Origin of the sequence: Vibrio ichthyoenteri ATCC 700023 (assembly GCF_000222605.1) — a bacterium.
Lineage (GTDB): Bacteria > Pseudomonadota > Gammaproteobacteria > Enterobacterales > Vibrionaceae > Vibrio > Vibrio ichthyoenteri.
In genome coordinates, this window is sequence record NZ_AFWF01000315.1 from 1 (window position 1) to 51,234 (window position 51,234).

At 45.8% G+C, this 51,234-nt stretch carries 47 protein-coding genes, 4 tRNA genes and 1 pseudogene; 19 read left to right on the forward strand and 33 right to left on the reverse strand.

Going from position 1 to position 51,234, the window contains the following annotated elements; translation table 11 throughout:
* Positions 1-59 precede the first annotated feature (59 nt).
* Positions 60-629 carry a uracil-DNA glycosylase family protein gene (locus RH85_RS20710; protein ID WP_006714700.1) on the reverse strand — a complete coding sequence of 190 codons (570 nt, stop codon included), beginning with the start codon at positions 627-629 and terminating at the stop codon, positions 60-62.
* Positions 629-1,554 (reverse strand): annotated as a pseudogene (locus tag RH85_RS20715) (D-2-hydroxyacid dehydrogenase). The gene RH85_RS20710 and the pseudogene RH85_RS20715 overlap by 1 nt, the downstream one beginning before the upstream one ends.
* A 71-nt stretch (positions 1,555-1,625) precedes the next feature.
* On the opposite strand from RH85_RS20715, the gene RH85_RS20720 reads away from it, so the two are divergent.
* Entirely contained in the window at positions 1,626-2,213 is a 588-nt protein-coding gene (locus RH85_RS20720; protein WP_006714701.1) for a YjaG family protein, read from the forward strand.
* Between the two features lie 51 nt (positions 2,214-2,264).
* On the opposite strand, the gene RH85_RS20725 is transcribed toward RH85_RS20720, so the two are convergent.
* Complete coding sequence (locus tag RH85_RS20725) at positions 2,265-3,377, reverse strand: CNNM domain-containing protein (RefSeq protein ID WP_006714702.1); 1,113 nt, start codon at positions 3,375-3,377, stop codon at positions 2,265-2,267.
* Positions 3,378-3,728: 351 nt separating this feature from the next.
* On the opposite strand from RH85_RS20725, the gene hupA reads away from it, so the two are divergent.
* Positions 3,729-4,001, forward strand: coding sequence for a nucleoid-associated protein HU-alpha (gene hupA, locus RH85_RS20730; protein WP_005594827.1), 273 nt, complete (start codon positions 3,729-3,731; stop codon positions 3,999-4,001).
* Positions 4,002-4,045: 44 nt separating this feature from the next.
* Positions 4,046-4,741, forward strand: a complete 696-nt coding sequence (locus RH85_RS20735; RefSeq protein WP_006714703.1) for a DUF1481 domain-containing protein — start codon at positions 4,046-4,048, stop codon at positions 4,739-4,741.
* 76 nt (positions 4,742-4,817) lie between these two features.
* Here RH85_RS20735 and purD read toward each other — a convergent pair whose 3' ends face one another.
* Positions 4,818-6,107 carry a phosphoribosylamine--glycine ligase gene (gene purD / locus RH85_RS20740; protein WP_006714704.1) on the reverse strand — a complete coding sequence of 430 codons (1,290 nt, stop codon included), beginning with the start codon at positions 6,105-6,107 and terminating at the stop codon, positions 4,818-4,820.
* Between the two features lie 282 nt (positions 6,108-6,389).
* Entirely contained in the window at positions 6,390-7,979 is a 1,590-nt protein-coding gene (gene purH, locus RH85_RS20745) for a bifunctional phosphoribosylaminoimidazolecarboxamide formyltransferase/IMP cyclohydrolase (RefSeq protein WP_006714705.1), read from the reverse strand.
* Between the two features lie 259 nt (positions 7,980-8,238).
* On the opposite strand from purH, the gene zntR reads away from it, so the two are divergent.
* Entirely contained in the window at positions 8,239-8,670 is a 432-nt protein-coding gene (zntR, locus tag RH85_RS20750; protein ID WP_006714707.1) for a Zn(2+)-responsive transcriptional regulator, read from the forward strand.
* Between the two features lie 5 nt (positions 8,671-8,675).
* Here the strand turns inward: zntR and RH85_RS20755 are convergent, their stop codons facing one another.
* The 10 genes from RH85_RS20755 to RH85_RS20800 all read right to left on the reverse strand — a co-directional run bounded on the left by RH85_RS20755 (position 8,676) and on the right by RH85_RS20800 (position 19,627).
* Positions 8,676-9,665, reverse strand: a complete 990-nt coding sequence (locus RH85_RS20755; protein WP_006714708.1) for a GGDEF domain-containing protein — start codon at positions 9,663-9,665, stop codon at positions 8,676-8,678.
* Positions 9,666-9,924: 259 nt separating this feature from the next.
* Positions 9,925-10,221: a DNA-binding transcriptional regulator Fis gene (gene fis / locus RH85_RS20760; RefSeq protein WP_000462885.1), complete on the reverse strand. Its 297-nt coding sequence runs from the start codon at positions 10,219-10,221 to the stop codon at positions 9,925-9,927.
* A 23-nt stretch (positions 10,222-10,244) separates the two neighbouring features.
* Positions 10,245-11,213, reverse strand: a complete 969-nt coding sequence (dusB, locus tag RH85_RS20765; RefSeq protein WP_006714709.1) for a tRNA dihydrouridine synthase DusB — start codon at positions 11,211-11,213, stop codon at positions 10,245-10,247.
* 139 nt (positions 11,214-11,352) lie between these two features.
* Positions 11,353-12,240: a 50S ribosomal protein L11 methyltransferase gene (prmA, locus tag RH85_RS20770; protein WP_006714710.1), complete on the reverse strand. Its 888-nt coding sequence runs from the start codon at positions 12,238-12,240 to the stop codon at positions 11,353-11,355.
* 107 nt (positions 12,241-12,347) lie between these two features.
* Positions 12,348-13,691, reverse strand: a complete 1,344-nt coding sequence (accC, locus tag RH85_RS20775) for an acetyl-CoA carboxylase biotin carboxylase subunit (RefSeq protein ID WP_006714711.1) — start codon at positions 13,689-13,691, stop codon at positions 12,348-12,350.
* 14 nt (positions 13,692-13,705) lie between these two features.
* Complete coding sequence (gene accB / locus RH85_RS20780) at positions 13,706-14,167, reverse strand: acetyl-CoA carboxylase biotin carboxyl carrier protein (RefSeq protein WP_006714712.1); 462 nt, start codon at positions 14,165-14,167, stop codon at positions 13,706-13,708.
* 59 nt (positions 14,168-14,226) lie between these two features.
* Positions 14,227-14,676 carry a type II 3-dehydroquinate dehydratase gene (aroQ, locus tag RH85_RS20785; protein ID WP_006714713.1) on the reverse strand — a complete coding sequence of 150 codons (450 nt, stop codon included), beginning with the start codon at positions 14,674-14,676 and terminating at the stop codon, positions 14,227-14,229.
* A gap of 294 nt (positions 14,677-14,970) precedes the next feature.
* The gene (gene acs, locus RH85_RS20790) at positions 14,971-16,923 is read right to left on the reverse strand and encodes an acetate--CoA ligase (RefSeq protein ID WP_006714714.1); all 1,953 of its coding nucleotides are present in this window, start codon (positions 16,921-16,923) and stop codon (positions 14,971-14,973) included.
* 234 nt (positions 16,924-17,157) lie between these two features.
* Positions 17,158-17,790: a 3'-5' exonuclease gene (locus tag RH85_RS20795; RefSeq protein WP_006714715.1), complete on the reverse strand. Its 633-nt coding sequence runs from the start codon at positions 17,788-17,790 to the stop codon at positions 17,158-17,160.
* Positions 17,791-17,800: 10 nt separating this feature from the next.
* The gene (locus tag RH85_RS20800; protein WP_006714716.1) at positions 17,801-19,627 is read right to left on the reverse strand and encodes a DUF294 nucleotidyltransferase-like domain-containing protein; all 1,827 of its coding nucleotides are present in this window, start codon (positions 19,625-19,627) and stop codon (positions 17,801-17,803) included.
* A 208-nt stretch (positions 19,628-19,835) separates the two neighbouring features.
* Here RH85_RS20800 and RH85_RS20805 point away from each other — a divergent pair, with 208 nt between their 5' ends.
* Positions 19,836-21,026 carry a 3-phenylpropionate MFS transporter gene (locus RH85_RS20805; protein WP_006714717.1) on the forward strand — a complete coding sequence of 397 codons (1,191 nt, stop codon included), beginning with the start codon at positions 19,836-19,838 and terminating at the stop codon, positions 21,024-21,026.
* A gap of 94 nt (positions 21,027-21,120) precedes the next feature.
* On the forward strand, positions 21,121-24,552 hold the full coding sequence (locus RH85_RS20810) for a hybrid sensor histidine kinase/response regulator (protein ID WP_006714718.1): 3,432 nt from the start codon (positions 21,121-21,123) through the stop codon (positions 24,550-24,552).
* A gap of 30 nt (positions 24,553-24,582) precedes the next feature.
* On the opposite strand, the gene RH85_RS20815 is transcribed toward RH85_RS20810, so the two are convergent.
* From RH85_RS20815 to aspA, 8 genes are all read right to left on the reverse strand, one after another.
* Positions 24,583-25,071: a hypothetical protein gene (locus tag RH85_RS20815; RefSeq protein ID WP_006714719.1), complete on the reverse strand. Its 489-nt coding sequence runs from the start codon at positions 25,069-25,071 to the stop codon at positions 24,583-24,585.
* A gap of 233 nt (positions 25,072-25,304) precedes the next feature.
* Positions 25,305-27,032: a sodium:solute symporter family protein gene (locus RH85_RS20820; protein WP_006714720.1), complete on the reverse strand. Its 1,728-nt coding sequence runs from the start codon at positions 27,030-27,032 to the stop codon at positions 25,305-25,307.
* Between the two features lie 12 nt (positions 27,033-27,044).
* Positions 27,045-27,308, reverse strand: a complete 264-nt coding sequence (locus RH85_RS20825; RefSeq protein WP_006714721.1) for a DUF4212 domain-containing protein — start codon at positions 27,306-27,308, stop codon at positions 27,045-27,047.
* Between the two features lie 218 nt (positions 27,309-27,526).
* A complete protein-coding gene (locus tag RH85_RS20830) occupies positions 27,527-28,153 on the reverse strand; it encodes a MarC family protein (RefSeq protein ID WP_006714722.1) in 627 nt (208 codons plus the stop codon).
* Between the two features lie 157 nt (positions 28,154-28,310).
* The gene (locus tag RH85_RS20835; protein WP_006714723.1) at positions 28,311-28,946 is read right to left on the reverse strand and encodes a response regulator; all 636 of its coding nucleotides are present in this window, start codon (positions 28,944-28,946) and stop codon (positions 28,311-28,313) included.
* 159 nt (positions 28,947-29,105) lie between these two features.
* Positions 29,106-30,887: a protein-disulfide reductase DsbD gene (locus RH85_RS20840; protein ID WP_006714724.1), complete on the reverse strand. Its 1,782-nt coding sequence runs from the start codon at positions 30,885-30,887 to the stop codon at positions 29,106-29,108.
* 231 nt (positions 30,888-31,118) lie between these two features.
* The gene (locus RH85_RS20845; RefSeq protein ID WP_006714725.1) at positions 31,119-32,426 is read right to left on the reverse strand and encodes an anaerobic C4-dicarboxylate transporter; all 1,308 of its coding nucleotides are present in this window, start codon (positions 32,424-32,426) and stop codon (positions 31,119-31,121) included.
* 337 nt (positions 32,427-32,763) lie between these two features.
* Positions 32,764-34,212 (reverse strand): aspartate ammonia-lyase, encoded by a 1,449-nt coding sequence (gene aspA / locus RH85_RS20850; protein ID WP_006714726.1) that lies wholly within the window; start codon positions 34,210-34,212, stop codon positions 32,764-32,766.
* A gap of 424 nt (positions 34,213-34,636) precedes the next feature.
* Here aspA and RH85_RS20855 point away from each other — a divergent pair, with 424 nt between their 5' ends.
* Complete coding sequence (locus tag RH85_RS20855; protein WP_006714727.1) at positions 34,637-35,167, forward strand: FxsA family protein; 531 nt, start codon at positions 34,637-34,639, stop codon at positions 35,165-35,167.
* Between the two features lie 60 nt (positions 35,168-35,227).
* Here the strand turns inward: RH85_RS20855 and trmL are convergent, their stop codons facing one another.
* From trmL to RH85_RS20875, 4 genes are all read right to left on the reverse strand, one after another.
* Positions 35,228-35,707, reverse strand: a complete 480-nt coding sequence (gene trmL / locus RH85_RS20860; protein ID WP_006714728.1) for a tRNA (uridine(34)/cytosine(34)/5-carboxymethylaminomethyluridine(34)-2'-O)-methyltransferase TrmL — start codon at positions 35,705-35,707, stop codon at positions 35,228-35,230.
* Between the two features lie 99 nt (positions 35,708-35,806).
* Complete coding sequence (locus RH85_RS20865) at positions 35,807-36,424, reverse strand: superoxide dismutase (RefSeq protein ID WP_006714729.1); 618 nt, start codon at positions 36,422-36,424, stop codon at positions 35,807-35,809.
* An 82-nt stretch (positions 36,425-36,506) separates the two neighbouring features.
* Positions 36,507-37,889 (reverse strand): envelope stress sensor histidine kinase CpxA, encoded by a 1,383-nt coding sequence (cpxA, locus tag RH85_RS20870; RefSeq protein WP_006714730.1) that lies wholly within the window; start codon positions 37,887-37,889, stop codon positions 36,507-36,509.
* Positions 37,889-38,575, reverse strand: coding sequence for a response regulator (locus RH85_RS20875; protein WP_006714731.1), 687 nt, complete (start codon positions 38,573-38,575; stop codon positions 37,889-37,891). The genes cpxA and RH85_RS20875 overlap by 1 nt, the downstream gene beginning before the upstream one ends.
* A 180-nt stretch (positions 38,576-38,755) precedes the next feature.
* On the opposite strand from RH85_RS20875, the gene RH85_RS20880 reads away from it, so the two are divergent.
* The 3 genes from RH85_RS20880 (at position 38,756) to pfkA (ending at position 41,572) form a co-directional block, all read left to right on the forward strand.
* A complete protein-coding gene (locus tag RH85_RS20880) occupies positions 38,756-39,244 on the forward strand; it encodes a CpxP family protein (RefSeq protein WP_006714732.1) in 489 nt (162 codons plus the stop codon).
* A 184-nt stretch (positions 39,245-39,428) separates the two neighbouring features.
* Positions 39,429-40,337 (forward strand): CDF family cation-efflux transporter FieF, encoded by a 909-nt coding sequence (gene fieF, locus RH85_RS20885; protein WP_006714733.1) that lies wholly within the window; start codon positions 39,429-39,431, stop codon positions 40,335-40,337.
* A 272-nt stretch (positions 40,338-40,609) separates the two neighbouring features.
* Complete coding sequence (gene pfkA / locus RH85_RS20890) at positions 40,610-41,572, forward strand: 6-phosphofructokinase (protein WP_005599287.1); 963 nt, start codon at positions 40,610-40,612, stop codon at positions 41,570-41,572.
* Between the two features lie 89 nt (positions 41,573-41,661).
* Here pfkA and RH85_RS20895 read toward each other — a convergent pair whose 3' ends face one another.
* The 3 genes from RH85_RS20895 to epmB form a co-directional block, all read right to left on the reverse strand.
* On the reverse strand, positions 41,662-42,171 hold the full coding sequence (locus RH85_RS20895; protein WP_006714734.1) for an MgtC/SapB family protein: 510 nt from the start codon (positions 42,169-42,171) through the stop codon (positions 41,662-41,664).
* Positions 42,172-42,261: 90 nt separating this feature from the next.
* A complete protein-coding gene (locus RH85_RS20900; protein WP_039949505.1) occupies positions 42,262-42,756 on the reverse strand; it encodes a prepilin-type N-terminal cleavage/methylation domain-containing protein in 495 nt (164 codons plus the stop codon).
* Positions 42,757-42,834: 78 nt separating this feature from the next.
* Complete coding sequence (gene epmB, locus RH85_RS20905; RefSeq protein ID WP_006714736.1) at positions 42,835-43,857, reverse strand: EF-P beta-lysylation protein EpmB; 1,023 nt, start codon at positions 43,855-43,857, stop codon at positions 42,835-42,837.
* 33 nt (positions 43,858-43,890) lie between these two features.
* Between epmB and efp the strand changes: the two genes are divergently transcribed.
* The 3 genes from efp (at position 43,891) to rraA (ending at position 46,070) form a co-directional block, all read left to right on the forward strand.
* On the forward strand, positions 43,891-44,457 hold the full coding sequence (efp, locus tag RH85_RS20910; protein WP_006714737.1) for an elongation factor P: 567 nt from the start codon (positions 43,891-43,893) through the stop codon (positions 44,455-44,457).
* Positions 44,458-44,563: 106 nt separating this feature from the next.
* Positions 44,564-45,481 carry a 1,4-dihydroxy-2-naphthoate polyprenyltransferase gene (locus RH85_RS20915; protein WP_006714738.1) on the forward strand — a complete coding sequence of 306 codons (918 nt, stop codon included), beginning with the start codon at positions 44,564-44,566 and terminating at the stop codon, positions 45,479-45,481.
* Positions 45,482-45,557: 76 nt separating this feature from the next.
* Positions 45,558-46,070, forward strand: a complete 513-nt coding sequence (gene rraA, locus RH85_RS20920; RefSeq protein WP_006714739.1) for a ribonuclease E activity regulator RraA — start codon at positions 45,558-45,560, stop codon at positions 46,068-46,070.
* A 60-nt stretch (positions 46,071-46,130) separates the two neighbouring features.
* Here the strand turns inward: rraA and RH85_RS20925 are convergent, their stop codons facing one another.
* Both RH85_RS20925 and tpiA read right to left on the reverse strand, forming a co-directional pair.
* Positions 46,131-47,471, reverse strand: a complete 1,341-nt coding sequence (locus RH85_RS20925; protein WP_006714740.1) for an MATE family efflux transporter — start codon at positions 47,469-47,471, stop codon at positions 46,131-46,133.
* A gap of 143 nt (positions 47,472-47,614) precedes the next feature.
* On the reverse strand, positions 47,615-48,385 hold the full coding sequence (gene tpiA, locus RH85_RS20930) for a triose-phosphate isomerase (RefSeq protein ID WP_006714741.1): 771 nt from the start codon (positions 48,383-48,385) through the stop codon (positions 47,615-47,617).
* A gap of 270 nt (positions 48,386-48,655) precedes the next feature.
* Here tpiA and RH85_RS20935 point away from each other — a divergent pair, with 270 nt between their 5' ends.
* Positions 48,656-49,003 (forward strand): 5-carboxymethyl-2-hydroxymuconate Delta-isomerase, encoded by a 348-nt coding sequence (locus tag RH85_RS20935; protein WP_006714742.1) that lies wholly within the window; start codon positions 48,656-48,658, stop codon positions 49,001-49,003.
* 51 nt (positions 49,004-49,054) lie between these two features.
* Positions 49,055-49,480, forward strand: coding sequence for a DUF805 domain-containing protein (locus tag RH85_RS20940; protein ID WP_006714743.1), 426 nt, complete (start codon positions 49,055-49,057; stop codon positions 49,478-49,480).
* Positions 49,481-49,585: 105 nt separating this feature from the next.
* Here RH85_RS20940 and coaA read toward each other — a convergent pair whose 3' ends face one another.
* A complete protein-coding gene (gene coaA, locus RH85_RS20945) occupies positions 49,586-50,515 on the reverse strand; it encodes a type I pantothenate kinase (protein ID WP_006714744.1) in 930 nt (309 codons plus the stop codon).
* A gap of 205 nt (positions 50,516-50,720) precedes the next feature.
* Between coaA and RH85_RS20950 the strand changes: the two genes are divergently transcribed.
* The 4 genes from RH85_RS20950 to RH85_RS20965 all read left to right on the forward strand — a co-directional run bounded on the left by RH85_RS20950 (position 50,721) and on the right by RH85_RS20965 (position 51,131).
* Positions 50,721-50,796 (forward strand) — tRNA-Thr (locus RH85_RS20950).
* A 53-nt stretch (positions 50,797-50,849) separates the two neighbouring features.
* Positions 50,850-50,934: transfer RNA gene (locus RH85_RS20955), tRNA-Tyr, on the forward strand.
* A gap of 34 nt (positions 50,935-50,968) precedes the next feature.
* Positions 50,969-51,043, forward strand: a tRNA-Gly gene (locus tag RH85_RS20960).
* 12 nt (positions 51,044-51,055) lie between these two features.
* A tRNA-Thr gene (locus RH85_RS20965) sits at positions 51,056-51,131 on the forward strand.
* Positions 51,132-51,234: the final 103 nt, after the last annotated feature.

Genomic DNA, 51,234 nt, shown 5'->3' on the forward strand with positions numbered 1-51,234 from the left:
GTGACTGTAGTTCAGTTGGTTAGGATTTTTATTGAAGAGCTTAGCGGCCTTCTCGCTTCTCAAACCTTCTGCTGCACGTACTGCCGAATATAGGGAATAACTTCGGCTTCAAACCAAGGATTTCGTTTCAACCACAAGCTATTGCGTGGTGAAGGATGAGGTAGTGGCAGGTACTGAGGTGCCCAGGTTTGCCATGCTCTAACGGTTTCAGTTAAGGTTTTGGGTTTTTCTTTGAGATAATAATTTTGTGCGTACTGACCGATCAATAGCGTCATCTCTATATTGGGCAGTAATTCTAGGACTGATTGATGCCACAATGGTGCGCATTCTCTTCTTGGTGGTAAATCACCACTTTGGCCTTTGCCGGGATAACATAATCCCATCGGCATAATCGCAATCTTATTTGCGTCGTAAAAAGTGTGTTCATCAAGATCTAGCCATGCGCGCAGCCTATTCCCGCTTGGATCATTCCACGGTATCGAGCTTTCATGAACTCGGGTTCCTGGCGCTTGGCCAATGATCAAAATTCGCGCGTCTTGATGAGCTTGTATTATTGGGTTTGCTCCGAGAGGTAATGCAGACTCACAGGTCCGGCATCGTCTTATTTTTGTAAGTAAATCGTCTAGCATTAATAGCCTTTAGTGAAATCAATACGCTGTTGCAGTGTGTAGCCTTGTTCCCAATCACGATAATAGCGAGCAAAGACATCGACAACTTGGCCTGGGACGCTGAGTGCCGCGATGTGAGGAGTAACAGTGATGTTGGGATGTGACCAGTAAGGGTGTGTATCTGTTAGGGGCTCCTGAACAAACACATCGAGAAATGCGTGATCGACATTCCCCTTATGGAGCGCTTCAAGTAGTGCGGCTTGATCGACACTGCAACCACGGCCGACATTAAAGAAGAGGATGTTTTTAGCGTTGGTAAAGCTCGCTTGGTCAAATAACCCCTGTGTTTTGTTCGTGCTAGGTAGTGTACTCACGACGATATTTGCTTGAGTCATCGCCGAGTTAATTCATCGATATGGTAAGTATGATCAAATGGTGAATTGGGTTTTGGAATGCCTCGGGTGTTTACACCTATGGTTCTCAGGCCAAAGACCTTAGCGACTTGCGCTAAATGTGTGCCTATTTCACCGGTACCCACTATCACCATGGTTTTGCTGCTGAGGCTTTGATATTGAATGGGATGCCATTGATTGGTGATTTGTTGCTGTTGGTATTGCTTAAAGTGACGATAATGCTCAATAGATAGACCTAAAACGTATTCCGCTATTTGCTGTCCAAAGATCCCTTTCACATTCGTCAGCAAGTAGTCTTGTCTTAGACTATGGTTGATAAGTGCGTCGATGCCAGCGTAGATTGATTGAACCCACTCCAATTTGGTGAAGTCATCTAACTGAGCTGCGAGTAAAGGTGGTGCTGCTAAGACGATATTCGCTTCATCACGCTGGTTGGTGATTATAAGGTTGGGGAGTTCTTTCTGCTCAATCAACTCTTGGTAAGTTTGGTTGGAATCAGTGAGGATGTAGAGCTTTTTTGTTAAATTGTCCATAGGCTTTGCTTTTTTCCCTGCTGGTTATCAAGTAAACTTCCGCTGTCTTTTTCTTCAATCAATGAGCCATTATGCTACAGAACCCGCTTCAGCTTCGTCTTGAGAAGTTAGAACCTTGGAAACAGATTACCTTCATGGCGTGCTTGTGTGAACGCATGTATCCGAATTATGCCATGTTCTGTGAAAGCACACAGTTCGCACCAGCGCGTACTTACCGTGACATTCTTGATAGTATTTGGGAACAGCTTACTGTTAAGACTGCAAAAGTGAACTTTGAGCGTCAGCTTGAGAAATTAGAAGAGATTATTCCTAGTTCTGAAGACTTTGACTTTTACGGTGTTTATCCTGCGATTGATGCTTGCGTTGCTCTATCGACGCTGCTACACGGCTTATTGGATCGCGATGATCTTTTTGAAAGCATGCAGAAAGTAAGTCAACAATCTGTCGTGACTGTTGCTCAACTCGAAGAAGCACAGCTAGAGATTGAGATCAGCAATGAAAACCAGAAAGATAACGAAGCGGTTTGTGCTGAGTGGGATGTGCAGTGGGCCATTTTCCGACCACTAAAAGACGCGGAAGAACGCGATATTGATTTGATCAAAGATCTACGTGCGGAATTGAAAGAAGAAGGCGTAAGTAATATTGGCGTTGGTCTATAGTCCTAAGCCATTAGCGTGAATTAAAAAAGGGAGCAATCGCTCCCTTTTGTTTTATTTATCTTTGTCTTTGTTTGCAGACTCTGACTCGACTTTCATTTCGTATTCATCATCGTCGTCATCACGGCTTTCGATTACACCGTGCTGCTTTTTCCATTTTTCCCAGCGTTCAAATGCGAGTTCTTGCATGTCTGTCGTGCTGTCTGCTTCGTCAACGATCTCTTCACCGATCAGATGCTCAAAGATATCCTCTAAGGTTAACAGCCCTTGTACTGTGCCGTATTCATCGACGACCAGTGCAAGTTGCAGACGTTTAGATAGCATTTGGTCAAACGCTTTTGGCAATGACATGTTATTGAGAATCACGTGAACAGGGCGCATTACTGCACCTAGCTGTTTATCACCAGAACCAGCCTGTTTTAGCTTGTAGAGCTCCAGACGATGGACAAAGCCAACAATGTTGTCATTCGCCTGGCTATAAACGAGTGGGCGTGAGAATGGCGTATCACGATGCTCAGTCAAAAACTCTTTTACAGTCAGTTCCGCATCGACGCGAAATACCACAGGACGAGGAGTCATAACTTGAGTGACAGGAACATCTTGAATACCAAGTAGGTTACTTAATATTTTAGATTCACCTTCAGCGAACTCGCCGCTTTCTCTTGCCAATAAAGCCATTGCGGAAAGTTCATCACGCATTTTTGGCGCGACATGGCCACGAGCCAGACGTTTGGTGATTTGTTCAGAGAACCAAACGAATGGCGTTAGGCTCCAAACCATCCAGCGTAGTACATTTGCTGCGTAAGGGGCCAGTTGGCGCCAGTATGTCGCACCAATGGTTTTAGGTACAATTTCAGACAAAACCAAGATACCAAGCGTCAGCACGGCAGAGAAAACACCGAGCCATTCGCTACCAAATACCACGGCGGCTTGAGCACCGGCTGTTGCAGCACCAATGGTGTGAGCAATGGTATTTAACGTCAAGATTGAGGCTAAAGGACGATCAATGTCCTTTTTTAACGCTGACAGTTTTTCTTCTGCCGGATGGCCCTGTTGGCGCAACTGAGCTAGATAGCTCGGAGTAATACTAAGGAGGACCGCTTCAAGAACCGAACAGACGAAAGATACGCCAATGGCAACAGAGACGTATATAGTTAGCAGCAACATATTGTTCCTATGTAAGTTTCTACCACAACCTAATTTTGCTGAGAAAATAGTCACCGGGTTCTATTCGTGTCATTTCTCTGTGCCTGGGCATTATTGGTGTGTGTATTTTATATTCGCTCTAAGCCCCGCAATATCAGGCTTTACGTCGCTTGAGCGTTTTATAAATAAGGTTAAATTGGTTGAAAAACAAGTCTTCATTATGACTCAGGTAGATACAAATTGTGAGTTATTACTCATATTATGGTTAAAAGTACGTCATAGAAGCCAAAGAATGCTTACAAACCTTTGCCAGATGGGGCATTTATGTTTTAGAGTGAGTCGAATTCGATAACACATGAGAAGGGAAACCTAATGAACAAGACCCAATTAATCGACTTTATCGCAGAGAAAGCAGACTTATCTAAAGCACAAGCTAAAGCTGCTCTTGAAGCTACTCTTGAAGGTGTGACTGGTGCACTTAAAGAGGGTGACCAAGTTCAACTAATTGGTTTTGGTACGTTCAAAGTGAACCACCGCGCAGCACGCACTGGCCGTAACCCTAAAACGGGTGCTGAGATCCAAATCTCTGCTGCAAACGTTCCTGCATTCGTTGCTGGTAAAGCTCTGAAAGACGCAGTGAAATAATATAATTTACGCCAAGGTACTCTACCTTGGCGTATACTCTCTCTATGAAAAAAATTCTTTTATCTTCACTAATCACTTCTTTCCTCTTTGGCTGTTCTTCCAGCGTCACAAACACAAGCTTAGAAACGACTATCCAGCATTCTGGTGGGCAAAATATGGGTGATGCAACCAGTTTATACTGGTTCACGGAACGTATTGCGACACCGGTTAGCGCTGCAGACTATGTTGTGGCTGGTGACTATGGCTGGTACAAAAGTAACTATCGTTGGGAAGGCGGCACTGTTAGAGAGCTGATTCGTGAAGGTAAACAACTAAAAAACAATACTGGCTTGGTTGATTACAGTATTCATGTTCGTTTTAACCAAGATGGGGAAGCGGTTTATCAGCAGTACCGTCTTGATGGTAAAGTTCTACCAATGAACAGCGAAATGCTTGAACAGGTTAAGAGCGAAGCACTGAATGTTGCAGAGCAAACTAAGAAGCAAAACAAAGCTGGAAGCAAACTGATTCAAGGTTATTGGGATGGTAATGATTTTGAAACTTGTTCTGGCCAGAGTTTTGATGCTTTGGAGTTTAACCAAACATTACCGGATTTTGTGGTAAGCCGTCTTGCTGACATAGACAGCTATGTTGCTTTTGTAGGCGCGCGCGAAGGTGATACGTTGGTTGTTGAGCAACTGCTGATGTTAACCAATGACGATCAATCGTGTGTTGCAAGGCCACAGCTATTACAAGAATAAAAAGACAAGATTAAAAAAGGCGCTGAGTTCAGCGCCTTTTTGTTTTTAGTGTGTCTGTTTGTCAGACTTTTATGTACTAAGCGTTATTTTCGTGCTCAATCGCTCTGTAACCGATATCATTTCGATAGAAGACTCCATCCCAGCTAACTTGTTTCGCAAGCTCATAGGCGCGTTGCTGCGCTTCTGAGACGCTATTGCCAAGTGCGGTTGCACAAAGTACACGGCCACCGTTTGTCACAATGTCGCCATCGCGATTAGCTGTCCCCGCATGGAAGACTTTTTCGCCTTCTACTTCGAGCTGCGGAAGACCCGAAATAACATCACCTTTGTCATAAGCCGCTGGGTAACCACCAGCCGCTAACACGATACCGATAGATGCGCGTGGGTCCCACTTTGACTCAACTTGGTCAAGTTTTTTATCGATGGCCGCAAGGCACAGTTCGACCATGTCAGATTGCATACGCATCATGATAGGTTGAGTCTCTGGGTCACCGAAACGACAGTTATATTCAATCACCTTAGGAGTGCCATCACTGTCGATCATCAAACCAGCATATAGGAAACCAGTATATGGATTCCCTTCTGCGGCCATGCCACGAACGGTAGGGTAAATCACTTCTTGCATGATGCGATCGTGAATTTCTTGTGTGACGACCGGTGCTGGAGAGTAAGCACCCATACCACCCGTGTTTGGGCCGGTATCTTTATCGCCGACGCGTTTGTGATCTTGGCTGGTTGCCATTGGTAGTACGTTCTCACCGTCTACCATGACAATAAAGCTGGCTTCTTCACCTTCTAAGAATTCTTCGATAACCACACGGCTACCTGCTTCACCAAAGGCGTTGCCAGCGAGCATGTCTTTGATCGCATCTTCCGCTTCAGTTAGGGTCATCGCGACGATAACACCTTTACCTGCCGCAAGGCCGTCAGCTTTTACTACGATTGGCGCGCCTTGCTGACGAACATAAGCCAAAGCAGGCTCAATTTCAGTGAAGTTTGCGTATGAGCCAGTTGGAATGTCATGACGAGCTAAGAAGTCTTTGGTAAATGCTTTAGATCCTTCAAGCTGCGCTGCGGCTTGAGATGGACCAAAGATAGGCAGACCAACAGCTTGGAAAGCATCGACCACACCAATAACCAGTGGAGCTTCTGGGCCGACAATCGTGAGTTCAATAGACTTCTCTTGTGCAAAAGCGACAAGGCCGGCGATGTCTTCCACATCAATGTTGACGTTCTCTAGCTTAGGCTCAAGTGCTGTGCCCGCATTACCAGGAGCGATGAAGATAGTGTCTACATTTGGGTTTTGTGCCACTTTCCAACCCAGCGCATGTTCACGACCGCCGGCACCAATAATCAATACATTCATGTTTTAAAATCCTTATAGCTGCTTCAGAGCCTTTATTTCTGTGTCAAACATGCTCACTTATAGTCATAAGCTCCGCGTGTTTTCCTTGAACTAAAGTCACTGACTTGCTCTACGTATTTCAAATATCGGAATATTTAAAAAACAAAATTATAAATTTTGCTCAAAGTAGTTGGTGATGTGGCTAGGCAGCAATTGAGCCCATCCCCGGGAGCATAGCCTGCTATGTGACCGGGGTGGGCGAAAGCAGCTAATGACGCCACAGTGCCAAATACGAAGAGGAAATTAGTGGCGGAAGTGACGCATACCAGTAAAGATCATCGCCATACCGTGTTCGTCTGCTGCTGCGATAACTTCGTCATCACGCATAGAGCCGCCTGGCTGGATAACACACTTGATGCCAGCTTCTGCCGCTGCGTCGATACCGTCACGGAATGGGAAGAAGGCATCTGATGCCATGACACAGCCTTCAACTTGCAGTCCTTCGTCTGCTGCTTTAATGCCAGCGATTTTTGCCGAGTATACGCGGCTCATTTGGCCTGCGCCGACACCGATAGTCATGTCGCCTTTTGAGTAAACAATCGCGTTTGATTTAACATACTTGGCTACTTTCCAGCAGAACAGTGCGTCTTTTAGCTCTTCTGCTGTTGGTTGGCGCTTAGAAACCACTTTCAGGTCATCTTCAGTAACCATGCCCTGGTCACGGTCTTGAACGAGTAAGCCACCGTTAACGCGTTTTACGTCAAAGCCAGTTGTCTTCGTTGTCCACTCACCGCATTCAAGTAGGCGCAGATTTTTCTTGGCTGCAACGATTTCTACCGCTTCAGCAGAAACCGAAGGTGCAATGATGACTTCAACAAATTGACGCTCAGTGATTGCTGTTGCTGTCGCTGCGTCTAGTTCACGGTTGAACGCGATGATGCCGCCAAATGCAGATGTTGGGTCTGTTTTGAATGCTCGGTCGTAAGCTTCTAGGATGTCTTCACCTAGTGCTACACCACATGGGTTAGCGTGCTTAACGATCACACATGCTGGCTGGTCAAACTCTTTCACACACTCAAGTGCTGCGTCTGTGTCAGCGATGTTGTTGTAAGAAAGGGCTTTGCCTTGGATTTGACGCGCAGTAGAAACCGAGGCTTCTTGCGGATTCGCTTCCACATAGAAAGCGGCTGCTTGGTGGCTGTTCTCACCGTAACGCATGTCTTGTTTCTTCTCGAACTGCTGATTGAACGTGCGAGGGAATTTGCTTTCTTCATCGCCGTCTTTATTTTCGCCGTAGCTAGGAACCATAGTGCCAAAGTAGTTAGCGATCATGCCATCGTAAGCTGCTGTGTGTTCAAAGGCTGCAATGGCAAGGTCAAAGCGAGTATTAAGAGTCAGTGATTTCTCATTGCTGTCCATTTCTGCGATCACACGTGAGTAATCTTTCGCATTGACGACAATGGTGACATCTTTATGGTTTTTTGCCGCTGAGCGAACCATTGTAGGACCGCCGATGTCGATGTTCTCAACCGCGTCAGCAAGGGTACAACCTTCTTTAGCAACAGTTTCTGCGAATGGGTATAGGTTAACCACAACCATATCGATTGGGTTGATGCCGTGTTTTGCCATGATGTCATCATCTTGACCGCGACGGCCAAGCACACCACCGTGAACCTTTGGATGCAGGGTCTTAACGCGCCCGTCCATCATTTCTGGAAATCCGGTGTAATCAGAAACTTCAGTTACTGAAATGCCTTGCTCTGCCAATAGGCGAGCAGTACCACCAGTTGAGAGAATATCGACACCACGCTCAGCGAGAGCTTGTGCAAACTCAACAATACCTGTTTTGTCTGATACGCTGATCAGCGCGCGGCGAATAGGACGGTTAGTCATACTTCCATTTTCCTCAAATTCACGAATTAAAAGATGTTTGCCAAAGATGAACTTGTTTTTACCTTTGGGGTAAAATATTGGCCAGCTTTGGTAAAGACCTTTTCCATATCAAGAGTGGATAAAGACTCTGAATTTGATGGCGCACATTCTAACTAATTTATTACAAAAAAGCTTGCGCAATCGTTTGGCATCTCAAAAATAATTGTAAAATCCAGCATCTTTAGCCATAAAAGTAATTAGAAGGTTAATAAGGAAAGTTATGTTTCAGATCGGTGAATTAGCAAAACGGTGTGGTGTCAGTGCAGATACACTGCGCTTTTATGAAAAGAATGCGTTAATTAAGCCAGCAGGTCGCAGTGAGTCTGGCTACCGTTTGTACAGTGAAGAGAACCAAAAGCAGGTGGTTTTTATCTTGAAGGCAAAGGAACTTGGTTTGAGCCTCGATGAAATCAAAGAACTGCTGGAGATCAAACTGGAAGCAACCGAGCATAGCTGTGCAGAAGTTAAAGCGATTACCACCACTAAGCTGCACGTGATAGACGAAAAAATTTCCGAACTAAAGCGTATTCGCAGTGCTTTAAAGAAAATCAATGACGCATGTTGTGGCCATATTGATGATAATGCCAGTCACTGCTCTATTTTAGGGGCGTTAGCAAGTGAAGAGTCTCATTGTTGTCAGCCGGATAGCTGAGAGGTTTAAGACGCTTTGAGAATACGAGCTTTGGAGGTTGAGGGCGCTTTTAAGTCAGGCAAGTTTGGATGATAAATCGTGACTTGATCGCGTCCCGTGCGTTTGGAGTAATACATTGCTTTATCAGCTTCAACGAGTAAAGCCTTAACCGAGTTGGTGTCGTGATTAAGTTCAGCAATGCCAATACTGACGGTTGGATAAATCTCATGTTCATCAACATGACAGGCTGTGCTACTGATCGATTGACGAATTCGTTCGGCTACATCAAAGGCTTGAATTGCGTTCGTGTGGCTGAGAATAACACCGAACTCTTCACCCCCTAAACGGCCAATATAATCGCTACCCCGAATGACATTTTTACAAATGGTTGCCACTTGCGTGATCACTTGGTCACCGGAAAGGTGCCCAACCATATCGTTGATCTCTTTAAAGTGGTCAATATCGATCATTAAACAGGTTAGATGACCTTGTTTATCGCTCTGCTGTTGAAAATCTTGTTCCAACTCAAGCATAAAAGCACGACGGTTTAACACTCCGGTGAGCTCATCCGTTTCAGAGAGTTTTTTTAGTTCTTTCTCTAGCTGGTGGGTTTTCGTGATATTACGCACTGACCACATGACTTGGGCTGTTTGGTTGCGTTTGCTTGGCGCGATGTAATTGATGATCGCTTCAAACCAACTCTCTTCTGGAAGATCAAAGTTTTGAATATCTTCAATAGAGAGCAATAGATGGTCCTGCAGTTGAACGTTATAGCGCACCACAAGCGTTTGTTGCTGGTGGATGACTTGATCAATATAGCACTGCATTTCAGCCGCTTTCACCGCAGAAAATATCTCGTCGAGGCGCAGATCAATGTAGTGCTTGGCATCAAACCCTTTACCGTAGTGACAGCCACCATAGCTATCAATATAGCGCCCATTAGGATCTAGGATAAAGACGTGATCAGGCAATGAATTTAGCAAAAAATCCAACCATTCCTCGCGATTTGAAACCATTATTGGCCTTTATCCTATTAAATGAACAAGAGCGTATTGTAACTGAAAGTATCAAGAAGGCAATTTGGTGATCTTGATTATAACTCTTTCTTTTTAAAGAAATAGTTCAAGTTTGCGATCGGGATATCTTTTGCTGGATAGAAGCTTATCGCTGTAAGGGGAGTGTTAACAGAGGTGGCAATAGTGTGGTCGGCCGTGGATAAAGAAAAGGCCATGCTAATAACTAGCATGGCCTCTTAATCGCTAAACTAATCGGAGATTAGTTCATGCCGTATTTTTTCAGTTTCTTACGAAGAGTACCGCGGTTGATGCCCATCATAGTTGCTGCGCGAGTTTGGTTACCGCGAGTGTACTGCATGATGGTGTCTAGTAGTGGCTGTTCTACTTCAGCTAGAACTAATTCGTATAGTTCTGTAACTTCTTGGCCGTTTAATTGAGCAAGATAGTTTTTAAGAGACGCTTTAACAGAATCACGTAGTGGCTTTTGCGTGATTTGATCTTGTGAAGTTACTGTAGTTACTGTTAATGCTTCTGAAGTTAGATTTTGTTCGAACATATTCGGTCTAGCTCTTCTCGTAATTATGGTGCAACGTTATCAAAATAACCTTCTAATGCATCGATTTGCGCTTGCGCAATGTCAATAGCATTGAAGGTACGGCGAAACTCGACAGCTTGTTCATGCTCTTTCAGGTACCAACCCACATGCTTGCGAGCGATGCGAGGGCCTAAGTACTCTCCATAAAACTCATGTAGAGCATTCACATGACCAAGCAAAATACCTTTCACTTCCAAAATTGGTCGTTCAGGCATCTCGGTGCCGTTTTCCAAATAGTGTTGGATTTCCTGGAAAATCCAAGGACGACCCTGGGCAGGGCGTCCAATCATCAAAGCGTCTGCACCGGTATAATCCAGTACAAATTTAGCTTTCTCTGGGCTATCGATGTCACCGTTAGCGATAACCGGGATAGAGATTGCTTGTTTTACCGCTTTGATGCTGTCGTATTCGGCCTCACCTTTGTACATACACGCTTTTGTTCTGCCATGCAGAGCAAGAGCTTGAATGCCGCAGTCTTCGGCTAATTTAGCGATTTGGACACAGTTTCTGTTTTCTGTATCCCAGCCAGTACGGGTTTTCAACGTCACAGGAACGTCAACTGCGCTTACTACAGCTTGCAGAATATCTTTGATGATATCTGGGTGCTGAAGCAGTGCAGAGCCGGCTAGCTTCTTATTCACTTTTTTTGCTGGGCAACCCATGTTGATATCGATGATTTGCGCACCGTTCTCAACACTGAATTGAGCTGCTTCAGCCATTAACTGGGGATCAGAGCCTGCGATTTGTACCGATCGAATGCCCGATTCGCCTTCATGTACCATTCGCTGTTTTGATTTGGCCGTATTCCATAGCTTTGGATTAGAGGACATCATTTCACTGACAGCCATACCCGCACCATAGCGGAGACACAACTCACGAAACGGTCTATCCGTAACACCCGCCATTGGAGCGACGATTAGTTTGTTCTTGAGTTGATAATTACCTATTTTCAAAACGTCTTCACAGTTCTGTACCAGCAAGGGCGCGCATTTTACGCATTTTTTCACTGCGTGAAAAGACTATTATTTGAGCATAACCAAATTGTTTTATTAATTTGTATGAAATTCAAACAATTAAGGTCAAAAACCTTGTCTAGCCTTGCTTGCGACCAGAGATGCGACACCACTCTGTTTGGGCTTTTATTGGATCGATGTGAAGCTCGTCACGGTAATAGTTAGCAACGTCTTCTGCTTGAGTATCTAAAACACCCGACATTGCTAGCAAGCCGTTTGGCTTAACCAGACCTTTAATGATTGGCGATAGTTCACGCAGTGGTGCTGCTAAAATGTTGGCAACAACAACATCTGCAATCATATTTTCAGGTTGATCTTGTGGAAGGTATACATGCAGTTGATCAGCGACGCCATTGCGCTCTGCGTTGTCTTTAGACGCGACGAGAGCCTGAGGATCAATGTCGATCCCAATGACTTTTTCTGCACCGAGTTTGATCGCAGCGATCGCAAGAATGCCTGAACCGCAACCGAAATCGATGACCGTTTTACCTGTAAGGTCGATGCTTTCTAGCCACTCTAAACAAAGCGCTGTTGTAGGGTGGGTGCCTGTACCGAATGCAAGGCCAGGATCAAGTAGAACGTTAACCGCTTCAGGATCTGGCACATCACGCCAGCTTGGGCAGATCCATAGACGCTCACCAAACTGCATCGGGTGGAAGTTGTCCATCCATTCGCGTTCCCAGTCTTTATCTTCAAGCTGTTCAACTTTGTGCGCAAAGCCTTCTGCAAGCATGCCACTTGCTTTGATTTGATTCACAATGAACTGAGTGTCCGCTTCTGCGTCATACAGCGCGAGGATATCAATATCACCCCATAAGCGAGTTTCGCCAGGAAGAGGTTCAAAGATAGGCGTATCTTTCGCATCTAAGAAGGTAACAGATAGTGCGCCAGTCTCTTCCATAAGCATGTCGCTGACCATTTCGGCGTTTTCTTTGGTCGCATTGAGTTTGATTTGAATCCAAGGCATGAGTCGGTACTCTTAACGTGGGTGAATCGAATAATGGCGCAGAGTGTAGCAGCCAGAAATAGAAATGCCCACGTAATGTGGGCATTTTGCTCAATTTGGCGAACGAATTATTGCAAGCCGAGCTTCTTCTCTAGGTAGTGAATGTTAGCACCACCATGTTGGAAGTTTTCGTCGTTCATGATTGAGATTTGTAGCGGAACGTTAGTTTTAATGCCTTCCACGATCATCTCGCTAAGGGCATTTTTCATACGCGCAATCGCCACATCACGGTTTTCACCATAGGTGATCAGTTTACCAATCATTGAGTCGTAATGAGGTGGTACTGTGTAGCCCGTGTAGATGTGAGATTCCCAACGTACACCCATACCGCCAGGTGCATGGAAACGTTCAATCTTACCTGGTGAAGGTAGGAAACGAACCGGATCTTCGGCATTGATACGACACTCGATCGCATGGCCACGGATCTTAATATCATCTTGAGTAAATGATAGAGGTTGGCCTGCAGCAACACGAAGTTGCTCTTTGATCAAGTCAACACCAGTCACCATTTCCGTAACAGGGTGTTCTACTTGAATACGAGTGTTCATTTCGATGAAGTAGAATTCGCCATTCTCGTATAAGAATTCGAATGTACCTGCACCGCGGTAACCAATTTCAAGACAGGCACGGGTACAACGTTCACCGATGTACTTACGCATCTCTTCCGTGATACCAGGAGCTGGAGCTTCTTCCACCACTTTTTGGTGACGACGTTGCATTGAACAGTCGCGTTCACCTAAGTGGATTGCGCCACCTTGGCCATCGGCAATCACTTGAACTTCAACGTGACGTGGGTTTTCTAGGAATTTCTCCATGTAAACCACATCGTTGTTGAATGCCGCTTTTGCTTCTGCACGAGTCATTGCGATTGATTGTGTTAGTTCAGCTTCGCTGCGAACCACACGCATACCACGACCACCACCGCCGCCAGACGCTTTGATGATGACTGGGTAACCAATGCGCTTAGCGTGAGCTTTGTTTTTTACTTCGTCGTTGTCTAGAGGGCCATCAGAACCCGGTACACAAGGTACGCCCGCTTTTTTCATCGCGTTGATCGCTGACACTTTGTCACCCATCATGCGAATGGTATCAGCTTTAGGGCCAACAAAGATAAAGCCGCTGCGCTCTACTTGTTCTGCGAAGTCAGCATTCTCTGAAAGGAAACCGTAACCTGGGTGGATGGCTACCGCACCCGTCACTTCAGCTGCTGAAATGATACGAGGGATATTTAGGTAGCTATCAATACCGCGTGCAGGACCAATACAGATAGATTCATCTGCTAGCAAGACATGCTTAAGATCGCGGTCAGCAGTAGAATGTACTGCGACCGTTTTGATGCCTAGCTCTTTACATGCGCGAAGGATGCGAAGTGCGATCTCGCCTCGGTTCGCGATGACTAATTTATCTAGCATAGCTTCAGCCTCGATTATTCGATTACAACTAGTGGCTGGTCAAATTCAACCGTTTGGCCGTCTTCAACTAGGATTGCCGTAACAACGCCAGATTTGTCTGCTTCGATTTGGTTCATCATCTTCATCGCTTCAACGATACAGATAGTGTCGCCAGCGTTAACGCTTTGGCCTACTTCGATGAACGATTTAGATTCAGGGCTTGGTGAACGGTAGAACGTACCAACCATTGGAGAAAGAACTTGGTGACCCGCTGGAGCTGCAGGTGCTGCAACTTCTGCCGCTGCAACTGGTGCTGCAGGTGCTACCGCAGGAGCGGCAACAGGTGCAGGTGCTGCTGCGTATTGAATTGGAGCATGAACAGGTGCTGCGCCGTGGCGACTGATGCGTACCGATTCTTCACCTTCAGAGATCTCTAGTTCAGCAATGCCAGATTCTTCAACTAGTTCAATCAGTTTCTTAATTTTACGGATATCCATCTTTATCTTTCTCTTTATCTTGTGAGTAAGACAACCCGTTAGGGTCGCAGAGTGTTAGGTTACTGTGCCTGCAGTCGTTTGATTGCTGCCGACAGAGCGAATTCATAGCCTTGTGCGCCTAAACCGCAAATAACCCCTTGTGCTTTATCAGACAAGTAGGAGTGATGGCGGAATGGTTCTCTCGCGTGCACATTGGACAAATGTATTTCTATAAATGGGATTGCGACACCTAATAACGCGTCGCGCAACGCCACGCTGGTGTGCGTGAATGCCGCAGGATTAATCAGAATAAAATCCACGCGATTATAAGCGGCGTGGATAGCTTCGATTAATTCATACTCACGATTGGTTTGGAGATGCTCAAATTCAATATCGGCTTGCTTAGCTTGCTCAGCTAAGGTCGTGACGATCTGTTCAAGTGTCTGTGAGCCATAGTGTCCAGGCTCGCGCAAACCCAAAAGATTAAGGTTTGGGCCATTCAGGAGTAGAATTCGTGACTTTGCTGACATTGTGCTGACATCTTCCTTTATCGTGAGTGGAACTTACATATTCCCAAATATACGATAAATCACCACGATTTTTCAGTAGCAATCGCGAGATTTTTAAAAAATCGTCAAAGATTATAGCTAATTCACAGCAATTAGCAGCAATTTACTGGTCTAATCACTGATGTTGCTCTTTTGAAAGTGCTACAGAGGTAACATAAACGCGGTGTCGGCGAGTTATTTTCTCTGGCATTGATGGGATGAATGCAAAAAAAAAGAACCGCCTATTAAGGCGGCTCTTTCAATCAGCAAGTGGTGTTAGGCGAGTTCGGCCTTTTCAGCAATCAACTTATCGACGACTCCTGGATCAGCGAGTGTTGATGTATCGCCTAAGTTACTGGTATCGCCCGCGGCAATTTTACGCAGAATACGACGCATGATTTTGCCTGAACGTGTTTTTGGCAGTGAATCAGTCCAGTGCAGTACATCAGGGGTCGCAATCGGGCCAATCTCTTTACGCACCCAATCTTTCACTTCTTTGTGTAGTTCTGCTGATGGGTATTCACCATCATTGAGGGTGATGTATGCGTAAATGGCTTGGCCTTTAATATCGTGTGGAATACCGACAATCGCCGCTTCAGCAATCTTATGATGCGCAACGAGTGCCGATTCCACTTCTGCTGTTCCCATGCGGTGGCCTGAGACGTTAAGAACGTCATCAACGCGACCGGTAATCCAGTAGTAGCCATCTTCGTCACGACGAGCACCATCACTGGTGAAATACATACCTTTGAAAGTAGAGAAGTAAGTTTGCTCAAAGCGCTCATGGTCGCCATAAACGGTACGCATTTGGCCTGGCCATGAATCGAGAATAACCAGGTTACCTTCTGCGGCGGTTTCTTCAATGATGTTACCCATGTTATCAACCAGCGCAGGTTGTACGCCAAAGAAGGGTAAGGTCGCAGAGCCTGGTTTTAGATCAGTTGCGCCTGGCAGTGGTGCGATCAGAATGCCACCCGTTTCGGTTTGCCACCAAGTATCGACAATCGGTGAACTTTCGTTGCCGATGGTCTTGTAGTACCACTCCCATGCTTCTGGGTTGATCGGTTCACCCACCGAACCCATGATGCGTAGACTAGAGCGTGATGTACCATCAACCGCTTCGGTGCCTTTTGCCATCAGTGCACGGATTGCCGTCGGAGCCGTGTAGAGAATGTTAACTTGATGCTTATCGACCACTTCGCTCATGCGATTGGTTTTCGGGTAGTTTGGCACACCTTCAAATAGAATGGTTTTTGCACCATTCGCCAGTGGACCATAAATAAGGTAGGTATGACCGGTAATCCAACCAACATCCGCCGTACACCAGAAGGTTTCACCTTCTTGATAGTCAAATACGTATTTAAACGTCATGGTAGCGTAAACAAGGTAGCCACCTGTGGTGTGCAGTACCCCTTTTGGCTTACCGGTTGAGCCGGAGGTGTAAAGAATAAACAGTGGATCTTCCGCTTTCATTTCTTCTGGTGGACATTGGTCAGAAACATTGGCTGTGGCTTCGTGCCACCAAACATCACGATGTTCATGCCAATCAATATCGCCACCCGTACGTTGGAATACGATCACTTTTGAAATGGTTTTCACTTCAGGGTTGGTGAGAGCTTCATCAACGTTTTTCTTCAATGGCACTGCTCGGCCACCACGAACGCCTTCATCAGCGGTCACAACTACTTTTGCGTCCGAATCAATGATGCGGCCAGAAAGCGCTTCAGGTGAGAAACCACCGAAGACGACGGTATGCACTGCGCCAATACGTGTACAGGCTAACATTGCCACAGCCGCCTCAGGCACCATTGGCATGTAAAGACAGACCACGTCACCTTTGCGGACACCTTGCTCTTTTAATGCATTTGAAAATTGGCACACTTCTTTGTGTAGCTGGTTAAAAGTCAGAGTTTTGTCGTCAGCAGGATCATCGCCTTCCCAGATGATTGCGACTTCATCGCCACGCTCGGCTAGGTGACGGTCAATACAGTTGGCAGAAACGTTGAGCGTGCCATCTTCGAACCAACGAATGTCGACATGGCCGGTATCGAAAGAGGTACTTTTGACTTGGGTGAATGGTTTAATCCAATCCACTATTTTACCGTGTTCACCCCAAAAGCCCTCTGGATCAGAAACTGACTGCTGGTACATGGCAAGGTAGGTCTCTTTATCCGCATGTGTGGTTGCTTTGATATTGTCTTTGACCGGATAAATGTGGGCTTCACTCATTGCTTCTCTCCTTGTGAATTTTTGTGCTTCCTTTGGTGTTAGTAGGATAGATGCCAAAGGTTACATCTCTATTTCGTCAGGCTTGCGGTAGCGAACCAAATAATTACCTGACAAACAGCAATGCTATAACTTTCAATCACTACAGCCATTTCTACAATTAGACTTTAGGATGAGGAGCGTGGGTGAAGGCGAAGTTGCGAGGGATGAGATGCGGCATTGGCCGCATTCTGTGCTCTATTGGTGGTAAGGAAAGCTAAGACTTGGCAGATCACCTTTGGTTAAGCGCACAAACACCAATGCTGCAGATATCGCGTCTTGCAAGGCATCATGCTTGTCTTGTATTGGTAGATCGAGGTGTTTGCAAATCGCATCTAAACTTAAGTCGAAGTAGGCATTCGGTAAATGTTGTTCTAATTTGTCATGATAGATCTGGCTCACTTCGATAAGTGGGTTTGCCAGTGGAAAACCGAGTTGTTTTCGACAGGCGATGTCGAGAATTTTTTTGTCATAGCGGATGTGGTAACCGACCAAGGGCCGATTGCCAATAAACTCAAGTAGTTTGAGCAACGCTTGTTTTTCATCGAGACCATCTTCGAGATCTTTATGGCGCATTCGATGAATACAGACTGAGCCTGAATCGAGTGAATGTGGAGCGCGCAGGCGAACTTCAAACGGCTGACTGGTAATGATTCGATTGTCGATGATTTTTGTTGCCGCAATAGTGACTAATTCTGCACGTTTGGGATCAAGGCTGGTGGTTTCACAATCGAGAGAGACGAATTCACCTTTGTTTAATGCGCCAAAGTAGTGTTGAAAAGGGGAGCCTTTCAATTTGTAGTACCAGTAGCGGCGTTGTAACCAATTCATCGCACTCTCCTTAATCTCTAATTTGATAATGGTAGCCAAGGAATTGCTTGAACTTCTTCACCACATGAAAACTATGGCGTAGCAAATCTCGTTCGCTACGTTCCAGTTGTTTGAGGTCGATTCGATTATGACTATGTTGGTTGTCCAATTGCTGGTTTAGGCGCAATTTGAAAAACAGTTTGAGTGCCTCGGTGAGGTTGTCCGCGGTATCGGGTTCGAGAATATTTTTCTTCGCTAGAGCTTCAATCCGCGCAAAAGTATTTTTCTCAAGAATGTGGTATTCGAGCGCTAATGTTCTGATACCATGCACGATCGGAAAAACGCCACCGCTTTTAATATCCAGCCCTTGTTTGTCGCTTTTGACATTGCCAAATAAAGTGAGCGGCAAAGAAAACTGTAACGCTGGGCGGGTAAAGTCTTGTAAGGTCAACATGTTATTGAACATGATTTTATGTAAGTGTTCACTTACGGGTTCAAGCAGTTGACGATTACCCGCAACAGCTTGTGCATCGGCCATTATGGCTAGCTTCATTACTTGTTCTGCATGGGTCGCCTTTGACCAAGTGGAAAGCGTCTGTTGCCACTCCGTTTGGCTTTTTACCCACGCAGGATTGTTGACCATCACGTTGCCGGGACAAAGCGGGTAACCTAATTGCTGAAGCGTGTGGGTGAGCTTTTCCATGATGGCACGACATTGATGCCATTCAAGTCCATCTTTAATGATCAATGCATTATCTTGATCGGTTTTTAGGATTTGTTCACCACGACCTTCAGACCCCAGTACGATCAAGCAGCAGTGATCATGCAAGGCTGGAGGAACAATAAGTTCAAACGCCTTTTCGATAATCTGCTCATTGACTGCCGAGATGAGTTCCATAATGAAGCGGGTACGAATGCCATTGCTGAGTAAGCTATCGACTAATTGACGTTGTCGGTTCGAAGCCATCGCGAGCTCCTCGACACTACTTGCCCGCGCAATACTAAGAGTTAAGACATGCGAGTGGGTAGAAAAGGCGCTGAGAATTTGTGTCATATCTAGCATGCCGACAGGGCGTTTACCATTCCATACCATTAAGCGTTTCATGCGGTTGCGCGTCATGGTGACCATTGCATTGAACAAGAAATCATCTTCATCAACGTGCATTACAGGGAACGTGGCAACTTGCCCGACTGGTGTATCAAGAGGCAAGCGCTCTAGCATAACTGCATGCAACATATTGGTGCGGGTAATGATGCCAAAAGGCATTTGGTGTGTGTTGTTGATTAGACGTGGATCATCATTAGCTAAAGTGATCAGCGCTGCATCAAGTGCGTTGTCTTTGAGGATTTTTGTTACCTCATCGAGAGGCAAATCATGATTTAAGATCATGGGAGGATGATAAATCTCATCATCGACTTTCGTTAGGATGAACTCAGCCAAGTTTTGCTGTTGTTGCGCGGCATTCAGTAAGGCTTGTCGTTTTGCAAGGTTGTTATCGAAATAGGCAGCAAACTGGCCATTTTGATGGTAAAGATCCAAGAAGACCTGTTTGGGGAGCAAATAGCAGAGCGTATCTTCTAAGGCGATATAATTATGACGTGATGACCCTTCAAATAGCGCGCGGACATCGAAGAGATCATCATTGGCATAGTGCGCATAGATCTCTTTACTTTGCGGTGATTGCTCTTCTACTGCGCCTTTAATCAATATGTGCAAATGGGTGCTTTGCTTGCCATTGATTAACAATGATTCTCGTTGGCGAAAGTAGGCGACATCTAATGAGCTCCGCAGATGATTTTGCTGCGCAGGAGTCAGCCGATCAAACGGCGGTGATTGCATATTGAATTTTTCGGGCATGAGACACCTTGAAAGCACAATAGAGTGAGTTTTCAGTGTGACAAATTTCTCCGTATTCGCCAGACGACTTTGGTCGAAGCGGTGGCCCTACTTGTGTCATCAATCTTGCCACCAATGCGGAAAAGAGTGCGCAAATAATATTCCCTTTTTATTCAGCCTCGGCCAATAGATAATAGCGCTAGATCATATTGTTATTTTTGAGGTTTTCATGTTTACCCCCACTCCCTATGGCTGGATATCCCAGTACTTTGTCGGCTTTTTCTTTGCTTATGGTGTCTATTTACCTTTTTGGGCGCTGTGGTTTGAAGAGCAAGGCGTATCACCGACGGATATCGGCCTATTAGTCGGGATTGGTTTTGCCACTCGTTGTGTGGCGAATATGGTGATTACCCCGCGGCTACATAAAGTTGAGCACCTAATGCCTGCATTGCGTTGGCTGACTTTCGCAGCATTGTTGTTTGTTGGTTTTCACTTTTTTACCGGCGGTAATTTCTGGCTTATGGCGCTGGCAACGGTGTTATTCAACTCTTGTGTTGGGCCGATCATTCCGTTATCTGATGCGATGGCAAACTATTATTCGCGTTTGAAAATGCTCGATTATGGTCGTACACGCCTGTGGGGGTCATTGGCGTTTATTGCGGGCTCGACGGTGGTTGGTATGCTGGTGGCTCGTTATGGCACTGATATGATCTTGTACACCGCCCTTGCAGGTGTGTTATGTGCATTGGTGTTGGGGATGCGCAATACCAATCCTATGCCGATCACCACCTCAGAAGGTCAAGCGGAAAGACCAAAACTGACGGAGTTGCTGCGTGATAGTGCCGTGGTTAAATTTTTAGTCTTGGTCGCTTTAATTCAAGGCAGCCACGCTGCTTATTACAGTTTTAGTACTATCTATTGGAAAGGTGCTGGTTATTCAGAAGAGATCATTGGCTACTTGTGGAGCTTAGGTGTGGTGTCTGAAGTGGCGGTGTTTGCTTTCAGTAAGCGTATGTTTGCCGGTTGGTCCTTGCGTATGTTGTTTGTTGTCGCAGCTCTAGGGGTAACAATGCGCTGGGGCTTAACGGCATCAACCACGGTATTGCTGGCCTTGATTGCGATTCAGTTATTGCACGGAGTGACATTCGCCATGGCACACATCGCGGCAATTCAATATATCCAAAGCCAAGAGGAGCGTAAAATGGTGGCGTTACAAGCACTCTACAATGCGATTCCTCTTGGGGCATTTATTGCCCTCATGACCGCATTAAGTGGTTGGGGTTATGAAAATTGGGGAGCGAATGTCTTCTGGGCAATGGCCGCGATGGGCGTGGTTGCTCTGTTTGTCAAAGTTGAACCGAGTAAGCTTAAAAGCCAAGATGGTCAGGCAATTAAAGCGGAGTCTGAAGCACAGAATTAACCTCAACTGATTGATATTTAATCATACAGTTTGTTTAATGAACCTCTCCTCGGAGAGGTTTTTTTATAAGCTTTTTATAAATAAAGGATATCGCATGCAAGGATGGCTAGTGATTCCCGTATCACTGATGTATCTCGGGTTACTGTTTTTAATTGCTTGGTATGGCGATAAGCAAAATAAGTGGTTAGCCAAATGGCGACCGTGGATTTATAGCTTATCGATTGCTGTCTACTGCACCTCTTGGACTTTTTACGGCACGGTTGGGCAGGCGAGTAATAACCCGTGGTCGTTTCTTCCCATCTATCTTGCGCCCATCTTGGTCTTTACCTTTGGCTGGCGTGTTCTCGCTCGGCTGATTCTGGTCGCTAAACGCGAGCATATTACCTCTATCGCTGATTTCATTGCAGCGCGCTATGGCAAGTCGCAAGGTTTAGCGGTGGTGATAACCTTGATTGCGGTGGTCGGGATTTTACCATATATCGCCTTGCAGTTACGTGGCATCACCATGGGGCTGGAAGTCATCGCTCCTGAGCTGCAGTCCGAAGTTCACTGGGGCATTTTTGATGTGTCGTGGTTTGTTGTTATCGCCTTGGCGGTGTTTACCATGTTATTTGGTACTCGGCATATTGATAACACCGAGCATCATCGCGGCATGATGATGGCGATTGCTTTTGAATCGGTGATTAAGTTGGTGGCTTTTTTGGTCGTCGGTTGCTTTATCCTTTTCCTTGCTCTCAATCGTGACGATATCATGCTGATGGAGATCGCGGCGCAAACTTACCAATCACCGAATATTGCCACCTTGGTGATTCATACCTTTTTAACCATGATGGCGATCCTATGTTTACCACGCCAATTTCATACCATGGTGGTGGAAAATGAACGCGCGCAAGATCTGCATACGGCCCGTTGGTTATTTCCGCTTTATCTGGTGTTAATGGGCTTATTTGTTTTGCCGGTCGCTTGGGTAGGACAGGCGCTGTTAGGGGGCGTCAGCCCTGATACCTATGTAATCAGTTTGCCTATGGCGGTAGGCGCTACTGATATGGCTTTATTGGCCTTTTTAGGTGGGACATCGGCGGCGAGCGGGATGGTGATTGTATCGACCATTGCACTGGCCATTATGGTCTCCAATGATCTGGTCATGCCGTTGTTATTGCGCAGGATGAAGCTCACTCAGCGTGATCATCGTCAGTTCTCAGGATTGTTACTGGTGATTCGTCGCGGCCTAATATTACTGCTGTTACTTGGTGCATGGGGCTTTTACCAAGTGCTGGGTAATATCCATTCATTGTCAGCGATTGGTTTTCTTTCTTTTGCCGCTATCAGTCAATTCGCGCCAGCACTATTAGGCGGTATGTATTGGCGACAAGGTAATCGTAAAGGGGTCTATATTGGGTTGTTGTTTGGTTTTACTCTTTGGTTGATTACCCTGATGAGCGCGACGGATATGCTGGCTGGCGATAGCCATACCAACTTACTGTTATGGATCATCGAGCCACCGCAATATTTAGCCAATATTGGTATTCAAAGCTCGGATTGGGGCATTGTGCTTAGCTTAGTGATCAACACCTTGTGCTATGTTTTTGTCTCTTCCATTACTCGTGCGAGCTTAAGTGAGCGCCTACAATCAGCGTCGTTTATTGGTACCCCTTTACCAGAAAGCGAAAATATTAGTCTCTATCAAAGTCGTGTCACGGTTGCAGAGTTGGAGATGCTCGCATCTCGTTTTGTCGGTCGAGCACGGGTGCGTTCAGCTTTCCAGCAGTTTTGGGGGCAACAGCGCGAAACCTTGATGCCCAACCAGCAAGCGCCGTCGAGTTTGATCCGCCATACCGAGCGTGTATTGGCTGGCGTATTTGGCGCTTCATCGGCCAAGTTAGTGCTTACTTCTGCCTTGCAAGGTCGCAACATGCAGCTTGAAGAAGTCGCGACCATCGTTGATGAAGCATCAGAGTTGTATGATTTTAGCCGAGGGCTATTACAAGGTGCGATTGAGCATATTGGCCAAGGCATTGCGGTGGTTGATAAACAATTGCGGCTGGTGGCATGGAATCAGCGCTATTTAGAGCAATTTGAATTTCCCCCCGGATTGATCCAAGTTGGTCGTCCGATTGCCGATGTGATCCGCCATAACGCTCAGCAAGGATTATGTGGACCGGGAGATCCCGAAGATCATGTTCGTCGTCGAATTTACCATTTAGAGCAAGGTTCACGGCATACCTCTTCAAGGATTCGGGCCGATGGTCGCGTGATTGAGGTGCAAGGTAATCCTATGCCCGGTGGTGGCTTTGTGATGAGCTTTACCGACATTACGGTGTTCCGTGATGCCGAAAGAGCGTTGAAAGAAGCGAACGAAACTTTGGAAGAGCGAGTGTTAGTGCGCACTCAAGAGTTGGAGCGCCTTAATAAACAATTGGTTGCTGCCACCCAGCGTTCAGAGCATGAATCCCAGTCCAAATCACGCTTTTTAGCGGCGGTAAGCCATGACTTGATGCAACCGCTCAATGCAGCGCGTTTGTTTGCGTCATCATTATCGGAAGTCGCCAAAGAGAGCGAAAGTAAACAGCTTGCCACCCACATCGAAAGTGCTTTAGAAGCTGCGGAGGATTTGATTGGTGACTTACTGGATATATCGCGTTTGGAGTCGGGTAAGTTGGATGTCAACGTGCATGGATTTGCTATTAAAGATGTGTTGTCTAATCTCAATGCGGAATTTAGTGCGCTAGCAAAACAACAAAAAATCGATTTTAGCCTCTTCCCGAGCCAGCAGTTGGTGCAATCTGATCCTAAGTTGCTGCGCCGAGTGATACAGAACTTTTTAACCAATGCGTTCCGTTACCGCCCACAAGGCAAAGTCTTGCTAGGTGTGCGCCGCGCTGGCGAGCACGTACGAATTGAAGTTTGGGACAACGGTATGGGCATTGATGAAGATAAGCAGCAAGAAATCTTCGAAGAGTTTAACCGTGGCAGCCAAGTGCGTTCAGATCAAGGCTTAGGCTTAGGGCTAGCAATCTCCAAAGGCATCGCTAATGTGCTAGGTCATCAAATCGCGATGCGTTCGTGGCCGGGTAAAGGCAGCGTCTTTTCGATCACGCTTAAACGCGCAAAGTCAGTGGCTCCACAATTAACAGTTGTTTCGCCGCAAGCTGTATCGGACCTCAGTCATCTCAATGTTCTGTGCGTCGATAATGAGCCGGAGATCTTGATCGGAATGGATCAACTGTTAGCACGTTGGGGATGCAATGTGCGCACCGCGACGGATATTGTCGGCAGTTTGCAAGCCATTGACGAAAGCTGGATCCCTGACGTGATCTTGTCGGACTATCGACTTGATCATGGCCGGACGGGATTGGAAGTGCTGCAGCAATGTCGCTTGCGGCTCGGTGATAGCTTTGTTGGCGTGATCATCAGTGCCGATCGTACTGCAGATATGTTGGATGGTATTAAATCGAATGGCTTTAGTTTTATCCCTAAACCGGTTAAGCCATTGAAGCTGCGGGCGATATTAAATCGCTCCGCATAATCCTATTGGGCACGGCAATGGCGGCCTGAGTTAGTTTGATTCACTGAGTAGGGTTTCGTATTTGACGAAAGCCATCTGTGTATCACCGTAATAAAGTACGCCATCAGATTGAATTGCTACTCGCAACCAACTCTCCGGTGAAGCGGGAGCGGGTAGCATAATCGTCCAAACTTTGCCGGTGTTATCTGCTGCTTGCATATTTACCGGAGTCCCCATCGCATCTTGGTTATCCACCATGGAAAGCTTCACGCCTTCGAGTGGAAAGCTGGCCGTGAGTGAGAGTTCAAGCTCATCATTGGAAAGACTTTCTGAACGAAACTTTACTTTAAATTCGCCATTGGCCATATCACATAAGCCACTGGTGTAACGGCAGTTGGACTTACTGACCAGCTTGTAATTCGTACCTTCTTTGGCTGCGTGTGGCTTTTCACTCAGGGCGAGATCGGTGCCAACATAGGCAAGAATAGAGAGAATAGGGGCGACTAACAGCGCAATGATAATGTGCTTGTTTTTGAACATAGAGGCTTCCTTGCAGCTACGATATAGGGGCTAAATATATACCAATTTGGTTAAGCAATGGTGCCTCCTCTAACGTGTATAAACATAAGAGAGGGAACAATCATGTGCCGATTTTCAGTGATATTTTTAATGTGATGCAGTGCACCGACTGACTTATTCAGATTGATACAAGATAAACAGTGTGGCTTGAATAAAAAAGCCCCCGAAGGGGCTTTTGTGGTTTGGATTAGATTTTAGTGGTCAACAGCATCGCCAGCACCTGCCGGTACACGTACGTGCTCAACCAAATCTTTCACTTCTTGCGGAGTTTCTGCTGTTACACGAGAGACCGCGAATGCCACGATGAAGTTGAATAGTGCGCCAATGGCACCGAAGGCATTTGGTTCGATACCGAAGAACCAGTTGCTACCCCAGCTTTGTAGGTATGTCCAATCAGCAACAAACAAGATCCCTTTGTGTTGGAATACATAGAATAGCGTGATAGTGATACCTGCAATCATACCGGCAATCGCACCTTCTTTGTTGATGCTCTTACTAAAGATACCCATCATCAACGCAGGGAAGATGGAGGACCCTGCTAGGCCGAATGCCAGAGCCACCGTACCAGCTGCAAAGCCTGGCGGATTGAGGCCGAGATAACCGGCTACCCCTATCGCGACCGCCATCGCGATACGACTTGCTAATAGCTCTCTCTTCTCTGAGATATTTGGATTTATCACGCCTTTAATCAAGTCATGTGATATCGCGGATGATATGGCCAATAACAAACCTGCAGCAGTTGATAGTGCAGCGGCAAGACCACCTGCGGCAACCAATGCGATCACCCAATTTGGTAGTTTCGCAATCTCAGGGTTAGCCAGTACCATGATGTCACGGTCAACTTTCAGCTCGTTCGTTTCTGGGCTTGAGGTGTATTCAATCAGGCCGTCGCCGTTCTTATCATCAAAGCCAAGTAGTCCCGTTTTTTCCCAGTTTTTAAACCAGTCAGGACGCTCATCATAGGCAAGGTGTTTACCCGGTGCTGGGTTGACCGTATCCATTAGGTTTAGACGTGCCATTGCCGATACCGCTGGTGCTGTGGTGTAAAGAATTGCGATGAACAGTAGCGCGTAACCAGCAGAGGTACGTGCATCACGTACTTTAGGTACGGTGAAGAAGCGGATGATTACGTGCGGTAGACCCGCGGTACCGATCATTAGCGACATGGTGTAAACAAACATATTGAGTGTGTCACCGCGCACATGGGTTGTGTATTCACTAAAGCCGAGTTCTGTCACCACTTGGTCGAGTCGGTCGAGTAGATAGACATCGGTTCCGGAAATAGTACTCCCTAAGCCAATTTGTGGTAGAGGGTGACCGGTCAATTGCAGAGAGATAAAGATTGCGGGAATAGTGTAAGCAAGAATGAGGACGCAATATTGTGCAATCTGCGTGTATGTGATGCCTTTCATGCCGCCCATTACCGCGTACATAAATACGATACACATACCGATCAATAGACCTGTTGAGTAGTCCACTTCAAGGAAGCGACCAAATGCAACACCAACGCCTTTCATTTGACCGATAACGTAGGTGGTTGATGCGATGATCAAACAAACAACCGCAACGATCCGTGCTGTTTTTGAGTAGAAGCGCTCACCAATAAACTCAGGTACGGTAAATTTACCAAATTTACGTAGGTAAGGAGCTAGGAGGAGTGCAAGCAATACATAGCCGCCAGTCCAACCCATCAGGAAGACTGAGCCACCGTAACCCATGAAGGCAATCAGACCCGCCATGGAAATAAATGATGCTGCCGACATCCAGTCAGCGGCTGTTGCCATACCGTTGGCAATTGGGTTTACCCCCCCGCCAGCAACATAAAATTCTTTGGTTGAGCCAGCTCTAGCCCAAATTGCGATACCTATGTAGAGGATGAATGTCGCCCCTACAACTAGGTAAGTGATTGTTTTCAAATCCATCTGAGTTGCTCCTTACTCGTCTACACCAAATTCGCGGTCAATTTGTCTCATTTTCCACGCGTAGTAGAAAATGATGGCTAGGAAGGTGTAAATAGATCCTTGTTGAGCAAACCAGAAACCCAGTTTGTAGCCACCGAGTTGAAATTGGTTAAGTTGGTCAACAAATAAAATGCCACAACCAAAAGATACGACAAACCAAATGACCATTAGTCCGATCATTAGTCTTACGTTCTTTTGCCAGTAAGCTTTGGCGCGTTCTTGACTTTCAAAGGCCATTGCCGTCTCCTTACGCATGCTTGTTGTTAATAAAATGTTTCAGGAAATACAATAGCAGTGAGTTATAGAGAACTCTCTTCAACTTTAGTCGGCAGGTTTTTAAGGGGAAGTTTGTTTAAATTAGCGACTTATGGTGAGGTAGGTGGTGTTTGGTGTTGTTAAATTTGTGTTAACTTAGCCGAAGGTCTAATGTTATCGGCTAAGTCTTGATAACTGGATCACACAATATAGAAGTCGCGAATGCCCATCAGTAAATTATTCAGTGCGACGGCGGCCAGAATGAGTCCCATAACACGGCTGATTATGGCTGCGCCAACGTTACCAATCACTTTGTGAATATGACTGCCCGCGAGTAAAAACAGCAAGGTGATCACTAAAACAGCAATCATCACTCCAGCGGTAATTGCTTGATCAATGAGTGAGTAACGATGGTTATCGGTCAACATCACAATCGCCATCATCGCTCCTGGTGAGGCGATGGAGGGAATCGCAAGGGGATAGACGGCCAGATCCGCAAGGTCGGAGTGGCTGATATCTTGGGTCAGCTTTTGCTCTTGCTCAGGTTTGCTCTCACCAAAGATCATTGTCAGGGCAAACAACAGTAGCACTAAGCCGCCAGCGGCTTGAAAGGCAGGTAACGGAATTTGCATCGCCTCCAATAGTAATTGCCCAACTAAGAGAAAGAACAGCAAGATACCTGTTGCGATAGCGACGGCTTTTAACGCGACGATACGACGTTGTTTGGCGGTGAGATGTTGAGTTTGAGATAGATAGACAGGAACAGAGCCGATAGGGTCAATGACGGCCCATAGAACAACAAATTGAGTAATGATAATACTAAGCAACGAAATGCCTCCCAGAGTTGACTGCTTCCCATCAAAACCCGCATGGTTGAGATGGCGTTAACAGAGGGATGGCCAAAGTACGAATATTTCGACCAACCTAAGTCTAGCAAATTCAATCAGGAAAAAAGTTAACGCTGAGTTAATTACGCTAAGCTAATTACGACTCAGACTCTAACTGCTGAAGCAGAATCACCGCTTGAGTGCGGTTTTTTACGCCTAATTTGCGAAAGATTGCCGTCATGTGAGCCTTGATGGTCGCTTCCGAAACATTGAGTTCATAAGCGATTTGCTTATTGAGCAGGCCATCAGAGAGCATTCCCAGCACCTTATATTGCTGTGGTGTTAGGGTGGAGATCTTTTCCGCTAGATCATTACAGGCTGCGTTATTGGTGATTAAACCTTCAGGGAAGAATGGTTCCCCAGCCAGCACTTGATTCAGTGCGCTGATCAGCTCACGCATATCACTGGATTTAGGAATAAAGCCAAATGCTCCGTGACTTTTCACTTGGGTTACAACACTGGCTTCCTCACTGGCGGAGACCACCACGATAGGTAAGTAGGGGTATTCAGCGCGTAATTGCATCAGGCCTGACATGCCATTTGCCCCCGGCATTTTCAGGTCAAGTAGCAATAAGTCAGCGTCTGGTTCTTTCGCGAGTAAGTTGAGTAACGCATCCAATGAATCGGCTTCGAGAAGATTAGCGCCGCTGATGGCCATATGGATCGACTGAAATAGCGCATTGCGAAATAGCGGATGGTCGTCGGCGATAAGAATAGTGTAAGTCGAGTCCATGACGTTAATCACTTATTGTAATTTAGTTAATGGAATTATTGTTCTGATCGGCTTATCGAACAATGTTTATCCATTAAAAGTCTGAACTAAATCGAGTTTTACTGCGGATTTGAAATAATCACACCGGTGCATACACACCGATGTGAGGTTATATAGTTTTTAGAGTTGGTGATTGTCTAAATGGGTAATAAAGGGTTCGGCGGCCATAAAGCCAGTAATGCGGGCGTTGTTGATATGCTCGCCTTTGGCATCCCAAAACTCAATCGTCGGTAAGCCAAGTACCTGCATTTTTTTGAGCAGTTCAATATCTTGCATCTGGTTGTTGGTCACATCCGCTTGCAGCAAGACAAAACTTTGCAGCTTGTCGGCGACTTGCGCATCGTGGAAGGTATATTTCTCAAACTCTTTACAGGCGACACACCAATCAGCATAGAAATCGAGCATCACTGGTTTACCGGCCTGTTTTGCTGCCGCTAATTGCTGCTCTAGTTCGCTGGTGTTGCTGATGCGAATAAACTCAACGTTTTGGCTCTCGGTTTGGTGTTGCGGGTTAAACCAGTAGTTCAGTACGGGTTGAGCTGAAGCAAACAGGCCAAGTACGGCTATGATGCCAATTGTGCTTTGCTTCCAGCCGCCGAAAGGCAGTTTGTTTTTGATGTGGTATAACCAACCAAATGCCACGATACCAAGCGATGCCCAAAGCCCTGTCGCCCACACTTGAGGCAAGATACGTTCGAGTAAAAATAGCGGTGCAGCCAGCAGAACAAAGCCAAACAAAATCTTCACTGTATCCATCCAGCCTCCGGCTTTTGGCAGTAACTTATTGCCAAACACTGCCGCCAGCATTAGTGGGATACCCATACCCATCGCGAGGGCATACAAGGCGACGGCACCCGTAAGGAGATCGCCACTCTGTGCAACATACAGTAATGCGCCAGAGAGTGGTGCGGTGGTACAAGGTGAGCAAACAAGCCCAGAAATAGCCCCCATAGCAAACACGCCTAACGAGCTGCCTCCTTGTTGTTTGTTGCTAAGGCCATTGAGCCAAGTCTGTATGCTTGATGGCAATTGCAGTGTGTACGCACCAAACATCGAAAGAGCTAAAGCAACAAAGAGAATGCTTAATCCAATGAGTACGTATGGGTGCTGCATCGCCGCTTGAAATTGCATTCCGGCAGAAGCAACTACTAAGCCTAGGAGGGTATAGGTCAGCGCCATGCCTTGCACGTAGATGAAGGATAAACCGAGAGCTCGACGATGGCTTAACTTACCGCTGCCAAGCACGATGCTGGTCAAAATAGGGTACATAGGTAAAACGCACGGAGTAAAGGCTAGACCAACCCCTAAAGCGAGAAACAGTACGGGAGTCCACCAGTTGTCAGCCAGTTTATCGGCTAAGCTGCTTTCTTTGGACTGCGGGGCTTGACTCTGCGCAGTTGATTTCGCGGTATTCTCTGAGATGCTCGAAGCTTGCTGGCTTGCCGGTAAATTGGTGAAGGGTTCTAACTCAATCACTCGAGTCTCTGGTGGGTAGCAAAATCCCGCTTTTGCACAGCCTTGATATTGGACAATTAATCGAGCGCCGGCTTGATAATCTTGCAGTGGCACTTCGATGAACAATGGCTCTGTATAAATGTGTACATCACCGAAAAATTCATCGTTGTGCGGCTGACCTTGGCGCATAGCAATATCGCCGAGCGTTACTTTTTCTCCGCTCAATGAAATTCGCTCTTGGTATAAGTAGTAATCCGGTTTCACTTGCCAGTCGATATAGACGCGAGCATCTTGCTGGTAAGCATTGAACTGGAAAGCTTGGTCTACCGGTACAAACTGTTGGCTATCGTCACCAAAGCTGAGGGAGTTACCTGAGTTAAATAGTGCCATTGCCGGCATTGAAATGACGGAGACCGACAACAGTAAAAGCGATAAAACAAAACGCATACAAAAGTCACTTTATTAGGATTTAGGGTATTTTATACTCAATTGACGCCAGTTTTCTCTAGATAGTGAGAAATTTGTTCGTGAATGAGGCTTGAACGTAATAGGACAGGGAAAAGCGCCAATTAGTTTCATCGTGGGCTAAATTGGTTTTGAAGATCGGAAATTGTCGTTTCAAGGCAATAAAAAAAGGAGCCGAAGCTCCTTTTCTATTGCAGGTATCACCGTGTGAAACTAGATAAACAGCCCACCAAATGCAAAGCCTAAAGCCACAGCAGAGGTAATGGTGGTAACTCCCGGAATAAAGAATGGGTGGTTAAACACATATTTACCAATACGAGTAGAGCCAGTGTCATCCATCTCTACCGCCGCGAGTAGGGTTGGGTAAGTTGGCAAAACAAACAGTGCACTGACTGCGGCAAAAGAAGCAACCGCGGTTAGCGGTGCAACACCAATCGCTAATGCAGCAGGCATGAGAGCGACTGTCGTTGCGCCTTGTGAGTAAAGCAACATTGATGCTAAAAATAGCACCAAGGCTAACATCCAAGGGTAGTCGGCCAGCAGTTCACCCGCTAATTCCTTGATACCATCCACATGAGCATTTACAAACGTAGCACCAAGCCAAGCGACACCTAGCACACACACACAAGCGGTCATACCTGAGCGGAATGTCGCTGCTGCAGCAATTTGGTTCGCATCGATTTTGGTAAACATGACGATTGCCGCTGCTGCCGCGAGCATCACAGCCATAATGGCTTCGTTACGACCTAACGTAGGATTTTCAATCAGACCGATCGAGTCTGAGATAGCTGCGGCGTAGCACACCACAAAAGCAATCGCGATCAGAAAGATATAGGTCGCGGTTTTTGCTGTTGGCAGGATCTCACGTCTTTGTGTATCAGGTAGTTTAATTAAGCCCTGCTCTAAGCGCTGTTGATAAACCGGATCATCTTTCAGTTCACAGCCCATAAAATTCGCCACGAATGCGCCAATCATACAAGCAAGGAAAGAGGTCGGAATACACACCGCAAGTAGAGTCAGATAATCGACACCCACAGGAGCTAACATCGCAGCAAAAGCAACCACAGCGGCTGAAATTGGTGAGGCGGTGATGGCGATTTGTGATGCGACAACAGCAATGGAAAGCGGTCTTGACGGACGGACGCCTTGGCCTTTTGCCACTTCTGCAATGACGGGCAAAGTGGAGAATGCGGTGTGTCCTGTACCAGCCATTAACGTCATCAAAAATGTCACGATCGGTGCATAGAAGGTGATCCTTTTTGGATTTTTACGCAGGAAATCTTCTGCGATTTGAACCAACCAGTCCATTCCACCGGCCACTTGCATCGCAGCGATCGCCGTGATGACTGACATGATGATTAAAATAACATCAACCGGAATAAACGCTTGGCTGGTGGGTACACCAAGCCCCAAAGATAAGGCTATCACGCCTGCACCACCGGCAAACCCAATGCCGATGCCCCCGATTCGTGCTCCTATAAAGATAAAGAGCAGAACGACTAACAGTTCGACTGCTACCATATAAAGACCCTCAAATTATTATGGTTTTATTTGGTGGTGGTTTCCCATCGCTTCTGTGAGCGTGTGGGTATAAGTGTAGTTATAACCATCACTCTAGTGATTAATACCAATCAACATTAGCCTATGCCCATGTGTGCTGATTAAAATCGCTGATAACGTCGTTTCACATTTGGTGAAAGAATGCAGTAATTAGAGTCACTAGTTAGCGGCAATCCGAGCCGAGTTCTAAGCCATTTTTCTTACGCAAATTTCGGACTACTGACTTATCTCGATTGGTATCAGACGCAAAAAAACAGCGCCAAAAAAAGGGTCCCATCTGGGACCCCTCTTGTTGTTATTACTCGTAACGCTTGGCTTTATACGTTGGATGCATGAAGTTTTCAACGCAAAGTATCTCGTCAAGCTCATCTGCAGTTAATAAACCACGATCTAGCACAACTTCACGTACACTCTTACCTGTTTCTGCACAAATTTTACCCACGATGTCGCCTTCATGGTGACCGATGTATGGGTTTAGGTAAGTGACGATACCGATTGAGTTGTAAACGTAGTTCTCACAGGTTTCTTTATTGACAGTGATACCGTCGATACATTTATCACGTAAGTTCACACACGCATTGTGTAGCAGAGAGATGGACTCAAATACGCTTTGTGCAATCACAGGTTCCATTACGTTCAACTGTAGCTGACCGCCTTCTGCTGCGAAAGAAACCGTATTGTCGTTACCTAGCACTTTGAAACAAACTTGGTTTACCACTTCTGGGATAACCGGGTTTACTTTTGCAGGCATGATTGAAGAGCCAGCTTGCAGTTCAGGTAGGTTTAGTTCATTGAAACCGGTACGAGGGCCAGACGAAAGTAGGCGCAAGTCGTTACAGATTTTCGATAGTTTAACCGCAAGACGTTTTAGAGCGCCGTGCGTCATTACGTAAGCACCACAGTCAGACGTTGCTTCGATTAAGTCTTCCGCAGCAACGACTTCTAGACCCGTTACTGACGATAGGTGTTTAACCGCAAGATCTTGGTAGCCTTGAGGTGCGTTTAGACCGGTACCGATCGCGGTTGCGCCAAGGTTGATTTCTAGTAGCAGTTTAGAGGTGTACTCTAGTGCACGAATTTCTTCATTTAGCGTCACGGCCCAAGCGTGGAATTCTTGACCAACCGTCATTGGCACCGCGTCTTGTAGCTGAGTACGACCCATTTTTAGGATGCCGCTGAACTCTTGTGCTTTAAGCTCAAATGCACCTTTTAGGTACTCAATCGCTTCAATTAACTTGTGTACACTATTGTATACCGCAATACGGAAGCCGGTAGGGTAAGCACAGTTAGTTGATTGGCTCTTGTTAACGTGATCATTCGGGTTAATGAACTGGTATTGGCCTTTTTCTTTGCCCATCAGTTCAAGTGCAACGTTAGCAATAACTTCGTTGGTGTTCATGTTCACCGAAGTACCAGCGCCGCCTTGGAATACGTCTGAAGGGAACTGATCCATGCATTTGCCTGTTTCAAGGATCAAATCACACGCTTGCAGAATGTAATCTGCAACATCTTTTGGAATTGCGCCCAGTTCTTTGTTTGCTAGCGTCGCCGCTTTTTTGGTCATTACCATGCCACGTACAAATTCTGGTACGTCAGAGATAGTAACGTTTGAGATATTGAAGTTTTCAATAGCGCGTAAAGTGTGGATGCCATAGTAAGCATCTGCAGGAACGTGACGTTGACCTAATAGATCTTCTTCAATACGAGTGGCTGAAGTAGCTGCTGTAGCTTCAGATAGAGTAGCCATAGGTGGATCCTTAGAGAATTATTGTGATATTAAATTTTTTTTGTACTCGCCAATTCTGCTGTTTAAGAATCCATTCGTCAGAGTGTTTGGCTGGAAATCCGTCCTGACATATGTGGCACATGATACTGGACTAAATTCATAAAAATATTAAGTGGATCACTATTTGAGTCAAAGGTATGAAAAATTTGCGTTGCTATGCGCTGGGTCATTTATCTCGCTCACAGTTGTTGCGTTTCGTAAGCTTTGATAGGGCCAATTTGTTAACGCCGTGGACGCTCGTGTCACTTGAATGATTCATGCTTTGCTAGAATGTAAGTAAATGGCTATAACGTTTTTCCCTGTCACGATTTCTAACATTTCACTCACCGAATATATTGTGACTCGCAGCAGTTAGCGCTAATGTGTCGCTAACAAAGGAGGGCGTGTGTTTCCTATCTTATTATTACTGTTTATTTTAGTTCCAATTATTGAAATCGGCCTGTTTATCCAAGTCGGCGGGTTTCTTGGCTTATGGCCAACGATTGCATTGGTTTTGATTACAGCCTTTGTTGGTGCGTCTTTGGTGCGCAGCCAAGGTTTGCAAACCTTAATGAATGTGCAAAACCGCTTACAACAAGGTGAATTACCGGCTCAGCAAATTTTTGAAGGCGTGATGCTTGCCGTTGCAGGTGTATTACTGCTGACTCCAGGCTTTATGACAGATGCGTTGGGAATGTTGATTTTATTGCCAGCGCCACGTGCTGCTATCGCTAAATACCTAATGGGTAAAATGGTGGTCAAATCTGTTGGTGGTGGTTTTCATGGTGGTTTTAGCAATCAAGGCGGTTTTGGTTCTCAAGATGGCTTTGGGCAAGACCCGTTTCAGCGTAATCCGTTTGAACAATCGAAAGATGGCAACACCTTTGAAGGTGAGTTTGAGCGTAAAGAAGATGATGATCGCAATAAACTAAATTGAACAACCTGATAAATGAAAAGGCGCCTAGGCGCCTTTTTCTTTGTCGGTATAACCTTGAATCTAGATCGCGCCTTTGAAACCCATTTGTCGCCATGCTTCATAGGCAATAATCGCCACAGCATTGGAAAGGTTTAAGCTACGAGCGTCAGGCATCATTGGAATGCGAATACGTTGCTCCATGGGTAAGCTTTCAATCAATTCAGCCGGCAGGCCGCGAGTTTCTGGGCCAAACAGTAATACGTCACCTTCAGCAAATTTGGCATCGACGTGATGACCGGTCGTTTTGGTGGTACAAGCGAAAATACGAAATTGGCCGGTGCGTTCATTGTCAAGATAGTCGAGAAAAGCCTGAAGATCTTTATGGCGTTTAACACGCGCTAAGTCATGGTAATCCAAGCCTGCGCGGCGCACTTTTTTCTCTTCCAAATCAAAACCCAGAGGTTCAATGAGATGCAAATTGGCACCGCAATTGGCGCATAAACGGATTATATTGCCAGTATTTGGCGCAATTTCCGGTTCGTAGAGGGCAATATCAAACATGGCTTAATCTGTGTCAGTAAATACTGCGCTGGATTATAACAGGATGGCTTAACAAGCGAGAACTTAATAGCGGTTAGTGGGAGCCAACCGCGATTGGTTTTAGGTACGGTTGTTGAGCGCCTGATCGTAATGGCTTTCAACCATCGGCCAATTAATCACATTCCACCAAGCGTTAATATATTCAGGTCGTCGATTTTGGTAACTAATATAATAAGCGTGTTCCCACACATCGAGTGCGAGAATGGGAGCACCTTGTTGTTGGGCTACATCCATTAAAGGATTGTCTTGATTGGGGGTTGAAGTGATCACCAGTTGATCATTTTGTACGATAAGCCAAACAAAGCCGGAACCAAAAGTGTTCACTGCGGCTTGTGAGAATTGCTCTTTAAAGTTATCGAAAGAGCCAAACGTAAGAGCGATGGCATCGGCGAGTGCTCCGAGTGGTTGGCCGCCGCCATCGGGAGTCATACATTGCCAATAAAGAATGTGATTGTAAAATCCGCCACCATGGTTGCGTATTGCGGGAGAATGAGCGGAGACATTGGCGAAGATGGCGTTGAGTGAGTGAGATTCAAGCTCTGTTCCAGTTATCGCCGCGATAAATTTTTCGTAATAAGTGCGATGATGCTTGTTGTAGTGGACTTCCATGGTTTTAGCGTCGATATAAGGCTCTAGTGAGTCGTATGCGTATGGAAGTGCGGGAAATCGATGGGACATAGTAAATCCTCCTTGAATGAAGGATTTACTATAAATGATAATGAGATCCATTATCAATAGTGGGTTTGTAAGGTTATTGCGGTTACTCGACTCCAAGCGGGAGGCAAATCTCCACTCTTAACCCACCAAGTGGACTGCGTGATGCCTCAATGCTGCCACTATGTTGGCGGACTGCACTTTCAGTGATCGCCAAGCCTAATCCTGTGCCGCCACTGACACGGTCTCGTGCGGTAGAAACACGATAGAACGGCCTAAAGATCGCTTGGAGTTCTTCTTCTGGTACCCCTTCACCGTTGTCATCGACTCGCACTGTGACATGATCATGATTGGTGGCAATGGTCACATCGATTGCATCATGCCCATAGCGAATAGCATTGCGTACAATATTGTCTAGCGCACTCATTAGCAATTTGGGCTTACCTGAAATTACCTGCTCAGGAATGGTGGAGTAGGTGAGGAGTTTCCCCATTTGTTCTGCTTCAAATTGTGCGTCACTGAGGATCGCTTCCCACAGGCTTGAGAGCGGTTGTTTTTCTCGATCGGTGTGGCTGTCGAGCTGCATACGAGAGAGCTCTAACAGTTCAGAGATCATCTGTTCAAGTCGTTGCGCTTCGGTATCGATACGAGTCAACTCAGCACTATCACCTTGTTTACGTGTTGCCAATGCTGTTGCCATGCGCAAACGAGTCAGCGGTGAACGTAATTCATGAGAGATATCGGATAGCAGACGCTGTTGGCCGGAAATCATTTGATTGACGTCTTGCACCATTTGATTAAACGCAGTACCTGCTTGGCGGAACTCACTGGTGCCTTTTTCTAGGCTTGGGTCTACTACGAATTCACCTTTTGCTACGCGTTTTGCCGCCCGTTCTAGCTTGCGTGCTGGTTGGCTTAATGCCCATGCTAGCCATAGCAATAAGGGAGTACTCGCGACCATGACGGCGAGTAACAGCTGAAATGGCTTGTCGAACATGCGCAGTAAAAATGGCGGTGGTTGATCCCACTTAAAAGCGAGGAACATATGCAATGGCTGATCGGCAAGTGTGATTGGTACCGGGCCTGCCACCATGTAATGGCCATAGAGACGCTGTTTAGGATCGCTTGGCGATTCGATAGTTGAAATTAGGTTTTGCAATGCTCGCGCTTTAAAATCGCGCTGTTTTTGCGGAGTAAGAATATTGCCCTCAAGATCGGTGATGAAGTAGCGTGGGCGAGGATCACGTTTGCTCGGGCGATCTTTGTCGATTTCTCGTAAAATTTGATTGAGGTTATCGTTGCCTTGGTAATGGCTTTCAACGCGCTCAGCAAAGACTCTCATGCTGGCTAAGCTGTCTTGAGGGATCGAATGAGGTTTACGCGGATCAAGATGTGGCAAAGCCAACACCGCAATGACCACCAATAGCATGGTGAGCCAGAATATGGCAAAAATACGGCCGTAAAGGCTGGTGATGCGAGGTAAGCGCATTAGTCTTCCTCAACCAATAAGTAGCCACGTCCACGCAAAGTTTTGATTCTTGCTTTACCATCGTCACGCTCAGGGAGTTTTTTACGCAAGTTAGAAACATGCATATCGATGGCGCGATCAAACGCAGCTAAACGCTTACCCAACACATCTAAGCTGAGTACTTCTTTGGTAATGGTTTCACCAGGATGCACCACAAAGTGACTTAATAAGGCAAATTCAGTAGTGGTGAGATCGAGTTGCTGTCCTTGGCAATAGGCTTCTTGTTTACCAGGGAACACTTCAATGTCCTGATACTTTAGGCTATCACTGGGTTTGCTGGTGGTAACGGTCTGCGTGCGACGTAAAATAGCGCGAATACGAGCCAATAATTCACGATCACTGAACGGTTTTGGTAAGTAATCATCCGCGCCCAGTTCTAAACCGATCACGCGGTCAATCTCTTCCCCTTTTGCGGTGAGCATTAACACGGGGGTTTCCCAGTCTTCACGAATGCGTTTGAGTGTTTCGGTACCATTGAGTTTTGGCATCATCACATCAAGTAAGATCAAATCGATCTCTTTGTTAAGGGCAGCAAGGCCAGCTTCGCCATCATTGGCTTCAGAGACGACAAAACCTTCAAAGCTAAGCACTTCTTTGAGTAGGCTGGTCAGTTCAGTGTCGTCATCGATTAATAAAATGTGTGCCATATGGCTACCCTAATTGTCGCGGTGATGTAGTTAGTTTACTGATTATTCTTTCTAAGCATTAGCGTAAATTTTGCTCTTTACGAATCTTTACGCTCTCTAGACGTCTCTTTACTTCTGACCGACTAATCTAATATCAAGCGCTGCAACGGCAGCCCGACTAACAAAAGAAAGGTAGTGATTATGAAGACAGTAAAAAAATTCGTACTAGCAGCAGCGATTATTCCTCTAGCTTTTGCATCAGCAAGCGCGATGGCATTTGGTGGTAAAGGCGACCATAAAGGTGGTCAATGCCAAGGTGGTATGGACCGCGGTATGATGAAGAAGCTTGAACTAACCGACGCGCAAAAAACGCAACTTAAAGAGATGCGTGAAGCGAATAAAACCGAAATGAAAGCGAAATTTGCCGAGACGTCTGATGCACGTAAAGCGGAACGCCAAGCACAGCATGAAAAAGTGCAACAACTGGTTCTGGCAGACAATTTTGATCAAGCCGCTGCGAATGAACTGGCGAAAAATATGGTAGAGAAGCAAACTGAGCGCAAAGTAAAAATGCTAGAGAAGCAGCATCAAATGCTGAGCGTGCTCACTCCAGAACAAAAGGCCAAGTTTGTTGAGTTGAGTAAAGAGCGCATGGAAAAATGTGGCGAGAAACGTAAAAACCACCACTAATGATCAATGCGCTTTATGCGTAGTCTGATAAATCACAAAGCAGCCCATGGGCTGCTTTGTTGCATTTCATGGTTATGATTCGGTGTGCTAGGTCGATATTTTGTTAATCTGATTGCCATATCAAGGCTGCATATTAAGGTCACTTGCGTATAATTAGCGCATCATTGAAGATGAATACAAAGTGATGAAACAAGATTACGGAAAATTAGTCACGTTAGCGGCGTGGACCGCAACAGTGGTCGCGACATTATTATTGATCGTTAAATTAGTCGTTTGGTGGGTGACTGGCTCTGTCAGCTTACTCGCTTCTTTAATTGACTCCATGTTGGATATCGCCGCTTCGGTGGTTAACCTTGTGGTGATTCGTTATTCCCTTCAACCGGCCGATAAAGAACATCGATTTGGTCATGGTAAAGCAGAATCCTTGGCCGCACTGGCTCAAGCTATGTTTATCTCCGGTTCTGCGGTCTTTCTGATCCTTAATGGTGTCGAGCGCTTCTTTCGCCCAAGTGAACTCAACTCGCCAGAGTTAGGGGTTTACGTCAGCTTATTTGCGATGATAGTGACATTTGGTCTGGTACTGTTCCAAAAACATGTGGTGCGTAAAACCGGTAGCCAAGCGATTGCTGCTGACTCACTTCACTATCAAACCGATCTGTATATGAATGCTGCCATCATGGTGGCGTTAGGATTGAGCTGGGCGGGGATTGGTCAAGCTGATGCGGTGTTTGCCGTTGGGATTGGTTTCTTCATTTTATACAGTGCATTCAAAATGGTGACAGAGGCGACGCAAACGTTGCTAGATCGTCAACTTCCGGAAGAAGAGCTACAACAGATTAAGCATGAATGTTTGCAAGTTCCCGGAGTATTGGGTGTCCATCAGCTACGAACCCGTATGGCGGGACCAGTACGCTTTATCCAATTGCATTTAGAGTTGGAAGATCATATTCAGTTAATCGAGGCACATCGAATTTCTGACAACGTGGAGCGAAGTTTATTGGCGGCGTTTCCGCAAGCCGATATCCTCATCCACCAAGATCCATATTCAGTGGTTTACACCTCCGAACGAGTACAGAAATCGGTTGATTGGTAGTGGAATCAGCTTGGAATGTGGAGCGTTTATTGTCTATCTTTTCAACGAAAACAGAAATAAACGTGATCCTGATATGTATCAACAAAGTTAATGAGTAAACCTGTAATACTCTTACATAAGTAGAAAACTTACATAATTTCGTGCAAATAAATGTAGTATTCCTAACAAGGAACGGTAACATATTGCACAGCTGAAAGAATCTGGATAGCGGCTTGTTTTGTAAGCCTCTAACATAAAAATTGAAACAAGATTCCCAAAAATCGAGGGTGAGCATGATTAAGAAGATCGGTGTTTTGACGAGTGGCGGCGACGCTCCTGGTATGAACGCAGCTGTTCGCGGCGTAGTGCGTACTGCGTTGTCTGAAGGTTTGGAAGTGTATGGCGTACAAGATGGCTACTTGGGTCTATATGAAGACCGCATTGTACAATTAGACCGCTCAAGCGTATCTGATGTGATCAATAAAGGCGGTACATTCCTTGGCTCTGCACGTTTCCCTGAGTTCAAAGAAGTTGAAGTGCGTGAGCAAGCAATCGAGAACCTGAAAAAACACGGTATCGATGCGCTAGTGGTTATTGGTGGTGATGGTTCGTACATGGGTGCGAAGAAACTGACTGAGATGGGTTACCCATGTATCGGTCTACCAGGTACTATCGACAACGATATCGCAGGTACAGACTACACTATCGGTTACTTAACAGCACTTAACACGGTTATCGATGCGATTGACCGTCTACGTGATACTTCTTCTTCTCACCAACGTATTTCTATCGTTGAGATCATGGGCCGTCATTGTGGCGATCTAACCCTAATGTCAGCGATTGCTGGTGGTTGTGAATACATCATCACGCCAGAAACCGGTCTGGATAAAGAAAAGCTAATCAGCAACATCCAAGATGGTATCGACAAAGGCAAAAAACACGCGATTATCGCGCTGACTGAGCTAATGATGGATGCTAACGAGCTGGCGAAAGAGATCGAAGCTGCAACGGGTCGTGAAACTCGTGCAACGGTTCTTGGTCACATCCAACGTGGTGGTCGTCCAACCGCATTTGACCGTGTACTGGCTTCTCGCATGGGTAACTATGCCGTTCATCTATTGCTAGAAGGTGAAGGTGGTCGTTGTGTGGGTATTCAAAAAGAACAGCTTGTTCACCATGATATCATCGACGCTATCGAAAACATGAAGCGCCCAGTACGTAACGATCTATACAAGGTTGCTGAAGAGTTGTTCTAAGCGACTTTGTCGAGAGTAAGATCTTACGAATACAAAAAAACCACCTCATGAGGTGGTTTTTTTCGTTTTGAGCATAGTGATTTGCAGTGTTAACTCTTATCGATCGATTTCGCTCGGCTTGGCTCTTTTTTACCGTGGAATTTTTGGTGCACCCCACGGCGTAATGCCTTGATTCGATTTTCCGCTTTATCGACGCCAAGCAGTACACTCAGTGCTAACACGGTAATTAAAACCGATTGCTGTAAATAACCCAACCCAATCATCATGCCTAATGCTGCCAAAAGCCAGATGATCGCAGCTGAGGTTACACCGTGAATTTTGCCATCGAGTGTCATCATGACACCGGCACCTAAAAAGCCCACACCCGTAATGATCTGACCCAGAACCCGCGCTTGATCAAGCGTGTTTGGTGAGAGAGATACAGCCATCGACATGAAGAAGTAGGTGCCTGATATGATCAAGATTGAGGTACGAATCCCGACTGGCTTTCCGCGGGTTTGGCGTTCGACACCAATAAGAATGCCATTGAGGGCGCAGCATAGTAGCGCTGACCATGTAAACGGCCCAAGATCGAGTAGTTGGTCTAGATTGATTTGCATTTGGACCTCCAAAATCGCGGAGTATCCATACTATAGACTACGCGAGCGAGCAAAAGATTCTTATTGTTACAATTAACAAGTGTTATGTGATTAGCAACCTTGAGTGACAAACTCAAAACGAGGAGGAGTGGAAGCGGTGGCTTCCTCATAACGTAAGAGGCAGTTCAGGCTAGGATCGATGCGCGACTTGGTCATAAAGCGGATCCAGTTTTCACTGGGGTTGTTGTGAAAATACCAATCAGCCGGATCGTTCGGATGGAAAATAGCATCGACAAAGTTCGCTTCAATTAACTGGCTCCAAGTTTGACGCGAGAACGCGGCTGGGTAGCCGTAAGCGAGTTGAATCGGATCACCTTCTATCGTAATCGTAGCACTGCTCAAATTAGCTAAACCTTGTTGAATCGCCAATGGGTAGATCATATCGTTGGCACTTTGCATACCCGCTTTTAATCCGTTAAGTGCTGCGATTCGTGAGTCAGTGTGTAAGTTAACCAGTCTTGGCATTGCGGTGACAGCTAATATGCCTAACACCACAATAACCACAACCAATTCAATCAAAGTAAAACCCAAACTAGAACGTTTCATAATGCAACAATAGACAGAGACAAGACATGCGTATGGTACCAAAGTTTATCTTTGATTTTTAATGCTATTTGCTTGATGTTACTCCAGATATAAATCTAACGGTGTTTTACTCGAACGACCGCCAATTTCGCGGGTTAACTTTGGTACTAGATAGCCGGATACATTTTCAATCAGGCCATGGATCAACGCTCGCGCTTGTTGATCATCAACAAAGAAATGCGCCGCCCCTTGCACCTTATCCAGCACGTGTAAGTAGTAAGGTAAAATATGCGCATCAAACAGTGCTTCACTTAAATTGATTTGCGCATCGACACTGTCGTTAACGCCTTTTAGTAGCACGCTTTGATTGAGTAATGTCACGCCTACCGCTTTCAACTTTGCCATTTGCTCAGTGAGTTCGGTATTAATTTCATTGGCATGATTGATGTGAGTCACGAGCACCACTTGTAAGCGAGTACTGGCAAAGAGCGTCAGTAAGCGGTCTGTGATTCGGCTTGGAATGACCACGGGGAGGCGAGAGTGAATGCGCAGTCGCTTGATATGAGGAATGTTGGCAATGCCATCCATCAACCAACTTAGCTCATCATCTTTGGCCATCAGTGGATCGCCACCTGATAAAATCACTTCATTGAGCTCAGGATGCGCAGCAATGTAATCTAAGCTGGTTTGCCACGCCCGTTTACTGCCTTTGTTGTCTTGATAAGGGAAATGACGACGGAAGCAGTATCGGCAATTAATAGCGCAGCCTCCTTTGACTATCATCAGGGCACGGTTGCGATATTTGTGCAAAAGTCCCGGGATCGCATTGTTTTGTTCTTCCAATGGATCGCTGCTATAGCCTTCCTGTACCGCAAATTCGTCTGATAACGGTAAAACTTGGCGTAAAAGCGGATCAAAGGGATTGCCTTTTTCCATTCTATCGACAAAACTTTGCGGCACACGCTGCGCAAAAAGCGTTTTTGCTTCAAATCCGTGTTGCCAAGGTGAAGGATCGATCTCTAACTGTTTCAGCAGTTTAGTAGGATCAGAGATCCCATTCGCCAGCTGTTTGAGCCAGTTTTGCTCAACAGATTCGGCATTTCGGGTTATGATGTGCGGCATTAAATTTAACTCGAAGAATGGTAAGAGGAAAAAATGGCTACTGTTAGCACGAATGAATTCAAAGGCGGTCTTAAAATTATGCTTGATAACGAGCCTTGTGTCATTCTCGAAAACGAGTTTGTCAAACCAGGCAAAGGTCAGGCGTTTAACCGCGTAAGAATCCGTAAGCTACTTTCCGGTAAAGTTCTAGAGAAAACATTTAAGTCTGGCGACACTGTTGAAGTGGCTGACGTAATGGATATCGATCTAGATTACCTGTACAACGACGGTGAATTCTACCACTTCATGAACAACGAAACGTTTGATCAGATTGCTGCAGATGCAAAAGCAGTGGGTGAGAGCTCTAAGTGGTTGGTAGAAAATAATACTTGTATGCTAACGCTTTGGAACGGCAACCCTATCGTTGTTACGCCACCAAACTTCGTTGAATTAGAAGTGGTTGAGACGGATCCAGGTCTGAAAGGTGATACACAAGGTACGGGTGGTAAACCAGCAACGCTGTCTACTGGTGCTGTTGTACGTGTACCACTATTCATCGCGATTGGCGAAGTGATCAAAGTTGATACTCGTTCAGCTGAATACGTAAGCCGTGTAAAGTAATTTACGTGCAGAAATAAAAAAGGTCACTTCGGTGGCCTTTTTTGTTTTTCTGCTAACGTTGATATGACACAATTTCATTTATTAGATATTGATGATACTGATGAGCATGAAACAAACGCTGAAAATTTGGCTTGATGCCGCTCGCCCTAAAACTTTGCCTCTAGCCCTGGTTTCGATTTTGACCGGCAGTGTGTTGGCGTTCTCTAACCACCATTTTTCATTTTCTGTTGCGATACTCGCGTTTATTACTGCGACTTTGCTACAGATTTTGTCTAATTTAGCCAATGACTATGGTGACGCGGTTAAAGGCACGGATAACGAAGCACGCTTAGGGCCAACGCGCGCGATTCAATCGGGTGCCGTGACACCAAAAACCATGCGCCAAGCGATCATCATTAATATTATTTTTACGATTATCGCCGGTTTAATTTTGGTGCTACATGCTTTAACTAACTGGGAAAGTATTGTTGCCTTCTTAGGCTTAGGTTTATTGGCGATCATGGCTGCGATTGCTTATACCGTAGGAAATAAGCCTTATGGTTACGTGGGCCTTGGTGATATTTCAGTCTTCATCTTTTTTGGTCTACTTGGTGTCGCGGGTACGTTCTTCTTGCATACTGGTATTGTTGACCTTTCATTAGCATTACCTGCCATTGGTTGTGGCTTGTTGGCGGTTGCAGTGCTCAATATCAACAATATGCGTGATATCGAAAATGATGAACAGTGCGGAAAGCGTACGGTTGCGGTTCGTCTAGGTCAGCGCAGAGCAAAGCAATATCACTTCATTTTACTCGGTGGCGCAGTGTTGGCGTTTATCGCTTATTTGCTACTGCAACCGGCTCCAATTTGGTTGATGTTGCCATTTTTATTAAGTGTGTTGGTGGTGTACAAACATGGCAGAGCAGTCTGGCTCGCCAAGCAGCCAGCAGACATCGCACCAATGATGCCAATTGTGGTGAAATGCTCACTATTGACCAACCTACTTTTCACCGGAGTTGTTATAGCTCAAACTCTCGTGAGTTGATTGATGTTTGTCATTGCAATGACTCAGTGAGGGGATATACTCGATTAACAACACCAATGCTATGAGACGAATTGCGATGGAATACAATACTTCAGCTCTATGTGATATCTATTTAGAACAAGTCGATGTGGTTGAACCAATGTTCAGTAACTTCGGTGGTAGCGCTTCGTTCGCGGGCCAAATCACTACCGTTAAGTGCTTCGAAGACAATGGCATCATTCGTGAAATCTTAGAGCAAGATGGCGTTGGTCGAGTTTTATTAGTCGATGGTGGCGGTTCACTTCGTCGTGCTTTAGTCGATGCAGAAATTGCAGCATTGGCAGAAGAGAATGAGTGGGAAGGTATTGTTGTCTATGGCTGTGTACGCGAAGTTGATGAACTGGAAGATATGAGCATCGGCATCCAAGCGTTGGCTTCTATTCCTGTGGGGGCAACCTCTAAGGGTGAAGGCGAAACCGATGTCGCGGTGAATTTTGGTGGTGTCACCTTCTTACCAGAAGATTACCTGTATGCTGATAACACGGGCGTTATCTTGTCGCAAGAGCCGCTCAATATTGATCTTGAGATCGAAGAAGACCAAGAGCAATAAGCACAATTTACAACAGAAAAGCCAGCGTAATGCTGGCTTTTTTGTATTTGGCATTTTGGTTTAATCAGCCCGCAGGGTGATTTTCTTGATGTAGAGAGCGTAACCATAGCCCAATGTACCACCGAGAATATTCCCCAGCGCAATCCCAATAAAGACCCCTTCAATCCCATATGCAAAACCGCCAATCCACGCTAAGGGCAAGGTAAAGATAAACAGTCGCATCGCACTCCATTGAAAGGCTTTGAGTGGCTGGTGCATGGAATTTAGTCCGGAAACCAACATCATCATAATGCCTTGGAAACCATAACTAAATGGCACGACGAGAAGATAGTGCCAAAGTAGGTTGCGTACACTTTCTTCCTGTGAAAAGAGCGCGGCCAGCGGCACGCTTAGAGGCACCATAAAGAGGAATAGAATGAATTGGAATCCAAGCGCAAAACGCATGCTGAGAAACTGGCCATCAAAACTACGCTGTGGATTTCCGGCGCCAAAGTTTTGCGCCATAAAAGGGGTTAAAGCAGAGGTGAGGGACATCAGCACTAAGATCAATATCGATTCAATTCGTTGCGCTGCACCATAAGCGGCAACCGCGGCTGTGCCATGACTGGAAAGTATCATCATCAATAATGCACCGGAAAGCGGAGTCATCGCATTGGACATGGCTGCTGGCGTGCCAATTTTGAGGATCATTTTCCAATCATCCATCAAATGGTTCAGTTGCGGCCAGCTTAGTAATTTTTCGCGTTTGATCAATACAAACAATGACCCGACTAATGCACCCAACCAGCTGAACGCACTGGCAATCGCTGCGCCTTGAATACCCAGCTCTGGAAAGGGGCCGTACCCGAAAATCAATAAGGGATCGAGTACACCGTTAATCACACCGGCGACAATCATGATTTTTGCTGGCGTCGTGGTATCACCAGTGGCTCGAATCGAACTGTTGCCAGCCATCGGGATCACCAGCAGCGGAATGGCTAAGTACCACACACTCATGTATTCGCTAATCAATGGGATTAATTTAGCTTCAGCCCCTAATGCGAGGAATAAAGGCTCAATAGTCAGCAGTCCTAGTGTGGAAGCGATTGCGACTAAAATAACGGCCAGCAGCAGACCGTGCGTTGAAAAGCGAGCGGCGCTTTGCGACTGACCTTGACCTAAGAGTCGACCAATATTGGTTGATAGACCAATACCGATGCCCATGGTGATGCAGTTCACCCCAAAGGTTACGGGGAAGGTGTAACTGACGGCAGCGAGTGCGTCTGTGCCCAGCAATGAAATGAAAAACGTGTCTACCAAGTTAAACATCAAGATCGCAATCAAACCCATGGTCATCGGGATGGTCATTTGTCGCAGCACTTGAGGGATCGGGTCGCTTAGCAGGCCGTGTTTATCTTGCATAAGAGCGTCGCACTTGAGGAAAAGAGTAGAATACTTGATTCAAAGTCAGTGCGACAGGTTTTCATGGGTGATTAGTTTGGTACCCAAATAAAAAAGGCCAACCGAAGTTGACCTTTTCTTTCATTTAAACCGAGAGGTTTAAATTAAGCTTTTGCTGCCGCTGCTGCGCGAGCGATTGCTGCGAAGCCTTTTGCATCAAGCGCTGCACCACCAACTAGAGCACCGTCGATGTCTGGTTGTGAGAAGTAAGCTTCTGCGTTTTCTGGTTTAACAGAACCGCCGTACTGGATGATTACTTGCTCAGCCACTGCTGCGTCTTTTGCTGCGATCATTGCACGGATAGAAGCGTGGATGCGTTGTGCATCTTCCGCTGTTGCTGCTTTACCAGTACCGATTGCCCAGATTGGTTCGTAAGCGATGATTGCATCGTTTAGCGCTTCAACACCGTATGCATCGATAACTGCATTGATTTGACGTGCACATACTGCTTCAGTTTCGCCAGCTTCGTTTTGCGCTTCTGACTCACCGATACAGAAAACAGGTTTTAGGCCATTTTCTTTTAGGAATGCGAATTTCTTAGCAACGAATTCGTCTGACTCTGCGTGGTATTCACGACGCTCAGAGTGACCGATGATGATGTGTGTTGCACCGAAATCTTTAAGCATTGCTGGAGACATGTCGCCAGTGAATGCACCACTGTTGTTTAGGTCAGTGTTTTGTGCACCTAGAATGATCTTGTTACCGCCTTCTGCGATTAGACGCTCAGCTAGGTCGATGTATAGCGCAGGTGGCGCTACTGCTACGTCAACACCTTCAACACCTTCAAGCTCAGCGTTAAGACCAGTTAGCAGCTCAGTTACCATTGCTTTGCTACCGTTAAGTTTCCAGTTACCCATCACTACAGGACGACGCATAGGAATATCTCCGTATTAATTAATTAAAAGTGTTAATGTAAATAATCTACGTAGGAATATAACAGAATAAATTCGCTAGATCATGACCCGAATCATTTCTTAATCGGATCTCATCGCCGACTCGGAGTGATTGACTACTGCAAAACACAAGCTCAACGCTATCAGTGATCTACTAGACAGAATAATAGTAACGGGCTCGGTTTTTGTTCGATAAATTGGTATTAGTGCTCAATCCAAATCTGAAACCATTTAGCAGAATCAAGGAATGATATGCCACATTTAGTTATGGAATACTCAAATTCGGTCGATGAACGTGTCAATGTGCAAGGGTTATTGGAAGACTTGCACCATGCTGCGATACAATCTGGTTTGTTTGACGCACCATCATTGAAATCGAGAGCGTTACGCTACCATCACTGGTTAATTGGTGAGGCAGGGGATAGCATCGATTTTATTCACATTACGTTTGAATTACTGGATGGCAGAACGCAGGAGCAAAAGCGTGAGTTATCGCGGCAGCTAATGGCCGTTTTGCAACAGCAAGCGAGCCATATAGGCAGTTTGACCATTAACGTAAGAGATATGGATAAATCAAGTTTCCAAAAAGTCGTCAATTGAGACAAAGTGTATTTTGATTGTTTATTTTAGAAGTGTTGGTTAGGTAAAAAGATGTCGATTAAAGAGTTGTTGTTTTCCTTCCAAGGTCGTATTGGACGCAAAGTCTATTGGATCTGGAATCTAGTTTATTACGTGTTGATTATGGGCTTTGCCATGGGGATCAATCAGCTGTTCCCTGCCTATTCGCATCTCATTTTACCCGTCTTTCTGATTTTCGTTCTGATCCCTGATTTGGCGATTACCGCCAAGCGCTGGCATGACCGTGGTAAATCAAACTGGTGGTTGTTGATGAACGTGCCATTGATTGTGGGGCGAATGACTGTGCCGGTAAATGATCCAAGCCAAATGTCTCAAAGCACCACTTTGCAGATGATCAGCTCATTGGCGGCGCTAGTGTGTGGTGTTTGGATTTTGATTGAGTGTGGCTTCTTGAAGGGCCAATACGGTGATAACCAATACGGTCCTGAGCCTAAATAGCCTTTCACAATGCCGCAAAATATGCGGCGAAAAAATGCAAAAAGGGTTGACCTAATCGTCAACCCTTTGTCTTTTCTGAAGCCGCGTATCAACAATGCGGGTGTGCTATTTTCTTAGCCAAACTTCTTCAACCAGATGATTGATGCCTTTTTTGAGAACCAATTGGGCTCGACCTTTGGTTGGCAGAATATTCTCTTGTAAGTTCACACCATTAATTGTGCGCCAAATGTCTTTCGCTTTATCAATGGCTTGCTGCTCAGTCAATTGAGTGTAGTGACTAAAGTAAGAGCCTGGCTCGGTAAATGCCCCTTGGCGGAACTTAAGAAAGCGCTCAATATACCATTGCTCGATCACTTCCGTTTCGGCGTCGACGTATAACGTGAAATCAAGGAAATCTGAGACAAAAACTCGATGTGGGTCATGGGGATAATCCATGCCACTTTGCAGTACATTAAGCCCTTCAATGATCAATACATCAGGGCGATCAATGGTTTTTACTTCGTCGGTAATATCGTAAGTCAGGTGCGAATAGAGGGGCACTTGTAAATTTGGCTTACCGGATTTGATGTCAGAAACGAACTCAACCAACCGCTTGATGTCGTAGGATTCAGGAAACCCTTTACGGTGAAGAATACCACGCGCTTCCAGCTGTTTTTTCGGATAAAGGAAGCCATCAGTAGTGACCAATTCAACCTTGGAGTGATTGTCCCAACGAGAAAGCAACGCTTTGAGTAGGCGTGCTGTGGTGCTCTTGCCTACGGCAACACTGCCGGCAATGCCGATGATAAAAGGAGGTGCATTATCGCGGGCTTTTTCACCGAGAAAATTTTGTAGCACCGAATTTCGACTTTGGCGTGCCGCGATATAAAGATTGAGTAAACGGGCCAGAGGAAGATAAATCTCAACAGATTCTTCCATGGTTAGACTTTCGTTCACACCTTGCAGCTCTTTTAGATCTTCTTCAGACAAAGTCATGGGTACTGAATTTCGTAGCTCAGCCCATTGCTGTCTATTAAAAGAAAGGTATGGGGTCATGGTTTCCCTAATCGATTCATCGCACAGAAGTTGGAAAATACATCAAGCTTGGCAGAAAGAAAATGACAGACGCACCAGAATTGTTTTTTCCGACAAAAATTGCACGAAAATTCGGCAAATAGAGGGAAACTTGGGAAAAAAAATACTTTTTTCCATTTTGCTATTGCAAGGTAGAAAATCATTCAATAGAATGCGCACCACTTATGCCGACTTAGCTCAGTAGGTAGAGCAACTGACTTGTAATCAGTAGGTCACCAGTTCGATTCCGGTAGTCGGCACCATTCTCTCCTGTTTCTTCTAGAAACGTCGTAGTGAGAATGGAATGTAAAAATTTGGAGGGGTTCCCGAGTGGCCAAAGGGAGCAGACTGTAAATCTGCCGGCACTGCCTTCGATGGTTCGAATCCGTCCCCCTCCACCATATTCTTTAGGAAATAGCTCGAAGAGTTACGTGTGCGGGCATCGTATAATGGCTATTACCTCAGCCTTCCAAGCTGATGATGCGGGTTCGATTCCCGCTGCCCGCTCCAATCACTAGTGTTGCTGATATAGCTCAGGCGGTAGAGCGCATCCTTGGTAAGGATGAGGTCCCCAGTTCGATTCTGGGTATCAGCACCAGCTCCCAAAGCAAAATTTTCCTTTTGATATATACTTTATCACCAATAAGTTTGGTTACGTGGTCATTTGCGCCACTTAAATCCGTACCTAGAGGGACAACTCA

Coding starts and splice junctions, on each gene's coding strand:
- purD (WP_006714704.1), bottom strand. CDS start 6,107: ATGAATGTATTGATTATTGGTGCCGGCGGTCGTGAACATGCGCTGGGT.
- efp (WP_006714737.1), top strand. CDS start 43,891: ATGGCTACTGTTAGCACGAATGAATTCAAAGGCGGTCTTAAAATTATG.
- accB (WP_006714712.1), bottom strand. CDS start 14,167: ATGGATATCCGTAAAATTAAGAAACTGATTGAACTAGTTGAAGAATCT.
- RH85_RS20875 (WP_006714731.1), bottom strand. CDS start 38,575: ATGGCACACATTTTATTAATCGATGACGACACTGAACTGACCAGCCTA.
- RH85_RS20835 (WP_006714723.1), bottom strand. CDS start 28,946: ATGGACTCGACTTACACTATTCTTATCGCCGACGACCATCCGCTATTT.
- RH85_RS20825 (WP_006714721.1), bottom strand. CDS start 27,308: ATGGCCTTTGAAAGTCAAGAACGCGCCAAAGCTTACTGGCAAAAGAAC.
- epmB (WP_006714736.1), bottom strand. CDS start 43,857: ATGCCGCACATCATAACCCGAAATGCCGAATCTGTTGAGCAAAACTGG.
- RH85_RS20925 (WP_006714740.1), bottom strand. CDS start 47,471: ATGCAAGATAAACACGGCCTGCTAAGCGACCCGATCCCTCAAGTGCTG.
- cpxA (WP_006714730.1), bottom strand. CDS start 37,889: ATGCGCTTACCTCGCATCACCAGCCTTTACGGCCGTATTTTTGCCATA.
- RH85_RS20865 (WP_006714729.1), bottom strand. CDS start 36,424: ATGTCCCATCGATTTCCCGCACTTCCATACGCATACGACTCACTAGAG.
- RH85_RS20710 (WP_006714700.1), bottom strand. CDS start 629: ATGCTAGACGATTTACTTACAAAAATAAGACGATGCCGGACCTGTGAG.
- RH85_RS20940 (WP_006714743.1), top strand. CDS start 49,055: ATGTCGATTAAAGAGTTGTTGTTTTCCTTCCAAGGTCGTATTGGACGC.
- prmA (WP_006714710.1), bottom strand. CDS start 12,240: ATGCCTTGGATTCAAATCAAACTCAATGCGACCAAAGAAAACGCCGAA.
- pfkA (WP_005599287.1), top strand. CDS start 40,610: ATGATTAAGAAGATCGGTGTTTTGACGAGTGGCGGCGACGCTCCTGGT.
- RH85_RS20720 (WP_006714701.1), top strand. CDS start 1,626: ATGCTACAGAACCCGCTTCAGCTTCGTCTTGAGAAGTTAGAACCTTGG.
- acs (WP_006714714.1), bottom strand. CDS start 16,923: ATGAGTGAAGCCCACATTTATCCGGTCAAAGACAATATCAAAGCAACC.
- aroQ (WP_006714713.1), bottom strand. CDS start 14,676: ATGTCAGCAAAGTCACGAATTCTACTCCTGAATGGCCCAAACCTTAAT.
- RH85_RS20900 (WP_039949505.1), bottom strand. CDS start 42,756: ATGAAACGTTCTAGTTTGGGTTTTACTTTGATTGAATTGGTTGTGGTT.
- RH85_RS20815 (WP_006714719.1), bottom strand. CDS start 25,071: ATGTTCAAAAACAAGCACATTATCATTGCGCTGTTAGTCGCCCCTATT.
- RH85_RS20755 (WP_006714708.1), bottom strand. CDS start 9,665: ATGGTTTCAAATCGCGAGGAATGGTTGGATTTTTTGCTAAATTCATTG.
- RH85_RS20725 (WP_006714702.1), bottom strand. CDS start 3,377: ATGTTGCTGCTAACTATATACGTCTCTGTTGCCATTGGCGTATCTTTC.
- RH85_RS20810 (WP_006714718.1), top strand. CDS start 21,121: ATGCAAGGATGGCTAGTGATTCCCGTATCACTGATGTATCTCGGGTTA.
- RH85_RS20800 (WP_006714716.1), bottom strand. CDS start 19,627: ATGCCCGAAAAATTCAATATGCAATCACCGCCGTTTGATCGGCTGACT.
- rraA (WP_006714739.1), top strand. CDS start 45,558: ATGGAATACAATACTTCAGCTCTATGTGATATCTATTTAGAACAAGTC.
- RH85_RS20915 (WP_006714738.1), top strand. CDS start 44,564: ATGAAACAAACGCTGAAAATTTGGCTTGATGCCGCTCGCCCTAAAACT.
- RH85_RS20840 (WP_006714724.1), bottom strand. CDS start 30,887: ATGCGTTTTGTTTTATCGCTTTTACTGTTGTCGGTCTCCGTCATTTCA.
- fieF (WP_006714733.1), top strand. CDS start 39,429: ATGAAACAAGATTACGGAAAATTAGTCACGTTAGCGGCGTGGACCGCA.
- trmL (WP_006714728.1), bottom strand. CDS start 35,707: ATGTTTGATATTGCCCTCTACGAACCGGAAATTGCGCCAAATACTGGC.
- coaA (WP_006714744.1), bottom strand. CDS start 50,515: ATGACCCCATACCTTTCTTTTAATAGACAGCAATGGGCTGAGCTACGA.
- hupA (WP_005594827.1), top strand. CDS start 3,729: ATGAACAAGACCCAATTAATCGACTTTATCGCAGAGAAAGCAGACTTA.
- fis (WP_000462885.1), bottom strand. CDS start 10,221: ATGTTCGAACAAAATCTAACTTCAGAAGCATTAACAGTAACTACAGTA.
- RH85_RS20845 (WP_006714725.1), bottom strand. CDS start 32,426: ATGGTAGCAGTCGAACTGTTAGTCGTTCTGCTCTTTATCTTTATAGGA.
- RH85_RS20935 (WP_006714742.1), top strand. CDS start 48,656: ATGCCACATTTAGTTATGGAATACTCAAATTCGGTCGATGAACGTGTC.
- RH85_RS20795 (WP_006714715.1), bottom strand. CDS start 17,790: ATGAATTGGTTACAACGCCGCTACTGGTACTACAAATTGAAAGGCTCC.
- RH85_RS20895 (WP_006714734.1), bottom strand. CDS start 42,171: ATGCAAATCAATCTAGACCAACTACTCGATCTTGGGCCGTTTACATGG.
- RH85_RS20880 (WP_006714732.1), top strand. CDS start 38,756: ATGAAGACAGTAAAAAAATTCGTACTAGCAGCAGCGATTATTCCTCTA.
- zntR (WP_006714707.1), top strand. CDS start 8,239: ATGTTTCAGATCGGTGAATTAGCAAAACGGTGTGGTGTCAGTGCAGAT.
- tpiA (WP_006714741.1), bottom strand. CDS start 48,385: ATGCGTCGTCCTGTAGTGATGGGTAACTGGAAACTTAACGGTAGCAAA.
- purH (WP_006714705.1), bottom strand. CDS start 7,979: ATGACTAACCGTCCTATTCGCCGCGCGCTGATCAGCGTATCAGACAAA.
- RH85_RS20735 (WP_006714703.1), top strand. CDS start 4,046: ATGAAAAAAATTCTTTTATCTTCACTAATCACTTCTTTCCTCTTTGGC.
- RH85_RS20805 (WP_006714717.1), top strand. CDS start 19,836: ATGTTTACCCCCACTCCCTATGGCTGGATATCCCAGTACTTTGTCGGC.
- aspA (WP_006714726.1), bottom strand. CDS start 34,212: ATGGCTACTCTATCTGAAGCTACAGCAGCTACTTCAGCCACTCGTATT.
- accC (WP_006714711.1), bottom strand. CDS start 13,691: ATGCTAGATAAATTAGTCATCGCGAACCGAGGCGAGATCGCACTTCGC.
- RH85_RS20820 (WP_006714720.1), bottom strand. CDS start 27,032: ATGGATTTGAAAACAATCACTTACCTAGTTGTAGGGGCGACATTCATC.